The organism is Enterococcus avium ATCC 14025 (assembly GCF_000406965.1).
GTDB lineage: Bacteria > Bacillota > Bacilli > Lactobacillales > Enterococcaceae > Enterococcus_A > Enterococcus_A avium.
Map to the genome: position 1 here is coordinate 49,745 of NZ_KE136369.1, position 57,671 is coordinate 107,415.

The following is a 57,671-nucleotide window of genomic DNA, read 5'->3' on the forward strand; positions in this document are numbered from 1 at the left end:
ATGAATATTTAGGATTTGTTTGATGGTTTTGTCTAGGCAATTATCTTTATATTTGATATTCTTAATACTGGACATTTGGTTCGCCTCCTATGATTGGGTTCAGCGATTTAATTATAGGACAACCAAATGTCTTTTTGTATAAAAAAATACTTGGTGTTCTCACTCAGAAAGAGTAACAACACCAAATATTATAGAACCAACTTTACTGAGTGAAGGTTTTTTTAGGCTGTAATCATTCGATATTTGTCAATAAGATAAAAGAACAGCCATGGAATGAAGCCGATAATACAAGTTGCTGCCAGCCAAGCAATATTTAGAAATCCAGTGAAATCAAGATTCAAATTCAAAATAGTATTAATGAAAAGCAGCATCAGGATAAACGCTGTTGAAAAGATGGAGGAAACGAAGAAGAATGTTTTTCCTCTTTTCACTCTCATAGCGGGAAATTCTTTAATAGAAGAAGCTGCAGCTGTATCCCATTGACTAGATTTACTTTCTTCGTGATCATTTTTCAGCATAATTTCCTCCCAGAAGTTTTCTTTAGTTTAACTAAAAACGATTTCATTGTCGTCCTACTTAAGTATGAGTATTCGATGATTATGACGGTAAAAAAATTCAAAAGAATCATCTAAAGGATACTTAAGAGAATTAATGAATTTTGTCTTGTATCTTTAGAGTAACAAATAAAAGTACAGTCCAAGATCAAACGTCTGTGGACTGTACTTTTTTACTCGAAAATAAACAATTCTGTGACTGGGGTATCAACAACCTTCGCAATGTCTAAAGCAAGTTTTAGTGAAGGGTTGTATTGCGCTTTTTCTAACCGCATAATGGTTTCACGTCGTACGCCAACTAGTTCGGCCAGCTGTTCCTGAGTTAAGCCCTTCAAGGTTCGATACTTTTTTAAGTGACATTCAAACTTTATATTCATTTTTTAAGCCTCGGTTTCAAATCGATATAAGAAATACTTGCTGAGAAACAATACAATTCCATAGATCAGTGACATTGAGCTTAACATAAAGATCGCACACCATTCAAGATTCCACGAAAGCATTCCTCTAGCAATTGCCCAAATTGCTAAAAATAGTAGAAGAAAACCAATTTTATAGGCTTTTAATTCAGCCTTTTTCTCATTTTCCTCATAGAGTTCATCCTTTAAAGTATCAGACAACTTGCCCTCAAAAAAGAAACCAAAAAATCCGAAGAAAATAAAAGCGAAAAATGGATAAATGATTCCCCATTCACTATAAGTCCAAAAACCAAAAAAGCCAAAAAAACCAGCAAAGCCAAGTAAACCTAACATTGGATGAATCTTTCGCGTCCATTTCTTTTCCAATGCTTTATTCTGCCAGATTACACTGAAGATCGTGCCTACTAAATGAAGTACATAGGCGATTGTAAGAATCAGTGCAATCCACATAGGCACGTCCTTTATTTGAAAGACATACTCTGAAATGACTGTTGGTTTAATTAAACGGCTGTCATTGTACAGGACAGAGTGAATAGATGCTGCTCCTAATACCAACGCACAAAAAATACCAGCAAAAACTATCTTTCTATTTTTTTCTTTTTTCATTTTATACTCCTTCAATGTGATGAATTTGTCTCTTTATGAGATAAATATATCACATTGAGGATTGAAGTCAATAGAAAAGAGATAAATAAGTCACTTTTTGAGAAGGCCATGCAAAATCCAATATGCGATCTCAAGACAATATGAAAAATTTGCTTTGCGGCAGTTTTTACTAACTTGCTCATGAGTGTTTTCAAGTTGGTTGAAATGCGACAGGCTCTGTGTCAGCGGCTAAGCTGGTGAAAAAAAGAATGATTTTAAAATTTTAATCTTAGGTTAATACTACGTGTACATTCAAGAAAGGTTGCCTTGCTATAGTTATTTCAGAACATAAGGGTTGGGAGCGAGTATTATGTATTCTGTATTTAAATTAGTTAAGCAGTTGGAAGGATTTATTGCCTATTGAGAAAGGAAAGGTTTATGGAAATTGAAATCTTAAAGCCAATAGATTTGAAGTCATACAAAGAGCTGATTGATGAGTGTTTTGGTACAAGCAATGATTTAGAAAAATATCAGAAGTATAATGAAAATCAAGCTTACAAAATTTTTGTTGTCAAAGAAGGGACTACAATTATTGGCAGTGCTACTCAATATGCGCTTGATTTATTCACCTTTGATTTCCAACCCTGTCTGATGCTATTTAACGTCGCTGTAAGAATGGATTATCGCGAAAAGCAGATTGCGAAATACCTTTTATCACATATTATTGAAAATGCCAGAAATGAAGGTTACCATTCAATTTCATTAACCTGTTTAGATACCGCTTATCCTGCACATAAGCTCTATGAAAGTGTCGGATTTACGAAGGAAAACAGTCTTAAATATGCAATGGTTTTATAGACCTTTTATTATCTAATATTGAAGTGTGCTTTTTCTGAGAACGGATTTAAAAAATATTATAGATGTTCAAATGTTACTTAATGCTATACTTAAGTGAATAAGCTAGGGGAGGGGTTTGATGGTTGAGTACGTGAATGTTACAACGGAAAATCTGGCAAATGAACATTTGTGCTGTGCGATTTCCGGTAAGAAGCATCAAAAAGGTGTAGACACTAAACGAGCTTGGATCGGTGAACGTTTGTCCGAGGGGCATGTCTTCCGCAAGCTGGATGCGAATGGAAAAGTTTTTATCGAATATGCGCCGCTAGAAACAGCATGGGTGCCGGTAATCGGCGAGAATTATTTGTATATTTATTGTCTATGGGTTTCGGGCAGCTACAAGGGACAAGGTCATGGGAAAAATTTATTGAACTATTGTATCGAGGATGCGAGACGTCAAAATAAATCTGGCATTTGTGTTATCAGTTCTAAAAAGAAGTCGCCATTTTTATCGGATAAGAAGTTTATGGAAAAAAATGGCTTCAAGGCTGTTGATGAAATCGAAGGTGGTTATCAATTATTAGCGTTATCCTTTGATGGAACTGCGCCGGCTTTTTCTGATACCGCAAGAAAGCAAACGATTGATAATCAAGAGTTGACGATTTATTTTGGACGCCAATGTCCCTTTATTCCCCATGGTTTAAAGGAAGTCGAGGCCTATTGTGAAGAGGAAAATCTGCCTTTGACCCTGATCCCAGTGGACAGCGTAGAAAAGGCTAAAAAGCTTCCTGGTATTTTTAACAATTGGGCGGTCTATTATCAAGGAAAGTTTTTGACAGTACACATGCTGAACAAAAATGTTCTTAAAAAAATATTAGCGAGTCAGTGAGGGAATGATTTGGTAAAATATATTGCTTTGCTACGGGGAATCAATGTGAGTGGTAGGAACAAAATCGCGATGCCGCAATTACGAGCCGCTTTTGAACAAAAAGGCTTCACTAAGGTTATGACGTATATCAATAGCGGCAATGTCCTTTTTTCTAGTGATATTCAAGAGAAAAAAAGATTAATCGACATTTGCGAAGCATTGATACTAGAGCACTTTGATTTAAACATTTCGGTGGCTATTGTTGCAGTTGATGAGTTGGCTGAAATCTTAATACATGCACCTGAATGGTGGGATCAAACAGAAGAAACGGTCCATTATGCCATTTTTATGATCCCTCCGATGACGATAACAGAGGTCTTAGAAATAGTCGGGGAAGTAAAACCCGAATACGAAAAAATCGCTCATCATGGTGAAGTGATTTTTTGGTCAGCACCGCGCAAGACCTTTAATAAAGCTCGCTGGTCAAAGATTGCCAGCACGGCTGTTAATCATCATGTGACCATCCGAAACGCCAATACAGTCAAAAAGCTTTTAGCTATGAGCAAATAAAAAATCAAGCAGTTTAGACGCTGCTTGATTTTTTTGACATGTATAGAAAGTGTAAAATTTTCACATGAATTAATTGCTTTACAACGGGAATATCCATGTCCGGCTTCACAAACTAGCTTTATCGGCAATAAGCAAAAGCTGAGCGAGTTCGTGAAGCCTTTCCTATTTTATACCAAAGGTAAAATATCCTGCTGAATAAACGCAATGCGGTCATAGACATTCTCTTTGAAAAGAGCGGTGATCGCAATAACCAGTTGCTGCTCATGGTCAATATAGATGACATTACCACCATCCCCCATAGCTGCAATGATGGGCTTAGCAGGATCAATGATCCACCACAGATATCCGTAATCTAGCTGTTCTTGTTCCCAGTGACTGTGCTTTTGCTGCATCTTCTCTAACCAATCTTTAGGAACCAGCTGTTGATTTCCCCAGTTGCCTTGATTTAAGATCAGTTGACCAATTTTACTCATGTCACGAGTCGAAAGCGTTAGACCCCATCCGCCAGAATTCAGACCGGTTGTATCTTCTACCCAGCCATTTTCGGTAGTGGATTGATTGAATTTGGTTTGCTCCTTCGCACTTTTTAAGCGAATTGCTTTTTCAACATTGATTCCTAGCGGTTTGAATAGTTCTTTACGTGCAAATTCTAAGACACTCTGATTCGTTGAACGAGCTAGAATCGCTGATAATAGATCAGGACCAATCAAAGGAGTATAGTTGAATTGCCCGATCGGCTGTTTTCCGCCGAGCTGCTTTAAAGTAAATTTAGTCCAATCTTTACTAGTGAAATACTTGATATAAGCTAGTGGTCCATTCTTGTATTTATAGGGTGTAGTCATCGTCAGTAAGTTTTCCAAGGTAATCTCCCTGACGGTTGAATCCTTCGGTTGAAACTCTGGAAAGTAGTCTAAAATTGGGCGATCCATTTCACTGATAGAACCTTGTCCTTGAGCGATTCCCAATAATAGGGAAAGAATACTTTTGGAGATGGAATAGACATGGATCTTGCTTGAAACATCACAGTCATTAAAATAGTGTTCATACAGTAGTTGGTTATTTTTTTGCACAATGATCCCTGTGATATTTTCATAATCCTTTTCGATCTTTTGTTGAATTGTCTTGAATTTTTCTTCGTTCATTGTTTTCCTCCATTTCCGAAGGCGCCTTCTATAGTTAGAGTAATATCATTAAAAATCATAATCAAGTGTTATTTTAAAATTTCTTCAAATAGTTGATTATTGTGATAAATAGCGAGTATGTCTTTCTCTTTTTTTGCTTCAAAAAGGATAAAAGGAAATCAAGAAGGGTTTGCTATAGTGGTGAAAAGAAAGAGAGGGATTAGTTATGGACTATCGAATCGTAGAATTAGACAATTTTAAGTTAGCAGGATTTAAAAAAGCCTCCACCAATGAAAAACAGCAGGGTATGAAGGATTGTCCAGCTCTTTGGAATGAAGTTATGTCTTCTGGAAAGCATGAGCTACTGTTGCCGTTGATCAACCATGAACCCTATGGTTTGATTGGTGCAAGTTTTTATAACGTGGATACTACGGATGCTAAAAAGTTCGACTATTATATTGCAGTCGCAACCACCAGTGAGATACCTGAAGAATTAACAGAAGTAGAAGTACCGGCAAATAGTTGGGCCGTTTTTCCATGTACCAGAAAAACTTCTGGAAAGACACAGTTTGCGATTGTAACCCAATGGGCAGCACAGACAAATGACTATGAATTGTTAAATACAGGCTATGCAACAGGTGAGATGGTTTCTGCTGGACCGGATTTGGAAGTTTACGGTCAAGGCGATGAGGTTGAAATTTGGGTGCCTGTACGAAAAAAATAGGTGAAATAAACAAGTAGAGGTTCGTAACTTTTCCTTGATATGCTATTCTGATTAAAGAGAATTACAGGAGGAGTTTCATGTCAAAAGACCTTGAACGTTTTTCGGCTACTTTAGCGTATATTGAAAATCATTTATTTGAAGATATCATCCTTAAGGACTTAGCGAAAAAAGCATTACTATCAGAATATACTTTCCATCGCTTTTTTACTTATTTAACGGGTTTTTCTTTTTCAACTTATTTGCGTAATCGTCGTCTTTCTGAAGCTGTGGATTTATTACGTCAGGAAATTCCAATTGATGAAGTGTCTGACTTATGCGGTTATGCCAATCGTTCTGCTTTTAATCGTGCCTTTTCTAAATTTCATGGTCTCACACCAAGCCAGACAAAATCGATTCATGCAGCGATTAATTTCTTTCCGCCGATTCGTTTGGATATCCAGGTTAACGGTGGTAAAACACTAAATTATCATATTGAGCATTTGTCGAGTTTTACGGTGGTTGGGAAAATGAAGGAGCTTCTTTTAGAAGATGAGCTGTTCAAAAATACTGGAAAGCAGTGGGAACAGTTTTTCAGAGATCAAGCATTACGAACGTTTGCTGAAAGTGATGCGATCCGTAAGAATTTTTTTGGGTTAAAGCGAGAACCTTATTTTGCCATTGCTAATCCCGCCCCAGCAAAGTCGGGATACTTAAATTATTTTACCGGCTTTGTTTTAAATCAGGATATTTCAACTGAATATGTAACGTTGGAAATTCCTGATCAGACGTATGCTGTTTTTGTAAGTGATCCCTATGATTATCACAAGACAGAAAATGTCTCAAATGCCTATTATCAGTTACAGCAGCAAATCTTCAATACATGGTTGCCGCAAACAAACTATCAAAAATGCGATGGACCGGAATTAGAGACCTATGTGTCTTTAGAGGGTCAAGCTTGTTTAGAAATCTGGTTGCCAATCAAAAAATAAATAGATACGTGAGCAAGGATATGTATAAGATATCCTTGTTTTTTTGCAGTTGTTAGTCATTTTAAAACCCTGTATCAATAAGCAAAAAAAAACAAAGCTTACAGTCATACACCACCTCGTAGTGGCATGCTAATCTTTTATCAAAGTATTGGAGGTGGCTTAGTGAATATATTTATGAATAAAGTAATCGGCTTATTTTTAGCGAGTCAAAATATTTCTCTCTTTGGCTCGCAGCTAGTTAGTTACGCCATCATTTGGTATATAACTTTAGAGACTTCATCGGGGGGATGGCTGACAATGATTACCGTGTGCTCGATGATGCCTCAGGCTTTGATTTCTTTATGGGGCGGTGTTTTAGCAGATCGATATAACAAGAAAACGCTGATCATACTTTCTGACACATTCATTGCTATAGCAACATTGATTTTAGTCGTTGCTTTTATTTCAGCGTTTAAAAACCTTTATTTGATTTTAATTGTTTCGATGCTGCGCTCGATTGGCGCTGGTGTTCAGACTCCTGCGGTGACCTCATTTTTTCCTGAATTAGTACCTGAGAATCAATTAGCTCGAGTACAAGGGATTAATCAAGCGTTAGGTTCCGCGATGATGTTGTTGGCTCCTGCACTAGGCGGACTAGTGTTAAATCAGTTTGGTCTTGTTTGGACATTTATTATTGATATTTTATCGGCTGCAGCAGCTGTTCTGATTATGTTTCGATTAAAAATAGAGAAAAAGATCTCTAAAGATCAGCGATCAGATATTTTAACAGATTTAAAGAAGGGACTAACCTATACCTTTCATCATCGTCAATTGAGACAAATCATGTTGGCTTATGCACTTTCATTTGTGCTGTTTACACCTGCTGCTACGCTAGCTCCATTGCTAATTGAACGCAGTTTTGGAAATGAGCTTTGGCGTTTAAGTTTCAACCAAATCATTTGGGGACTTGGTTCAATCATTGGCGGTCTATCTCTCTCGTTTTTTGGAGATGTCAAACAAAAAGCAAGAGTAATTTCCTACCTGCTGATAACCTTTGGTCTATTGTTGATTTTAGAAGGTGCAGTCTCCAACTTTTGGCTGTATCAAATTTTAGTAGGACTCACAGGAATTCTGCTACCAATTATCGTGACCTTGCAAACTGTTAGAATTCAACAAACCGCAAATCCAAAGCTTTTGGGCAGGGTTTTCTCAATAGTTCAAGTAATTACAGCCAGTGCAATGCCGATCGCTATTCTTTTCTTTGGTCCTTTGGCAGATATTGTGCGTGTTCAACAGATATTACTCATTACAGGAGCTGTTTTGGTTATAATGGGGATAAGCTATTTAAAAAAGATCATTACTATGCAAAGATAAACGACTAACGGGAGGGGTAAAATGACTAAAGGAAACATTTATAGAGTAATCGATTTAGCAAGAATGTTTGCTGTTCATCCTAATACCATCCGTTTATATGAAAAATTGTCGTATATCAGCAAAGCCCAGCGAAGTAAAAATGGTTATCGAGAATTTACTGAGCTTCACGTACTGCAGTTGCAAATATGCCGAAAAATCTTTGGCTATCCATTTACAAAAAGAGCTATTAGAAAAACAGGTGATGCTCTATTGCATGCGATCGCTAAACAAGACTGGCAAATGAGTCAAAGACGTTATGAAGACTATATTGCCGCTATCAGAAATGAAATCCAGCTTGCTGAGCAGGCAGGTAAAATACTATTGGATTGGAGCAATACATCAAACACGCAAGACGACAACACAGAAGAGAAAAGATATAACAGAAAAGAAGTTGCTGAAATTTTTGGGGTGACTGTTGAAGCGGTGAGGAATTGGGAAAGAAACGGGCTCGTCCATGCAAATCATTGCGAATCAGCGAAGACTACTTACTATTCGGAGAAAATGCTAGTTAGGTTTCATGTTATCTACATGCTGCGTCAAGCAGGCTATAGTATCTCAGCCATTCATCGAAGTATGAGTGATTTCGATCATAGCAAAGAAACAAATGTAGTGGTTTCTTTGCATCAACCTGAACAAGACGAGTTATTCTCAGTCGGAGATCGATGGCTCTATGAGTTGAGAAAACTAGAAAATGAAGGAATACAAATTCCTAATATTATTAATCAGCTTATTACTTGGTCAAAAGAAAATTCGCAAACTTCAACAAAAAAATGACAAATGAGATCAAGTTTGCAAACGATATTTTTATTACAATGGAAGAAAAAGGAGGAAAGAGAATGAAAACAGCAACTTGTTTATGTGGGAAAGTATCGATTGAAGTAATAGATGTACATTCAGAAGTAGGTGCTTGTCACTGCTTGATGTGCCGGAAATGGGGATCAGGTCCGCTTTTGACGGTTGAAGCAGGAACGGCAAAGGATATTCGCATTCATTCTGAAGACTTGGTCAGCAGATATAAATCGTCAGAATGGGCTGAAAGAGGATTTTGTTCAAACTGCGGCTCAAATCTTTTTTACCATTTGCTGCCAACGGATGCATACAGTATTCCCATTGATTTGTTCGATGATTTGCCAGATGCTACTTTAACGACAGAAGTGTATTACGATCAAAAGCCAGAATATTATGATTTTGCTAATGAAACGAAGAAGCTGACTGAAGCCGAAATCATGCAAATGGTTCAGGAAAAATATTTCCACGAAACAAATGAATAAAAACTTGTTTGACCTATCCTTAGCTTCTATGGAGGAGAGGTTTTCATTCGATACTCAATAGGTAAACAACCACCGTAATCAAAAAGCAATTTAAATTAGACAAGCTCCTTTAGTAATATTTCACTAGAAAATCTTAAGAAATTTTGACGATAGAACGTTTTCATGCTATCGTAAAATTACAAAAAGGAAAGTGAGGGATCACGCATGATTGATTCATCAGTGAAGTAGAGAAGCTGCATTAAGACTGTACCTCTGGAGACTAAGGGAGCAGTGTGCAGATTTTCGAAAAATTGGTGGATAATCAGCGAGATTCCTTTTTGTGCATAAAGGGCTTATTTTCTGAAGGCCCGAATGTCTAAAAATAGCTCGTCGACCCAGTTTTTCGGAAATAACTGGGTCTTTTTTGGCTTCATTTGAAGTCATTGCGAGGTGTTTATAATGACAAACATAAAAATCGAACGTTTAACATTTGGATATGATCAATTAGGAACGCTGCTGTTCAACGATGCAAAATTAACTATTTCAGCTGATTGGAAATTGGGTCTTGTTGGTCGGAATGGGCGAGGGAAAACCACATTGCTAAATTTGTTAAGTGGAAAAATTCCCTATCAAGGGCAGATTATTCATCAGTTGGAAATGAATTATTTCCCTAAACAAATAAACGATCCCAATCAATTAACTTATTATGCACTATCAGAAAATGAAGAGTTAGAGATTTGGAAAATTGAGCGGGAACTCACGTTGCTACAATGCGACTTAAATGTGCTTTGGCGACCGTACTCAACATTGTCAGGCGGGGAGCAGACCAAAGTTCTTTTGGCACTGTTATTTCTAGATGATTATTCCTTTCCATTAATCGATGAACCAACGAATCATTTGGATATGAAGGGCCGCCAACAAGTTGCAGCTTACCTTCAAAAGAAAAAGCAAGGATATATTTTGGTCAGCCATGATCGAACCTTTTTAAATCAAACCGTGGACCATATTCTAGCGATTGAGAAGAGTCAATTAATTCTTTATCAAGGAAACTTTACAACCTATGAAGAGCAAAAGGCTCAACGTGATGCCTATGAACAGGCGCAAAATAGTAAATTGAAGAAGGAAATCATCAGATTGCAAAAAACAGCGAAGGAAAAAGCAGAATGGTCCTTTTCTAGGGAGAAAGATAAAACCAATAAACCAAAGGGCTTTATCGATACCGAATATCGTCGCGTCAGTCCCGGAGCAATTGGAGCGGATGCTGCCCGAATGATGAAACGCTCAAAAGCAATCGTTCAACGGGTAGAGGGACAGATTACTGAAAAGGAAAAGCTGTTAAAAAATATCGAAACGGTGGATGCATTAAAAATGTCCTATGAACCAAATTATCATCGTCGAATTTTGCAGGTAGAGGAGCTATCGTTAAGTTATTCTGGAAAAAGCTTATTCAATGGAAAGAGTTTTGAGTTATTACTTAATGAATGTTTAGCAATTACGGGAAAAAACGGCAGTGGAAAGACATCATTGATCGACGCGTTGTTAGGAGAATTTAGTGGAGAGATTAAAGGAACGATTCATCGAGCAAATGGATTGAAAATCAGTCGTGTTCGACAGAATTACGAAAGCAATCAAGGAACGCTGGAGGATTTTGCAGAAAAAGAGGGGTTGAATTATTCACAGTTCTTAAACAACCTGAGGAAACTAGGGATGGAACGGCACGTTTTTGCTAATTGTATTCAAAACATGAGCATGGGGCAGCGGAAGAAGGTGGAACTGGCAAAATCTTTGTCGCAATCGGCACATTTATATATTTGGGATGAACCGTTGAACTATCTCGATGTTTTCAATCAAAAGCAAATTTTGGAGCTATTACAACGAGTTAAACCAACAATGATCCTGATCGAGCATGATGCGTATTTCGTCAAAGAGGTTAGCAATAAGATAATCAGTCTATAAGGAAACAACCAGCTGAAGTTTTTTTCAGCTGGTTATTTTTATAAAGATTTACTCAAACGTCGATAAGCAACAATCCCAAAGACATATTGAATAATCAAGAGAATGCTCAAGCCGATACAGGCATATTTAGAGAAAGGATAAAAATACTCAAGGATGCTCAAAATGGAAAAAACGAAGGTTAATACCAACTGTAAAAGCATCATAGCAATATAGGCAAGTCGACCACTTTTATCTCGAAGCATAATTTTTCGCTCGTCATTTAATTGAATCGCTTCGTTTTTTAACCGTGCTTCATAGTCAGCTCTGCGTGCGGGGTTCGTCCAGTAAAAGTATTTTGCGATCAAAAGAACACCAGGCGCGATTCCGGCTCCTGTGATTCCCCACAGTAAAGGCTCGAGTGGATATGCGGTCGTTAAGGCAATAACCAAGCTCATAATACCGACAAAGAAGTAAACAAATCCGGTATAAAGCATTGACTTTTTCATTTTTCCTCCTCCTCATATATGAAAATATCTTCTATACTGACATTAAAATAGCGAGCAATCTTAAATGCTAAAAGGATCGAGGGATTGTACCTGCCATTTTCCAATGATCCGATTGTTTGTCTAGAAACTTCCAGTGAAATAGCGAGTTCCTCTTGCTTGATTCCGCGTTCTTTGCGCATTTCTTCTAAGCGGTTCTTCATTTCTTCACCTCATTTAGGGAAAGCTTCCTTTCCATACTATAAGTATAAACCCTTTTCGTTTTTATGTAAAGCTTCCTTTCCATTCGTTTTGTGAAAAGAAAAAACCGACTGAACTATTTCCTCAGTCGGTTTAACGTTTAATAAAATCGTGAGAGATACAGAGCTTTTCGTGCTTGTTATGATAAAACGCTTCGAAGGCCTTCTTACCGCATTCCGCCAAATGATGATCAAGAGTAGAAAAGCCCATTACTTCACTAATCAGCAGATTTTCTCGTCCAATAATGAAAGGCCGATCTGTTTTATACTGCTGTAAAATGGTTGCGGCAATTTCATCACCAAATGTGAGAATACCATCAACTTTTCGAGCTTTAAAAAATTCAGCAGCTTGAATGCCGTCTTCTGAAACGATGCAATCCCAAAAAATATTTGCTTCATCAAAATCCGAATAGATTTCTTTTGCGCTGCGAATAGAAAACTCTGAGTTGTGACTAATATTTTTGCTTCTTCCCAAAGTCATTCCAGGACGTTTGATACCTTTTTCCTTCATATAAGAAAAAGCTTCTTTGGTGGATTGCTTCAGATTGATGTAAACACAGCTGGCATCAGCATTCGGAATTTCTTCGCAAAAAATAATAGGTCCGTATTTAAAATAGTCAAAAAACTCTTTAATTGAGTTCGCCTTAGTTGTGACAATTAATCCATCAAAGGCTCGTTTCGCAAATTCCGCTAAATAGCGTTTCTCTAATTCCTGATCGTAGTTGGTCGGTAGCAAACTGATTTGATAACCATGGTCAAAAGCCGCTTGCATGATACCGCTGAGCATCTGATCGTAATATTCATGGTTCACAAAAGGTAGGATCACACCGATATTTTTGGTTTTACCAAAGCTCAGATTTTGAGCGGAACGATTTGGCACGTAATTCAGCTCCGCCATTACCTTCAGTACTTTTTCTCGTTTTTTATCGTCAACGTAAGGATGATTGTTGATGACACGAGAAATTGTGGAGACAGAGTAGCCAGTAATTTTTGCGATATCGCGGATATTTGCCATAGAAACACCTCTTTAGTTTAAGCAGCTAAATTTTCCTTTAAATATTCGATGACAGCAGGACCGAATTGATAGAATGTATAGCGACGATCCTGATAAAAGAAACTAACGATTGGACAACCTAACATTTCGTTGATAAGTAAATGTTTGATTTTACTTTTTTGAAGATTCTCAATGATTGGACGTTTGAAACCACGATTTCGTACAAGTCTCAATTGGTCTTCGGAAAAATGCAGGGAAACGATAAAATGTTCTTGTGTTTCAGCTTGTTGGACCTTCACATACGTATTCATAAAAATTCCTCCTTATTTTCTTTACAAAGGAAGTATAATTTATGAAACGAGTTTCATAGCAAGCGTTTTAGCTTATTTTTCTAAAATAGTGAAAGCTGTTCACGTTTATCTTCAAATTCATGTAAATATCCGAAAACTTCCTCTGTTCGCCAAAGGATATTGTGTTTTTGACAGGTTTCGATGAAAATGCTCATTAACCGATCATTATTAGGACTGTTACATACGTAATTATCACCAAAAGCAAATTGATACTTTTTCTTCATTCCTGGAAAGTGCTTATCTAGTTGATCGTAGAAATATTCACGATTTCCTGAACGCATGGTTACCCCAAAACCAAAACAAAGAATCCCCTTGACTCCGGCTTGAACACAATAATCTAAAATACCGCGAATATTTTCTTCGCTGTCGTTAATAAAAGGCAAAATAGGGGAGAGCCAAACAAGAGTTGGTACGCCGACCTCTTTAAACCTCAGCAAAGTTTCATATCGCTCTTTAGTAGTAGAAACATAAGGCTCTAAGATTTTGCATATCTCTTCATCATAAGTTGTCAGAGTCATTTCAACAACGGCTTTGGTTTTTTGATTAATTGATGTTAATAATTCGAGATCCCGTAAAATTCGTGCAGATTTCGTTTGGATTGCTACACCAAATTCATACTTGTCGATCAATTCCAAAGCTCCACGTGTCATTTTTAATCGAGGCTCTAATTGAATGTAAGGATCGGTCATTGCTCCGGTACCAATCATACAGGGTTTTCGCCGTCTTTGCAGCTCATGTTCGAAAATCTCTAATGCATTCGCTTTTACTTCAATGTCCTCGAAGGGATGATTGATTTGGTAGCAGTCACTGCGGCTATCGCAATAAATGCAGCCATGTGTACAGCCGCGAAAGAGATTCAAGCCGTTTTTTGCTGATAAAATCGTTTTATATTCCTTATAATGCATTGTACACCATCCATTCTAATTTGCTTTTGCCTGAGCATTTTTTCCTGAATTTACAAGAACAAAAGAAGAACAAGAGTTCGTATCTATTATCCCATAAATTTTTGCTGATAACAATCTTAAGTATCGGTATAATGAGCAATGGAGGTGTTTTTATTGCTGAAAATTGGTGAGTTTTCCCAGCTTGGTCAGGTGTCGATTCGAACCTTGCGTCATTATGATGAGATCGATCTGCTTCATCCGCAAGTAGTTGATGAAGAATCAGGTTATCGTTATTACTCAGTAAAACAATTAGAAGTTTTAGCCCAGATTGTGTTACTGAGGGAGCTAAAGTTTTCTTTGAAAGAAATCAAAAGCTTGATTCAACAAGATCCGAAGATTTTTACCGCAGCTTTATTAAAAAAAGATCGTGAAATTGAAAAAGAAATCCAACGTGATCAATTTCGTCAGCAGCAAATCCATCAAATGATTCAACGGATGCAGCATAAAGGAAAATACCAAGTGTCGATCAAGAAAATTCCAGCTTTCTCCATCGTCAGTTTGAGAAAGAGAATTAAGAGCTTTTATCATGAAGGATTACTTTGGAAAGAGTTTATGTCTCTGTTAAAAAAACAAGGAATTGCTTTTCCGACTAGCCCTGATGAGAATTTAACAATTTTTCATGATAAGGAATATCTGGAGGAAGGCGTAGATGTTGAGGTAGCGATTATTTCAGATATCGTAGCAGAGGCACCACTGAAAATGCGAGAGCTTCCTGCACTGGAGCATGCGGCAATCATGTATGTCGAAGGAAATTACCATCAGCTTCCAGAAGCTTATCAAGCATTTGCTAAGTGGCTGGAGGAACATCCTGAATTCAGCATGGTAAAAGCCACGCGACAAATTTGTCATGTGGGTCCAGAACATACAGAAAATCCTGAGGAATACCTGACTGAGTTACAAATTCCATTAATTTCCTTGACTCTCACGCAACGTGAGGATTTATCTTCTAATTAGAGGTCGCGACTCAAAAAATAATTGGGGGAATCAACATGGAAATTAAAGAAATCGGCAAAGTGAAACAAACGGATGCAGGTGTTTATTTAGAGTTATTGCCAGAGTATCAAGACGGATTAATCGGTTTGGATGATTTTAGTCATTTGTATGTTTTGTATTGGTTCCATCATTTAGATATACCTGAACTTAGAGGAACAACGGTCAGCAAGCCCTATACAAACGGACCAGAAGAACTGGGAACCTTTGCTACAAGAGGTCCGGTTAGACCAAATCCAATCGCGCTGTCGGCAGCAAAAATTACCAGTATCCAAGGTAACAAAGTGTATCTTGAATATCTGGATGCAGAGGATAACAGTCCAATTTTAGATATCAAGCCTTATACAGCAAGCTTTGACGTATTAGAAACCTTTCAAGGGCCTGAGTGGTGCGCACATTGGCCGCAATCCTTTGAACGCTCGGGAAATTTTGACTGGGGAGCAGAATTCAATTTTTCTGAATAGGGTAGAAGCTTTTTTAAAAAATATTTTCACTTTAACAAACGAACGATGATGCTTGTCTTTTTGAATGAGCATGATCGTTCATTTTTCGTTTTCAAACAAAAAAATCAAGAATAATGAAAATTTCAGTGCTTTTCTGATAAAACAACTTCTGTTGATGTTTCATTGTTGATAAATAAATGAAATGGTGCTATATTATCAAATATAATTGATACAGATTTTAAGGAGATGTAATACAGTGAGTAAGAAGGGTTCAGAAATCATTGTAAGTAGTTTAGAAAATCATAATGTTCCATTTATTTTTGGGATTCCTGGTGCCAAGATTGATGGCGTCTTTGATACATTAGAGGATCACGGACCACAACTAATTTTAGCTCGTCATGAACAAAACGCAGCGTTTATGGCTCAAGCAATTGGTCGTTTGACTGGAGAACCGGGGGTTGTGATCGCCACCAGCGGCCCTGGAGCAAGTAATTTAGCAACAGGTTTAGTTACCGCAACAGCTGAAGGAGATCCAGTTTTAGCTTTAGCCGGACAGGTAAAACGTTCTGACCTTTCAAAGTTGACTCATCAAAGTATGGATAATGCAGCACTGTTTGCACCTATCACAAAATATAGTTCTGAGATTCAAGATCCAGAAACCTTATCAGAAAATATTGCGAATGCGTTTCGAATTGCAAAAACAGCTAAAAAGGGTGCTAGTTTTCTCTCTATTCCTCAAGATGTAACGGATGGGGAAGTGCAAGGAGAAGCGATTAAGCCACTATCTGCTCCGATTTTAGGTGCGGCCTCAGAGGAAGATATTGCGGACTTAACTAAACGAATTCGTGATGCAAAATTACCAACATTATTAGTCGGTATGCGAGCATCCGGAAAAAAAGAAACAGCTGCGATTCGGAAGTTGGTTGAAAAAACTGGTTTACCAGTCGTTGAAACCTTCCAAGGGGCGGGAATTATTTCACGAGAGTTAGAGAATCATTTCTTTGGCCGCGTTGGACTATTTCGCAATCAACCAGGAGATATGCTGCTGAAGCGTAGTGATTTAGTCCTAGCAATTGGCTATGACCCAATCGAGTATGAAGCAAGAAACTGGAATGCAGAGAAAGATGCACGTATTGTAGTAATTGATGAAGTCCCTATGGAAATCGATCAATACATGCAGCCAGAAGCTGAGTTAATTGGCAGCATCGCCAAAACGATTGAAAAATTGAGTGATTCGATTGATAGTTACCAATTATCAACGGATGCTGATCATTATTTATCGACATTGCAAGATAAACTAACAAACGGCAGACATAAAAGTGAAACGGCAGAAGGTCGCGTCCATCCCTTAGAAGTCATTGATACACTGCAACAAAATGTAACAGATGAAATGACTGTAACCGTGGATGTCGGTAGTCACTATATTTGGATGGCTCGTCACTTTCGTAGCTATGAACCACGTCATCTGCTATTCAGTAACGGGATGCAAACATTAGGGGTAGCTTTGCCATGGGCAATTTCTTCTGCACTAGTACGTCCAAATACTCAAATATTCTCAGTTTCCGGAGATGGCGGCTTCTTATTCTCAGCGCAAGAATTAGAAACAGCTGTTCGCTTGAAGCAAAAAATTATCCACTTAATTTGGAATGATGGTAGCTACAACATGGTTGAATTTCAGGAAGAAATGAAATACGATCGTTCTTCAGGTGTACATTTTGGGCCTGTGGATTTTGTGAAATATGCAGAGGCTTTTGGAGCAAAAGGATTACGTGCAACATCAAAAGCAGAATTAGAAACAGCCATTCAAGAGGGGCTAGCCACAGAAGGGCCGGTAATCATCGATATTCCGATTGATTATTCAGATAATAAGGAATTAGGTAAAACAATTTTACCTGATCAATTCTATTAGACCTTCTTAGTGAATATCTGTGAAATAAAACAAAAGAAGGGGATTACTCATGACAGTGAAAACAAAAAGCTATATCTATCAGCATGGAACACTGGGTGGTTTGATGCAAGATTTAATGGATGGAACCGAAAAAATCGGTACTTTATCAAATTACGGTGATTTTGGTTTGGGAACATTAGAAGGCTCCAACGGTGAAGTCATTTTCCTAGATGGTGTCATTTACCACGCTGATGAAACAGGAAAAATCAATCAATTAGTTGGTGATGAGTTAACACCTTATGCAGCAGTCACTAATTTTGAATCAGATGAACGATTTACTTTAATGAACGTTTCTGATGATGTTGTAAAAGAGGACATTTTAGAAAAAATCAGCCACAATTTATTTGCGGCTGTCAAAATAAATGGCAAGTTTAAACATATGCATGTGCGGGTCGCGCCAAAACAAGAAAAACCATATCCGCGTTTCGTTGAAATTGCGCGCAATCAACCAGAATTTGAGGCCGATAATATTTCTGGAACGATTGTCGGTTTCTTTACACCAAGATTATTTCACGGTGCCGCTGCTGCTGGATTCCATTTACATTTCATTAGCGATGATCGGAAATTTGGCGGTCACGTATTGGACTTTAAGTTGTCAGATGGAACGGTTGATCTTATGGAATTAGCCGAATTCCGACAACATTTTCCAACCGAGAATGCAGATTATCTCTCAAATGAGATCAAATTGGACGAAATCTCAAAAGATATTGAAGAAGCAGAATAGTAAAAAGTCAGAAGCAAAAAAATGATATGCTACCCTTGTTTAGGGAGAGCATATCATTTTGCTTCTGTCTTTTTTACGCATTCTTTCCCATTTTCGATTTTGCTGAGATCAGGCGAGAGCGACCAGGGGCTTGAACTAAAACGGTCAATTCTTTCAGGGCATCCTTAGCGATCCACTGCTGTGGTTTAGATGTTTGTCTTTGCATTGTCTCGGCAGTATTAATCGCTAACTCTTTGGCTTCTAAATTGGTTTTGCCAAGTTCTCTCAAAGCCCAAGAGGCGGCCTTTTTCACTAACAAACGTTCATCATCTGAATAGCTCTCAATCAACTCTAAATAGTTTTTTATTTCAGCGATTGTAAGGGAGGCATGTGTTGAGGTGCTTGCAATCAATGTAAAAGCCGCTCGTTTGAAATACAATTTGTCAGAATTTATCCAACTTTGAATGAAATGATCGAAGTCTTTTTGTTTAATCAGAATATTTTTACACAACAAATCACAGAGATCCCAAGAAATGATGCCATCCATTAAATAGTTGATGTCTTGATCATTACAGTCTTTAGGCTTTAGTGCTAACACGGTAAGTATTCTACATTCATGGTAATTGGTTTGCCATAGCTGCATTAAGAAATCTTTTTCTTTTGGAATTTTTCGAGCGAACTTACGTAATTCAGCAGTTGAAACCCCAAGTGTTTGTTCAGCCGGAATTCCGAGTTTGATGATATTCTTCCTAAATTTCTCTGATGCCGCTTCTTTTAAATAAATCAGAATCTCATCAATCGTCATATTCATCACCTTTTTCCATAAAATAAAAAATGCAGAACAATGATCAGAGATATTCTGATTGTTGTTCTGCATTTTTTGAATCGTTTATTAAATTCCTAATAGTGAGGCAGGGTTTACAAAGCCTGACCATAACGCTGTTGAAACCCCAAAGTGTAAATGAACGCCTGTTGAATTACCCGTTGTTCCCATACCGCCTAATACTTGACCAGCACTGACTGATGAACCAACACCAACACTTGGTGCAGAAACCATGTGCATGTAGTAAGAGTAGTAGCCATCTGGATGCTGAATCACTACATGATTCCCAGCTGACCAATGGAAACCAGCTTCAACGACTGTTCCACCTTTAGAAGCCATGATTGGAGTGCCGGCAGAACCAGCAAAATCAATGCCGTCGTGTTGTGTACCAGATGCGCCTGTTGGATCTTGGCGTGGACCAAATGGACTTGTAACGACTAACCCAATTGATAATGGAGAGGCCCAACCACTGCTAGTAGCCGCAGGCTTAGAGGTATTCGATGTTGAGGTCGTCGGATTGGTTGTCACCTGACTAGCACCTGCATCGGTAACTGTTTGAGCCTGTTCCTGTTGCTGTTTCGCTTCTTGTTCTTGTTTTTGAGCTTCTAACTGAGCAATTTCCGCTTCTTGTTTTTGCTTGGCTGTTTCAGCCTCAGCAGCCTGTTTCTCCGCTTCTTCTGCTGCTTCTTGAGCTTCTTCTGCCGCTTTCTTCGCTTGTTTTTCTGCTTCAGCTTGTGCTTTTTCACGAGCTTCTTCTTCTTTTTTGCGTTGTTCCTCTAAAGCTTTCAAAGCCGCTTGACGTTTCTTTTCGGCATCTTCTTTTTGTTTTTCAAATTTATCTTTTTGATCTTTTTCAGTCGCGATACTTGCTTGGATTTCATTAATTTTCACTTGCTGATCCAATTTTGTTTGAACTAATTGCTCTTGTTTGGCTTTTAGTTCCGTTGTTTTCTTGTTGATCACTTGAAGACGTTGTTCGGCTTCTTTTTCAAGCTTTTCAAGCTCAGCTTTATCTTTGGTTTGTTGTTCCATAATGTTTTTGCTTGCTGTTAAGATAGTAGAGACAGCCATTGTCTTTTTAACCGCTTCACCAAGTGATTTAGAATTGATCACTGCATCAACGATTGAACCAGAATCCTGTTTCGTTTGAACATCGCGAGCTTGATTTCTGATTTGTTCTTCCCGTTTTTGAATTTTTTCTTGAAGGGTAGCAATCTTTGCTGTTAAATCGCTTAATTTCTTTTCCTCATTTGTCTTTTCTTTTAAAACAGCATTCACTTCTTGTTCCACGGCAGCAACTTGCTGCTCTAATGCTGCTTTTTGATCCTCAGCAGATTGCTCAGTTTGTTGTAAATCAGAGATTTTTTTATCTTGATCAGCAATTTTTTGATCGTACTCATCTGCTAATGCGCTTAATGGGGTAGTGGTTAGTGTTAAGGCACATAAAGTTAGTGCCGTATATTTTTTCAACTTAATCAATGGATTCCCTCACTTTTTTCAGCTTTCGGGTTCAATTATATAAGAAACTATGAAGAAAAAGTTTAAAGTATTTGAATTTTTATGTAACCGTATAGATTGTAACGATAATGAAATATTTCAACGAGGAATTAATCGTGAAAACGCTTGACAAGCCGCTCTTTTAATGATTTGAATACTATTTTTGTCTGTGATCACTTATATTTTAATCAATGGAGAATTTCAAAGAGTTACGGTAGAATAAACCGAAAGTTATTAATACTCTATATACTCAATCTGGAGAAATTGATACACTTATTACGTATTTAAATTGGGAGGAATCCGCATGGGTTGGAAAAATCAAGAAGCAAAAGAAGAGGCTTATAAATTAATGTTGATGCAACAAAAAGCATTATTAGAAGGTGAAACGGATTTGATAGCTAATTTGGCTAATTCATCTGCCTTATTAAATCAGACATTACAAGAGACAGTTTTTGCAGGGTATTACCTTTTTAGAAACGATGAATTAATCTTGGGCCCATTTCAAGGAAATGTTTCGTGTGTTCATATCGCAATGGGGAAAGGTGTATGTGGGGAAGCGGCTGAGAAAAACCAAACATTAATTGTCGAAAATGTACTGGAGCACAAAAATTATATTGCTTGTGATTCAGCCGCACGATCAGAAATTGTTGTTCCAATGAAGAAGGGGGAACAATTGATAGGCGTATTGGATTTAGATAGTTCCGAGATAGCTATGTACGATCAAATTGATCAATTTTACTTGGAACAATACGTCTCATTATTACTGGAAAATTTGAACTAAAATTTTTAATTTTTATCTAAAAAGATGGTTATTTGATAAATAACACCCTTAATGTGGTATTTTACTTCGCTTAATGCTACTATATAAGTGTAGTATAAAACATTAATGAGGTGGTTGAATGAATAAAGAAGCGATTATTGTTGGAGAAAGCTATGAATGCCGTAAAACTGATTTTGCTCGGCCGATCATCGGAGAAGTAATTCGTAAAGAAAATAATGGATGCATTGTGAACGTTGAACGTTTTTACGGATTGGATGCAGATAAGATTGACCAAGTAAATGGGCAAGTATTAATTAAATACAGTGAAGTAGCAGGAATTGTTTCCAAAGAATGTTTCTTTAGTTAACGGACCGTCCTGTTTAAAAAATCACTCCGAGAATATCTCTGAGTGATTTTTTGTGTCAATTTTTTAGGTAAATAAGATTTACAATTATTGAATAACATAGCCATATTTTTTAGTTTTTTTCAAAAAAATAGTTTTTGCTTATTAATTAAGAACTTAATGATTGGAATACGCACTTAAAATCCCATGGAAGGCTATTCCATGGGATTTACTAGTTAATTAGTTTTTTCAATTGTTTTGATTAGATACTCAGCAAACTCTGAAGTAGATAACTCTTCGATATCAATCATCTGTGCAAAATCGTGTGTCATCTGATTGTTCTGCAACGCTTTTTCAATGGCAGCCATAATTTTTTCGCTGGCCTCAAACCAGCCAAGATGATCCAACATCATTGATGCGGAGAGTAGTAATGAACAAGGATTAGCCCAGCCTTTACCAGCAATATCAGGTGCGGTTCCATGGGTAGCCTCAAAAATCGCATGTCCTGTTTTGTAATTGATATTTGCGCCTGGAGAAATGCCGATCCCGCCAACTTGTGCAGCTAAAGCATCAGAAATATAATCACCATTCAAGTTAGTTGTTGCGACTACTTGGTATTTTTCTGGATAAAGCAGAATTTGTTGCAGGAAGTTATCAGCAATTACGTCATCCACAATAATTTTCCCTGCATTTTTCGCTTTTTCTAATGCTTCATTCGCTTTTTCAGTACCGGATTCAGCAGTGATTTCTTTGTACTGATTCATCGTAAAAGCCTGAGGATAGTTCTTTTCAATTAAATCATAACCCCAATTTTTAAAGCCGCCTTCAGTAAATTTCATAATATTTCCCTTATGAACAAGGGTGACCCGTTTTTTTCCTTGCTGGATGGCGTAATCTAGAGCAGCCGCAATTAAACGCTCACTGCCTTCTTGAGAGATAGGTTTAATCCCTAACGAACTGGTGTCTGGAAAACGAACTTTAGTAACGGCTAATTGTTCTGCTAAAAAGTCTAAAAGCTGTTTGACCTCGGCAGAATTATTAGCAAACTCAATTCCAGCATAAACGTCCTCCGTATTTTCTCGAAAGATCGTCATATCCGTTTTTTCAGGTTCCTTTAAAGGTGAAGGAACCCCACTAAAATAGCGGACAGGTCTTACACAGGCGTATAGATCTAATTCTTGACGCAAGGTTACATTTAGAGAACGGAACCCTTCCCCGATTGGTGTTGTCAACGGTCCTTTAATAGCAATTTTATGTTGTTTGATTGCCTCTAATGTTTCATCGGGAAGCCAGGTACCTGTTTGGTTAAACGCTTTTTCACCCGCAAGAATCTCAAGCCATTCAATTTTTCGATCATTTGAGTAAGCAGAAGAAACGGCCGCATCAACAACCTTTTTTGTCGCCTGCCAAATTTCTGGTCCGATACCATCGCCCTCTATATATGGAATAATTGGAGTCAAAGTGTTCGTCATTATGCCTGCTCCTTTTGCATTTTTTTGTTTATCACTAGCGGTAAAATTCCCTGATTCTTCCAATAAGCAATATCAGCTTCGGAATCAAAGCGCAATTTTGCCTGGAAGTGGATATCCTTTTCACCACTGGCAGTCACATCAATGATTTGATTGATTGCCGGTTCCGTTGGAAATTCGAAGCTGTAGCTTTCCAAGCCAGTCAAACCAAGTGATTCAGCGGTTTCTCCAGGAAGGTATTCAAACGGAATCACGCCCATCATCACTAGGTTACTGCGATGGATTCGTTCGTAGCTTTCTGCTAAAACTGCTTTGACACCTAAAAGATTCGTTCCTTTAGCTGCCCAGTCTCGAGAAGAACCCATCCCGTAGTCTTTTCCTGTAAGAATCAATGTACCAATCTGTTCTTTTTGGTATTGCATTGCTGCATCGTAAATGGATAGCTCTTCACCAGTTGTCGCCAGTTTTGTGTACCCACCAGTTGTTTCCGGAGTTAATTGGTTTTGAATTCGAATATTTCCAAAAGTTCCCCGCATCATTACTTCGTGGTTGCCTCGTCTAGAACCAAAGGAATTGAAATCTTTATACGATAAACCGCGATCTTTCAAGTATTTACCAGCAGGAGATTGAAGGCCGATATTTCCGGCTGGAGAAATATGGTCAGTTGTTACAGAGTCACCAAATTTGGCTAAGACACGTAAATTGTTTAATGGATTTGTCTCGTCTGCTTCTTGTCCAAGATTTGTGAAGAACGGTGGATTGGCAATGTATGTTGATGCATCGTCCCACTCGTAACAATCACCCTCTGAGGTTTCGATCTGATTCCAGCGTTCATTGGATTGATAGACGTTCTTGTACGCCTTACGGAAATCATCTGGATTTAAGAAATCATTGATATAGTCATTCACTTCTTCTTGTGTAGGCCATAAATCTTTTAAATAAATGTCTTTACCAGCGACTGTAGCCAATGCTTCTTTTGTTAAATCCTTTTTAATCGTACCGGCTAGAGCGTAGGCGATCACTAAAGGAGGAGAGGCTAAGTAATTTGCCTTAATTAATGGATGAATCCGGCCTTCAAAATTTCTGTTCCCTGATAGAACTGCTGAAACTACCAGTTCACTATCTTTTAAGGTCGTTTCAATCTCCTCTGCTAAAGGACCAGAATTGCCGATACAAGTCGTACATCCATAACCAACGATATCAAATCCTAATTCAGCTAACGGCTCTAACAAGTTGCCTTTTTCTAAATATTGGGTCACAATTTTTGAGCCAGGCGCTAACGAAGTTTTAATTGTTTCTGGAACCTTCAATCCAAGGGATACAGCCTTTTTAGCCAGTAGGCCAGCAGCTACCATGACAGAAGGATTGCTCGTGTTGGTACAACTAGTGATTGCAGCCAAGGTTAAATCACCAGTTTCAATTGTATTGTTTGTTCCTTGGATAGTTACTCTGCGATCTATTTCATCAGAATCCAAACCAAATCCTTTAGGCCCACTTGGATTAGTTAAAGAAGTTTGGAAATTTTCTGCCACTTCTGCTAATTGAATCCGATCCTGTGGTCGTTTTGGACCTGCAACAGAAGATTGAACAATTGATAGATCTAATTGAATCACACGTGTATAGATAGGTGTTTCAGATCCATCGTAAAAGAGTTTATTTTGTTTCGCGTAGGCTTCAACTAACGCGATCTGTTCTTCTGAACGACCAGTTAAACGTAGATAGTTCAGTGTTTCTTCGTCGATTGGGCAGAAGCCGCAGGTTGCACCGTATTCAGGCGCCATATTAGCAATTGTTGCACGGTCAGAAAGACTTAAAGTTTTGTAACCAGTTCCGAAATACTCAACAAATTTACCAACAACTTTTTCATTACGTAAAAGTTCAGTTAGGTAAAGAGCTAAATCTGTTGCTGTTGCTCCTGGATTCAATGTGCCAGTCAGCTCTACCCCGATTACTTCAGGCGTTGGAAAATAGGAGGCTTCTCCTAAGATTGCAGCTTCAGCTTCAATACCGCCGACACCCCAACCAAGTACGCCTAGACCGTTGATCATCGTTGTATGAGAATCTGTCCCTTCTAATGAGTCAGGAAACAGCAGATTTTCATCATTCTTCAAAATGACATCAGATAAATATTCCAAATTGACTTGATGAATGATTCCTGTTTCTGGAGGAACAACTTCGAAATTGTCAAACGCTTGCTGCGCCCATTTTAGAAATTGATAACGTTCGTGATTTCGTTCAAATTCTTTCTCCGTGTTGTAAGCCAAGCTTTCTGAGGTGCCGGCACAATCGACTTGAACAGAATGATCTACAACTAAAGTTACCGGAATTTCCGGGTTAATGAGCTTTGGATCACCGCCAAGCTTTACGACAGCATCACGCATCGCAGCGAGATCAACCACTGCGGGGACACCTGTAAAGTCTTGTAGAACGACTCTTGATGGTCGAAAAGGTACCACTCCTGATGGTTGTTTCGCGTCAAAGGTGATCAAATTCTCTAAATCAGCGAGCTCCTGATGTCGTGCTAAGCTTTCTAAAAGTACTCGAATGCTGAATGGATAATCAGCGATATTTTTTTGATACGTATTGACAATAGCCGAAAGATCAAAGTATGTATAATGTTCGTTTTTGATAAAAAGTTCTTTTTTCCAATTCAATCCCAAATCCCTCCTAAGTACGTTATCGTTTAAAATCAGTTGGGTTTATTATACGAATAAAGAAAAAGAAAGTAAATGAAATTATTAAAAGTATTTCATTTTACGCCAATGGTGTTATAATGTTTCTTAACCCGATTGTTAAATTAAATAAGGTTAGGAGGACATAATGATGTTAGATTTGAACCAAATGGCCGAGGTATGCCGAAAAGAGGACTATTTAGATGCTTCTTTATATAAGAAACATAATGTAAAAAGAGGATTACGCGATCTAGACGGTAAGGGAGTTTTGGCTGGTTTGACCAATATCTCCACGATTCATCCGCAAATCATGTCCGGTGATAAGGTTATTTCCAAATATGGTGAATTGCGTTATCGCGGAATTGATATTAATGAATTGGTTAATGGCTTTGTTTCAGAAGAGCGTCTGGGCTTTGAAGAAGTGAGTTATCTGTTATTATTTGGTACTTTACCAACCGAAGTTGAACTAGCTGAATTTAAAGCTTTAATTGGCAAAAGACGAACACTTCCCACCAACTTTGTACGTGATGTTATTATGAAGGCGCCGTCACATAATATCATGAATATGATTTCTCGGAGTGTCCTAACATTGGGATGTTACGATGATAAAACGGATGATATCAGTATTGAGAATGTTTTAGATCAAAGTTTATCGTTGATCGCAACGTTTCCAATGATTGCTGTCTATTCTTACCATGCTTACAATCACTACAGTAAGGGCGATAGCATGTACATCCATCGTCCGGATGAAAACTTGAGTACTGCAGAGGCTATTTTGACAATGCTGCGTCCAGATAAAAAATATACCAGCCAAGAAGCCCAAACATTAGATATGGCATTGGTGTTACATATGGAACACGGCGGAGGGAACAACTCGACTTTCACAACTCGAGTCGTTACTTCTAGCGGCACAGATACTTATTCAACAATCGCAGCGGCCTTAGGCTCATTAAAGGGACCTAAGCATGGTGGGGCCAACATTAAGGTGACCCAAATGATGGAGGACTTAAAAGAGAACGTAAATGATTGTGAAGATGAGAACGAAATTCGAGATTATTTAGAAAAGATTTTAAATAAGGAAGCCTTTGATAAACAAGGACTAATCTACGGTATGGGTCATGCGATTTATGCTGAGTCTGATCCGCGGGCTGAAATTTTTAAAAGATATGTGGAAAAATTAGCGGCAGAAAAGGGATCTGAAGCCTCTGCTGAATTTAACTTATATCGTAAAGTGGAGCGTTTGGCCCCTGAAATCATTTCTGAAAGACGTAAAGTTTACAAGGGAGTCAGTGCCAATATTGATTTCTTTAGTGGTTTTGTTTATCACATGTTGGATTTACCCCAAGAATTGTATACACCGATGTTTGCGATCGCGCGAATCGTTGGTTGGTCAGCACACCGTATCGAAGAGCTGATTAATGTTCAAAAAATCATTCGGCCTGCTTATATGGAAGTTTCCGAAGACCGTGAATATCAAAATATTACTGAGCGCTAAAAACATCCGTCAGAATCTTCTTCTGGCGGATGTTTTCTATTCTGTAATCAATCCTAAGTCAACACAAGCTTTCCAAATACCATCGTCATTTACAGCAGTTGTCACATAAGCGGCTTTTTCTTTTAGAGCTGGCGCAGCATTTCCCATGGCAACAGGAAACCCTACAGCATCAAACATGGTAAAGTCATTTTCTTCATCACCGAAGGCTAGTGCTTGTTTGGCCGTGATCTTCATTGAGTCACAGATTTTATGAATTCCTTCTGCCTTTGTCCCAGTTTTCAAATGGATATTAGCCGCAACTGGAGCGACCTTTTCTGCGATAAGCGGGGAATCTATCCCTAATTTGAACTCTGTTTTCTCACTCCAAGGAACGATCAATTGGATGACATTTTTCGGGAGCGGATCTGTTTTTTTCAGCAAGGTCTTTTTAGAGGAAGGGTCTCCTATATATTGATTTGTCTCGAAGCAATACAATTCATGAGGAGTTTCGATTAAACATTCTATATTCAGCTTTTCTAAATGATCTAAGAGCTCTGCTAATAGCGGTTGAGGGATTACATTTTGATGAATCATTGTTCCTTGATAATGTACACAATTTCCATTGGATGAAATAATGCTGTCCACGCCTAATTTATCGGCCATTTCAGCTAAAGTACCATAATGCCGACCGGAAGCAATCACGGGTTCGATCTGGTTTTCTTTTAATCTGCGTAAAGCCAGCTTTGCAGAATCGGGAATTCGTTTTTCAAAGGACAAACCATGAGGTAAGTTGTTATCGGCCAGGGTACCATCAATATCAAAAAAAGCTACTCGATAATTTTTCATGCGAACACTCCTCGTAATATATTTCAGAGCTAGTAATTACTCTGTAAAAAATCGAAACTAAAACTTTAAATATTTTCTTTTACAATTAGTATAAAAGAAAGTTAAAGAAACATCAGCTCAAATTTTTAATCAGCAATGATTTAATGAAAGGAATGTGGAAAATGATTGTAATCATCACGGGAGCGACTCATACGGGTAAGACAGTTTTAGCACAAAGATTATTGGAGACCTATCATTATCCTTATTTGTCAATTGATCATCTGAAGATGGGCTTGATCCGAAGTGGCGAAATAGATTTAACTCCAGCGGATGATGAAGAACTTACATTTTATCTGTGGAATATTTTAAAAGAAATCATTAAAACAGCGATTGAAAACGAACAAAATTTAATCACTGAAGGCATATATGTTCCCTTTAATTGGAAACAGTCTTTTTCTGAAGAATATTTGGATCAGATTAGTTATTACTGTTTGATTATGACGAAAAACTATATTGAGACTCACTTTTCTGATATTAAAAAGTATGCAAATACCATTGAAAAAAGGCTGGATGATTCGGATTTGACGATGGAAGATTTGATTAAAACCAACAGTGAAAATCTAGCGATGTGTAAAAAATATGCCTGTAATTATTTATTGATTGATGAAACCTATAATTTTGAGGAGGACTTACATGAGAGTAGAATCAAATAAGCGTGAAGATTACTTACAGGATTTACCAGAGATATGTTTGTCTCACCCTTTACTGAAAAGATTAAGTCAGAAGCTCTTTAACAATACTAAAAATGAAATAGAAATCATTCAAAGAGCCTTTCTATATGTCAGAGATCAGATCGATCATTCTTGGGATATCCAAGCAGATGAGGTAACCAAAACTTCTGTCGAGGTACTGAGGAGTGGACACGGAATTTGTTATGCCAAGGCAAATCTGCTAACAGGATTATTGCGAAACGTGGGTATTCCTACAGGTTATTGCTATCAAAAGTTGCGGCTCTTTGATGATGAAGAAAAGCGCTATTGTATTCATGCGTTAAATGCTGTTTATTTCGAGATATTGGAAAAGTGGGTCAGGATTGATGCGCGGGGAAATAAACCGGGAATCAATGCTCAATTTTTTTTGGATAGAGAACAATTAGCCTTCGAACCCAATACCAATCTAGGTGAGCAAGATTACAATGTGATCTTTACAAGACCAAATAGAGAAACTATGCTTGTTTTGGATAAAAGCAAAGATGCATTGAGAATGTAAGGAAATGAACCGCCGGATTCGCTTTAGGAGAGAAGCTAAGTTGTTGTCTTTCCAATCGCTTGGAAATTCGCTACAATGATAAAAAAGATAGTTGGAGAAGACAAGATGAAGAAGATTACAATTAAAGAAGTTGCTGAAGAAGCGGGTGTTTCGAAAACAACGATCTCGCGCTTTTTAAATAAAAATTACGGTAATATGTCGAAGGAGACAAAAGAAAGAATCGCAGAGGTGATTGAACGCTTAAACTATCGGCCTAGCAAACAGGCCCAAGCGTTGAAATCAAAACATAGCTATTTGATTGGAGTCGTAGTAGCGGATATTTCTAATATGTTTTCTTCATTACTTTTGAAGGGAATCGGAGAGGTTTTAGAAAAAAGCGGGTATCAAATGATTATCATGGATGCGGCAAACTCAATCACTCAGGAAAAAGAACTATTGGAAAAGCTGTTAGATCAAAGTGTTGAAGGAATTATTTTACAGCCTTCTTCAAGACAATCGGCAAATTATACATTTATTTCAGAGCGTAACATTCCACTGCTATTGGTGGATAGGCAAACGGATCCAGTGCAATGGACCTCTGTGTTGACCAATAATCGTGCTGCGACAAGAGAGGTATTGGTAAAAGCGTTGGCAAAGGGCTATGAACAGGTAGTTGTCATCAGTGAACCGATTAAAGACGTCAGCACTCGACAATTACGCTACGAAACAGTCGATCAAGTGGTAAAGGAAGCAGGAAAGCAATGCCAACTGATCGAAATTAGTCAGGAAGAGCAAATCAGTGATAGTTTATCAACTATTCTTGAAGAGGATTTACAGACTTTGCTGTTTGCTTCCAACGGTCGAATGCTGATGGATGTCTTGACGTGGTTGATTCACCAAGAAATCGCCATTCCAGAAAAAGTAGGCGTGACTGGATTCGATGATTGGAATTTAACAGAACTTGTCGGTCCTGGAATCACCAGTGTGGAACAGCCTTCAAAAAAGATTGGTGAAGTTGTAGCCGAGCAATTATTGCAAAAAATGACGACGAAATCAGAAGAGGTTCAAGAAATAATCGTACCTTCAACTGTTCGTTGGCGGAAGTCAGTATAATCGAAGTTATTTTATAAAATAAATCTTAACAGATAAGCCTTGTTTGGAAACCGGTTACTAAACAAGGCTTATTTATTTTGCTGTAAGGCAGATGTTTTTTAATTTTGAAATCGTTGACATTTTTTGGAAACCGGTTTACTATACAAATATAGAAACCGGTTAACTAACTGAAAGGACGCGATTTTATGAGAGATAAAAAGCTTGTGCTTAATTTTTTAGTTTATGCAGATAGAGTAGCTAATGGTGCTTTACAAAGCGATTTATTACAGGAAATATCTGATTTAGGTTTTACCCAAGTTGAGATTCGGAGAGAGTACTTTAAAGATATTAAAAAAGAGATTCCTGTTATCCAATCAGAGGCAGAACGATTGGATTTGAAGTTATTTTACAGTGTTCCTGATGAGGTCTATGTGAATGGAGAACTCAATCCTAAGTTGCAACAATATTTGATTGAAGCTAAACAAATGAATGTTCAGCATATCAAATGGAATATTGGCGATTTTAATGGAGAACTTCATGAAAAAGAATTGAAAACGCTTGTTGATTCTGGAGTTGCTATCTCAATTGAAAATGATCAAACTCAAACTTCGGGAACGATTAGTGCTATCAATACTTTTATGAATGCTATTAAAAATACTGATTTATCAATTGGTTACGTTTATGACCTTGGTAACTGGCGGTTTGTTGGTGAGGATGAAATAAAAGCTGCAGAATTATTAAAAGACTATGTTCGCTATATTCATGTAAAGGATGTAGAAGTTGAAAAGGGACAGCCACAAGCAATAGGACTTGATCATGGTGATATTGATTGGCGTAAAGTTTTACAAATACTACCTCAGGATGTACCGGTTGCAATCGAGTATCCTACAACCGCAAATGACGAAATTTTAGAAGCCAAAGAATTATTGGAGAGTGAATTCTAATGACTGAACAACAAACAAAAATCGATCCAGAAACATTTGCTTATCATTTTATGGAAACGATTCATCGACCTGAAATAGATAAGGAAGATATGGAGGTAGCGGCAAAAGAAGCTTTAGCTGCTTATCTGACTGGTTATTATTTGATCCAAAAATTCAATCATTTGGAAAATGATTTCTTTGTTGAAGATCATGCAAAACCAATTTCAAAATACCAGCGCATCTTAAGTGAGCTAAACAAATATTAGGAGGTGAAGGAACATGGGTAGCGCGATAACAGGAATATTATTAGCCGTAACTTTCATTATTTTTGTACTCTATGCGATGAAGGGCGGTAACTTGACTGTTGGGTTCTTCGTAATGGCAATCTTATGGACGATCATCGGAATGGTGCCGTTTAACATAGCTGTAAAAGAAATCTTTACCGAGCCTGTTTTAAATTATGGAAAAACGGCTGCGTATATTATCTTTGGTTCCTGGTTTGGACGAGTGTTAGTTGATACTGGAATCGCAGGAAGTATTAGTCGTCGCACTGAAAAAGTCGGAAAGAAAAGTCCTGTCTTAGCCACTGTTTTGATCACTCTTGTAATCGCTTTAATCTTTACAAGCTCTTATGGAGTTGGATCGGCTATTGCGGTTGGAGTCATTCTGTTTCCAATTATGTTTTCGATTGGGGTACCAAAAAATATTGCTGTTTCCGTTTTTACGATTGCTATTGGTGCCGCAATGTATGTCAATAATGTGCTGTTTGTACAATTTCAAGTGTTCTTTCCGAAAGTAGCATGGGGCCCTCATTACCAACGCTTCGGTTTTGTGGCGATGGGTGTGCAAATGGTGATTCTGATACTGTTCATTTTGTTTAACGCGAAGAAAATTCGAAACGGCAAACCTGAAATTGTCGAAAGCGATTTGAAAGAAGAGGTAGTGGAAGTTCCGATTTGGACGTATGTATTGCCAGTTATGCCTGTAGCCTTAAGTATTTTTGCTAAATGGGACGCTGTACCAGCCCTTTTGCTTTCGACCATCATTGCTTTTGCTGCGACAGGTAATATGAAACGCTACAGCAAATTTGTGACGATGATGAATGAGACGGCTAAACATGCGATTAGCGATATTGCTGGTTTATTGATTATGTTGTTTGTCTTAACTATGTTTCAATCGGCAGCAGTGCATGCAATGTCAGGTTTTACGAGTGTCTTTCAAGAAGTCATACCAAGCAGCAAGCTTGTCTTAATTATTATCGTAGCGATTATCGCACCGCTTTCTTATTTCCGTGGCCCACTAATGCTCTATGGTGCTGGTGCTGCAACTGCAGCAATTTTAGTTGGAACGGGAATGTTTGACCAATATTTCTTATACGGTCTGTTAGTCGTACCATCTATGATGGGTGTCTCAGCTTGTATTACTCAATCATGGAATTTATGGTCTGTACAATATGCCGGTTTGGATACTAAAACGTTCTTAATGACAGGACTGCCATGGGCGTGGGCAGCAACTGTTTTGAATTTGATTGTTGCCTATATCTTACTTTAAAGGAAATCAATGAATTTTAGTTGCAAATTAGTTTTAATAGTAAGCTGTTAAAAAATAACTAAAAAAGGAGTAATTAACATGAGTGAGTTTTTAACTATTGGTGAGCCAATTGCATTGTTCGGATCTGAGGAAGTCGACAAATCCTTAAAGGATGCTTGTCATTTTCAAAAATTTTTAGCAGGAGCGGAGGTTAATGTCGCTGTCGGCGTTTCTCGTTTAGGTCATAGCAGTGAATACATTACACAAGTCGGGAAAGATCCCTTTGGCGAGTTTATTATTGATCGCCTGCATGAAAATAAAATTGGGACAGATTATATTTCTGAAACGGCTGACTTTTGGACAGCTTTTCAATTAAAGGATCGCGTTAGTCAAGGAGACCCAAGTATTTTTTACTTCCGCAAGGGTTCGGCTGCCGCCCATTTTGATCAAGAAATACTAGATAAAATTGACTTTTCAGAGGTGAAAATGGCCCACTTATCCGGAATTTTTCCAGCTATTTCAGCTGAGGCCCAAGAAGCCTTCCGCTATTTGATTCATTTATTAGAAAAGAACAATATCCGTACAACCTTTGATCCTAATCTTCGTCCGCAGCTTTGGGCGAGTCAGGAAGAGATGGTGGAAACGATCAATGATTTAGCATCACATGCTGAAATTGTCCTTCCAGGAATCAATGAGGGTGAAATTTTGATGGGCAGTCGTGATCCGGAAGCAATTGCTGACTTCTATTTGAACAATGGAGAAGTAACGAAAACAGTGATCGTCAAGTTAGGAACTGAAGGGGCTTATGTAAAACAAAAGGATGGTACTTCCTTTACTGTACCAGGGTTTAAAGTAGCGGAAGTTGTAGATACCGTCGGTGCTGGCGATGGCTTTGCAGTTGGGTTGATCACTGGCTTGATCGAAGGGAAATCTTTAAAACAAGCGGTTATTCGTGCTAATGCCATTGGGGCGATGGCAGTTCAATCCCCTGGAGATAACGATGGATATCCAACTCCGCAAGAATTAGAAGAATTTTTACAACAACAGGAAGTGGAAGCATGAGATTACAAGCAGCAATTGACCGTGTATCATTGGAAGAGGCGGTTGCGTTAGCCGAACAACTAGATGGTAAAACAGACATTTTAGAAATGGGAACCTCCTTAGTTAAGGATTATGGCAATCTAGCTATCGAGAAATTAAGAACAGTTTTGACCAAGACCGATTTACTTGTAGACAGTAAGACCATCGATGAAGGCGCGTATGAATTTAATCAAGCTTTTCGTCACGGTGGAGACATTGTAACTGTGATGGGCGCAGCCTCAATTGATACTTTGAATGTTTGCTATGAAGTCGCCGAAAAACAGAATAAAACAATGATGATCGATTTACTTGAAGTAACGGATGAAAAAATTAAAAAAATCCAGATATTTCCTAATGCTATCTATGCCTTGCATCACTCAGTTGATCGGAAAGATTCGTTTGATGCGACTGCAAGTGTCGAAGCTTTTCACCAAAAATTCCCCGAAATCAAACGCTTGGCGATCGCAGGCGGAATCGATTTGACACAGGCGGGGTTGTTAGCAGATCAAGGATTAATTGAAGTTGTCATTGTCGGATCAAAAATCACTAAAGCGGAAAACCCGCTGAAAGCAGTAAATGAATTCATGGGAGCTGTTCACAAATGAAAACAATCGAAACAATCATACAAGAAATCAATCAAGTAATGGAGCTAGTTGATGAAACGGAACTGGAACAGGCCTTGCCACTGTTTCAAAAAAATAAGCGAATCTTTGTAATTGGAGCGGGTCGCAGTGGATTTCAAGCGAAGGGCTTTGCGATGCGTTTGATGCATATCGGTTACACCGATTATGTAATGGGTGAAACGATCACTCCTTCGATTCAAAAAGGAGATACTTGGGTGGCTATTTCCGGATCAGGTACCACTAAAGGAATTGTTTCAGATACCGAAACAGCAAAAAAAATGGGACTTGATATTGTTGTGTTAACGAGTGCCAAAGAGTCTCCATTAGCCAAGCTTGCTGACAAAGTTATTGTGGTACCTGGCGCAACAAAGACTGGTGCTGGAGTAAAATCTGTTCAGTTATTATCAAGTTTATTTGACCAGACAGTGCACATCACCTTGGATGCCTTAACCTTGAAGCTTGCTCAGCGTGATCAAACTTCCAATGAAGATGCTCTTCATGAGCATGTCAATGTAGAGTAGGTGAGCAAGATGAAAAAAATGGAACGATTAACACGAATTGAACATGCTGGTGTAGTGGCAGTTGTCAGGGAAGATTCTCAAAAACGTGCCATTGAGGCAGCACGCGCCGTCATAAAAGGCGGGATTAAGGGGATTGAAGTTACTTTTTCTGTACCGCAAGCAGATCAAGTAATTGCTCAATTGAAAGAAGAATATCAAAATGATTCCAGCGTAGTGATTGGTGCAGGAACAGTTTTGGATGCCGTTACTGCTCGTTTAGCGATCCTAGCAGGTGCAGAGTTTATTGTTAGCCCTTGTTTTGATCAGGCTACGGCAGAAATGTGTAATTTTTATCAAGTTCCTTATATGCCAGGTTGTATGACAATTACTGAGATGCAGCAGGCAATGAAAAGCGGCGCAGATATTGTAAAACTTTTTCCTGCGAATAATTTTACTCCCCAAATGATTAAAGCAGCAAAGGCCCCACTTCCACATGTGAACATTATGCCGACTGGCGGAGTGAATTTAGAAAATATAGCAGCCTGGAAGCAAGCGGGAGCAATTGTTGTTGGTGTTGGCGGCAACCTATTTAAGGGTGTCAAAGATGAAAATTACGAATTAGTTTCTCAAACCGCTAAACAATATATTGAGGTGTGGCGAGAAAACTAATTGCTTAACATTCTTCTATCGTTTTTTTAGATAAATCGTGAAATAAATAGGTAAGAATCACTTTGCAGATATTTTTTCTCCATTGACAAGCTGAAATATCTCTGATATTTTATTAGCAATTGATGAAACGCGTTGATAAAGAAAGTAAAGTAATCATCTTTGTTAAAGAGAGTTCCTGTTTGGTGAGAGGGGATGCAGAGCAATTACTTGAAAATGGCTTTTGAGCGGATTTCCCGAAAATTTAAGGAAATACGGATGCCCCCGTTAACCAGGCACAGTCTCCAAGAAAAATTTTGGGTACTGATCGAGGTGGAATCTGTGAGGATTTTACGATTAAAGGTGGTAACGCATAGTCTATGCCCTTAGCAATTATATTTGCTGAGGGCTTTTTTGTGTTTCTTCCTTAACTGGGATGACGATCTTGGTAGGAAATTGAATCACTGATAACTTCAACAATAAGTGTAAAATTGGAAGGTGGAAGAATAATGGCAGGATTTTTAGTAGTTCAAACGGATTTTGGTTTGCAGGATGGCGCAGTCAACGCGATGTATGGAGTAGCTTATCAAGTTGAACCGACTCTAAACATCAATAATTTAACACATGAGATTGAACCTTATAACATTCATGATGCAAGCTATCGTTTATTACAGGCGGTCACTTATTGGCCAGCAGGAACTGTTTTTGTATCTGTGGTTGACCCCGGCGTTGGCTCAACCCGTCGCAGTGTCGTCGCAGAGTTGAAGGATGGGCAATATGTAATTACGCCAGATAACGGAACATTGACGTATTTAGCTCAATATGTCGGAATTAAGGAAGTTCGACAAATTGATGAGGAGAGTCAACGTCTGCCCGGCTCATCTGAAAGTCACACATTCCATGGTCGAGATGTCTATGTCTATAACGGTGCCCGATTAGCTAGCGGTAAAGTAGGTTTTGCTGAATTAGGAACGATTATTCCAAGCAGCGAATTAGTGACGTTCCCCTTGATCGCTCCAGAACAAACACAAGATAAAATTACGGGAACGATTGATATCACCGATATTCGATTTGGCTCGTTGTGGACGAACATTCCTGTGGATTATTTCAAAAACTGGCAAGTTGAATATGGACAAAGCCTGCTAGTAAAAATATACTATCAAGGTGTGGTCCGTTATCAAGATGAAGTTGTTTTCGGGCGTTCCTTCGCTCAAGTGGCACCGAATGAAGCAGTTCTTTATATTAATTCATTATTAAATGTTGGATTAGGGATTAATTTGGATTCATTCTCCGCAGTTTATAAAATTGGTACTGGCAACGATTGGACGATTGAATTGACTAAAAATTTAGGGTATTAAGCATTTATCAAATAAAAAAGGGGTATAAAGTATGAATAAGAGATTTACGGTAAAACACATTGTAGCAATTGGGATCGGTGCGGCGGTTTTCTTCATTTTAAAACGATTCGTGACGATTCCTACAGGCATTCCTAATACGGATATTGCAACGGCATATCCTTTCTTAGCATTATTAGGTGTCGTTTATGGGCCAATTGTTGCTGGATTGGCAGGGTTTATCGGTCATGCATTAGGTGATTTAACAACGTATGGAGCATGGTGGTCTTGGATCGTTGCTTCAGGAATTTTAGGTGTATTTTTCGGTTTGTTAGCAAAGCGAATTCCAATTGAACAAGGCATTTTCGGCAAGAAAGAAATCGGAACCTTTTTAGTTGGTGAAACGATTGCTAATTTAGTCACTTGGGTGGTTATCGCACCGATTGGGGATATCTTGATCTACGCGGAAGCACCAAGTAAAGTCTTTACTCAAGGTGTCGTTGCCGGAATCACGAATTCAATCGTAACAGGAATTATTGGCTTTATTTTATTAAAAGCGTACGCACAAACGAAGACGAAAAAGGGCAGTTTGAACAAAGAAGCTTAGAACGTGAGGATATAAAATGATCGAGTTTCGTGATTTTACATTTCAATATGACAGCCAAGCTGAACCGACATTGAAAAAGATCAATTTGACGATCAATCAGGGAGAAAAAATTTTGATCATGGGGCCCAGCGGCTCAGGAAAATCGACTTTGGGAAAATGCTTGAATGGGATCATTCCGCAAAATGAAAAGGGCACTTTTACCGGCAGTTTGATGATCAATGGGAAGACTTTTAGCGAATCATCAATTTATGATCTTTCTCTTGATGTCGGTACGGTATTGCAAGATACAGATAGTCAGTTTGTCGGCTTGACCGTTGCAGAAGATATCGCCTTTTCTCTGGAAAATGAAATGATTCAACAAGCAGAAATGCGAGAAGCAGTCAATCATTGGGCGGAAAAAACTAATTTATTAACGCAGTTAGAAAAACGGCCGCAGGATCTTTCTGGTGGTCAAAAGCAGCGGGTGACAATGGCGGGGGTGCTCATCGATGAAACACCGATCCTACTATTTGATGAGCCGCTAGCCAATCTTGATCCTCAGACCGGCTATGAAGCAATCCAAATGATTGATCAGTTATATCAATCGCAAAAATTTACAACGATCATTATTGAGCACCGTTTGGAAGAGGTTTTAGCGGCACCCATCGATCGTGTTGTTTTGATGAACGAAGGGGAAATTGTTGCGGATATGACACCGACTGAATTACTTAAAAGTGATTTATTAGCCAGTTACGGGATTCGTGAGCCGCTTTATATCACCGCGTTGAAGCGTGCAGGAATTTCTTTGAAGGATTTTTCTGATCTAACGCAAGTCGATCAATTGGTTTCACCAGAAATTTCTGCTGCTTTGGCAAAGTCGCAAGGTGAATTTAAACCTATCCCAATAAAAGAGGTTCCATTATTAGCATTGAAGAAAATTTCCTTTGGTTTTGGCAAAGAACTAGTGATTAAGGAGATTGATTTGACGCTTTATCAAGGTGAAATGGTCAGTTTAGTCGGACATAACGGTGCTGGCAAATCAACTTTATCCAACCTGATTACTGGTTTCTACCCATTGCAAACAGGGGAGTTATTATGGAAAAATCAATCAATTGCCTATGAAAGCATCAAAGAACGTGCGGACAAAATTGGTTACGTGCTGCAAAATAGTAATCAAATGCTGTCGAAGAATATGATCTTTGAAGAAGTTGCCTTAGGATTAGAAAATCGAGGAATTGAAGCGGACAAGATCAAAGAGCGAGTATTCGATACGCTAAAGGTTTGTGGTCTTTATGAGTTTCGTAACTGGCCGATTTCTGCGTTGAGTCATGGACAAAAGCGTCGTGTAGCGATTGCTGCCATTTTAGTGTTGGAGCCGGAGCTATTAATTTTAGACGAACCAACTGCGGGACAAGATTATTATCATTATAATGAGATGATGAACTTCTTGCGCAAATTGAATCAGCGGGGAATTACGATTTTAATGATTACCCACGACATGCATTTAATGCTTGAACATACGCAACGAACATTGGTCTTAAAAGAGGGAGAAATCATCGCTGATGAAACACCCGCCAAAGTGTTATCTTCAGCAGAGCTTGTCAATTCAGCGAGCTTGCGTCAAACAAGTCTCTATCATTTAGCAAAAAATAATGATTTAACAGATGCGACTGGTTTTGTATCAGCCTTTATCCGGTACGACAAGGGAGGAGCCTATGGAGGGAAGTAATTTAATCGGCTATTTGCCGAAGAAAACTGTGATCCATCAACTCAGCGGTTTCACTAAACTTTTATGCTTTTTGCTGATCTCTGTGGTTGGGATGATTTCTTATGATACACGCTTTCTATTAGGGCTGGCGATTTTTTCAATAATTTTATTTCGCACAGCGCGAATTAGTTACCGCGAAATTTCGTTTGTGGTGAAATTTATCGCCTTTTTCTCACTTCTAAATCTGTTGACGGTTTATTTATTTGCACCAGAATATGGAGTAACGATTTATGGCACGCGTCATGTCATTTTTGAAGGGATTGGACGCTACACCGTGACGCAAGAGCAGCTTTTTTATGAATTTAACTTATTGATCAAGTATTTTGTGACCATTCCGCCAGGTTTAATCTTCATTCTGACTACGAATCCTAGCGAGCTTGCCTCAAGTATTCATCGGGTTGGCGGGTCTTATAAGATCGCTTATGCGTTTTCTCTAGCATTGCGTTACATTCCAGATATCCAAGAAGATTTTCGAACGATTTCTAAAGCGCAGCAGGCCCGAGGAAACGAGCTTTCTAAAAAGGCTTCACTAATGAAGCGGGTACGGGGAAATTTAACGATCGCGATGCCATTGATCTTTTCAAGTTTAGAGCGAATCGAAACCATTTCATCCGCTATGGAGCTGCGTCGATTTGGGAAGAAAAAGGGGCGAACGTGGCTGTTGGCTAAGCCGCTAAAACGTAATGATTATTTAGCGTTACTATTAGTTGTTATTTTGTGTTCGGTTGGAATCGTCTTATTAGTTGTCAATGGCGGCCGCTTTTATAATCCATTTCGCTAAAAAAACAGAACTTTCTGCACAAACGCAGAAAGCTCTGTTTTTTTATATTATAAATTGTACGATCTTATCAGATCATAATTTACTGATTTTATTCAGCACGATTCGCAATTCCAGGTATAAATTTCAAACAGTAAAGAGCGCATAGTCCAACAATGATATAGATGATTTTTGCGAGAATCGCTGTGCTTCCACCAGATATCGCTGCAACTAAATCATATTCAAAAAGACCTACTAATAACCAGTTGATTCCACCAACGATCAACAAAATAAGCGCGATAATATCTAGATATTTCATCTGTAAAACCCTCCCTTCTGATTTGTTTAACAGTACCATAGTTGGATGTCCTACCATATTTATCTGCTCAAAAATTGTTTTTTCTTATTTTATGTAATGGGAAAATACTTTAAACAAATGAGAGCTTTTGTTTTCCTAGTTGAAAATTGTTTTTTTATCTTATAGATAAGAGGTAGGAACTCCATTTAATGATGCATCCAACAGACAAATTCTTTTTAGATATTGTGCATTTTAAACGAGGTGTTTTTTTCGCGAAACGCTTTCTCTTATAGATGTAAAAGTTTGCTCGAAATCAATAAAGCGAAGAAGGAAAAGTTGAAAAATGGGAGTAACATAGTCAAAATTGCATCAATTGTTCCAAGAGAAAGTCTATAAAACTGGATTATCCGAAGAACACACAGACATCGTCAGTGATATATTGACTTTTACCGATATTCTTATGGAACAAATTGTTCAGAGAGAAGTGTCGAGGGAGGAATAATGTTAAAAGAAATGGTTGTCTTATCAATTTGTCAATCAGGCCGATGGCAGTACCTTTTTGGAGAAATCAAATCCATTTAGTTTAAAAACTGAACTTTTTTAAATTATGGGAACTATCTTGCGATTGTGCGCGTATAATGTAAGTAAGAGAGTCTGTAGGCAGAAAGGAAGCGAGCTAAATGTTGAATCCGTTTATCAATACAGGACTAGAAGTTGCTTTAAAAGACCTTTTTCGGGATAAATACACTACTGGCCAAGTTTACCCTGCTACTGCTACCGATGTGTGTAAAGAGCGTTTGATTGTTTATGTCTATCCTAATAGCTTGAAATTTGTTTTTGTTGATCAGGAGCAAGAAGCCTTAGAGCAGCTGGCTCTAAATGAAGAAGAGCGGTGAAAGAAGAGGTTAAATTAAGAAAGAAGCAGTTTTCGTCTTGAAAGGGCATTTTATTTAAGGTCATATTTTAATACAGTGTTGGTATTATAACAAATTTTTAAGGGAAGTTGTTATACTTCCCTTAATCGTACTTTTTAGGAAATTTGCAAACTATTTTATATAAGGTATATATTCATTTTATTCAATAGGCAAGTTGTGCTGTTTTAAGAAAGATAGCTTATCCCAGTAGCCTCTTTGAAATAAAATTTTATTATTTACTATTTGAAAAAAACCGCAACCTCTCAAACCTAATGGGTCACGCCACTCTAAAATTGCCCATTGGCCATCTTCGAAAATGTTTTCAACGATACAAACCATTTTTGCGTTAGAAAAATCTTGTTCAAACATTTTCTTTATAGCTTCTTTCCCAATAACTGGCTCATTGGCAACCTGATGGTTTGTTGCATTATCATCATATAATTCTGAAATGATTTCTACATCTGCATTATTAAACGCATCGACCCATTGGCAAAGTATTTCTTTTGGTGTCACATAATTTACCTCCTTGGTATGTAATAATTTCTATTTGCAATATAAAACGAGTGTCTAATTGTATTAATATATTCTACTTTTGCACTTAATTTCAAGACAATCTATATATTAAACATATACAGGTTCACGGTCTTTGAAATCTATAGTTTATCGATTTGAACATTTAGTTAAAAAGGTGAGGTACTCATAATCGAGTCTCACCTTTTTTATTATTGAATTTTGTCTAAGATTAATTGGGCACAATCAATTTGGTTGGGAATAGTGCCTGCTTCATCCTTCACACGCCAGATATCGGGAGTGATCTCATCGACGACGTACATTTTTCCTTCATCGTCGTAACCAATTTCAATTTTGAAATCAATCAAAGTCAAGTTCATTTCCGCCAATGCCTCTTTAAGAACAGAACCGACTCTAGTTAAGATATCCAGCCCTTCATCGTACTGATCGGGCTTCAAAATACCCTTCATTTGACATAAGCGATCTGTAATTAGCGGATCACCTTGTTCGTCATCTTTTAAGGTAACTTCTAAATAGGGTGGATCGAAGGGTAATCCTTCTGGCAGGGTAAAACGACGACACATACTGCCAGCAGTGAAATAGCGTAATACAAATTCTAAATTAGGAACGGTTAACTGCCGAACCTTCATTATTCCTTTGTCGATGTCTGCGTCAAGATAATGGGTCGGAATACCATTTTTTTCCATCAATTCAAAAAAATATTTGGAAATAATTAAGCCAATTTTCCCCTTTCCTTCAACACTTCCGCCAACAGTGTTTGAGCCTGGGTCAAAGACGCCATCTTCACCAGTTGCGCTATCTTTAAATAGTAAATAGACTTCCTTGTTTTCCTCATCTAGTAATACTGTTTTTGTTTTCCCATCGTACAATTCTTTCATTTTTTACCGCCTTCTCTGAAATATCCAGTGTTTTAAAAAATGATAACATTGGATATTTTTAGTGTCGATGATTTTTCGGATTTTATTTTAAAAAACACGTCTAATGTTCGGATTTCTTTGAGGAAAGGGTGTAAAATGCATTTGAATTTAAATATAAAGTGCTTTTTTCAGAATTTAACACTACTGTCTGCATTCATAAAACTACTGTTTCTTAATCGGAGTACAAAAAGTTTCGCATTTTTATCTATAGTAAAAAGCCAAAGTGCTGTTAAATCAACACTTTGGCTTTTCTATGAAGATAATAGTATGGAGACGGCGGGAGTCGAACCCGCGTCCAAACATATCGACACTTAAAAATCTACGCTCATAGTCATACTATTTAAGCTTCGCTTTGTCCTCTGCCGCATGACAGGCCGCGGACATTGCTAGTCTGATAGGCTCTTTTACAACTTGCAGACGGAAAGTTGTAACGTATCCCACTTAGAATAGGACCCTTACTCGAGTACATGGGCGATACCGAGAGGATCTACGCTAACTGTTTTTAGGCAGCTAAAGCGTAAGAGTTATTGTTGTTTTTAGCAGTTATATTTAACTGTAACGTTTTTACGTAGACGTAACCTACGAAGCGCAATTCAAGCTCAAACTATGCCTGTCGAATCCGTAACGTCCCCCTAATGAATATTTTTGTTGCAAGAAAAAGTATAACATCTCGTTATAAAAAAAGCAAAGAAGTAAGTGAGAAATGAAGAATTTGTTGCGCTAGAATTCAAAAAATTGAAGAAAAAACAAATAGTTAGTGAAGATACGGGTAAGGTAATGGTTGAAAAAAATGAAATAGAGTATACTTAGAATGAGAATCAGATGATACCAGGGGGTTAAAGTATGAATATTTTAATGATTGAAGACAATGAATCCGTTTCGGAAATGATGCAAATGTTTTTCTTGAATGAGGGCTGGGAAGCCGAATTTAAATACGATGGAAAAGAAGGTTTGGACGCCTTTAAGGCGGAACCCGAGAAGTGGGACATGATTACACTTGACCTTAATTTGCCTAGCATGGACGGAATGGAAGTTGGGCGCGAAATCCGAAAAATCTCTAAAACAGTTCCGATTATTATGCTGACAGCTAGAGATTCTGAAAGCGACCAAGTAATTGGGTTAGAAATGGGTGCGGATGATTATGTGACGAAACCTTTTTCACCATTAACCTTGATTGCCCGAATTAAGGCGCTGCATCGCCGCAGTGAACTGACTTCTGAACCACAAAGAGAAGCCGCTGTAACGAATGATAGTTTTGATATTCAAACGGAGCATTTTAAAATGAATTTGAAAACTCGTGAGGCTTATCTAGATGGAAAGCCAATTGATGGATTGACACCCAAAGAGTTCGATCTATTATATACAATGGCGAAAAAGCCGCGCCAAGTATTTACTCGTGAACAGTTATTAGAATTAGTATGGGACTATCAATATTTCGGAGATGAACGAACTGTTGATGCCCATATTAAAAAATTACGTCAAAAAATTGAAAAGGTCGGTGCACAGGTTATTCAAACCGTTTGGGGCGTTGGCTACAAATTTGATGACACTGAGGTTGGTCGATGAAATACCTGTATCAACAATTACTGGCTTTTGGCGGCTTGATTCTGTTGATTCTACTAACTTTAGGGATATCCTTTACACAATTCACCCGTAAAACATTGGAAGATAACAACTATAAAGAGTTATTGGGTTATGCTCAATCAATGGAAAAAAATAATTTGTCCTTAAGTCGAGACATTCGTTTTGAAGGCATGTCAAGTAATGAGATTTTTCAATTTGCCATTGGTGTGACTGAATCGAGTTTGAATCAGCAAGACGTATCTTTTGTTTTTATTGATAAGGATCGAGAGGTACAATACCCTGATAAATCAGGAAAAGTGAATCCGCACTTAGTCAGCGACGAGCAGTGGAAGGCGCTGAAGGCCGGACAGCAGCAAAAGGAAACAAGCTCTAAAAATGTGATGGGGCAAAGTCAAACGACTTCTTATGCAATGGTTCCTTTTTTTACTGAGGGTGTATTTTTTGGCGTCTTACTGGTCAGCCAACCAGCGATGAACGTTGAGACAAGTGTTAATTCCATTGTAGCCGATTTATTCAAAGCCTTTATCATCGCTTCTATTATTGCGATTATTGTCAGCTATTTCTTTGCGACACAGCAGGTGAAGCGTATCAATCGAATGCGTTCAGCAACGAAAGAGGTTGCGGCGGGAAACTTTGATGTAGTGGTGCCGAATCGTAATCGCGACGAATTTGATGATTTGGCGGATGATTTTAATCGGATGACAGTTTCCTTAAAGGAATCGCAGGATGAAATCGAACGGCAAGAAGAACGGCGAAAGCAGTTCATGGCGGATGCTTCACATGAGATGCGGACACCGTTAACAACAATCAACGGTTTATTAGAAGGGATGCAATACAACGCAATCCCTGAAAATCAAAGAGAGAAGGCCATCAAGCTAATGCAAAATGAGACCTCTCGTTTGATTCGTTTAGTTAATGAAAATTTGGATTACGAAAAGATTCGAACCAATCAAATTAGTATCTTGTTGCAGGAGTTTAACGCAACGGAGGCAGTAGCAACATTATTGACTCAATTATCAGCGAAAGCGGAAGCTTCAGGGGATCAATTAATTCTCCAAACAGAGGAACCGATCATGGTCTATGCTGATTACGATCGTTTTGTTCAAGTAATGGTGAATTTAATCCAAAATGCGATCCAGTTTACTAATGATGGAACGATCGCTGTTGCTATCACAAAATTGGAGAAAGCAACGGAGATTAAGATTTCCGATACTGGCATCGGAATGTCTGAGGATCAGGTGAAAAATATCTGGGATCGTTACTATAAGGCTGATCCATCGCGTAAAAATACAAAATATGGTGAATCTGGTCTAGGGTTATCGATCGTACAGGAGCTGGTTCGTTTACACAATGGAACGATTGAGGTTTCCAGTGAACTAGACAAGGGAACTACATTTACAGTCGTCTTTCCAGATAAACCTGAAGCAGTAGAAGCCACTGAAGAACAAAAAGAAGCGTAAAACCAAATCGGTTTTACGCTTCTTTATTTGCTTTTAAAGAATGGCTAAAATAATAAAATTCAAAATGAATAAAAGATCTACGACCCAAAGAATCGGAGAGACTTCATTGGATTTACCTTTGATTACTTTCGCGATCGTGTAGAAAATGAAACCAGCAGCAATTCCGTAAGAGATGCTATAGCATAGTCCCATAAAGACACTAGCAAAGAAGGCCGGAACGGCTTCTTCTAAATCTAGCCAATTGATGTCTGCGAATGAGGCTAACATCATGACACCAACTAAAATCAATGCAGGTGCTGTTGCTTGAGCTGGGACGATAGCAATTAATGGAGAGAACAAGCTGCTTAGTGCAAATAGAATAGCCACGACAACGGAAGTTAGACCTGTTCGTCCGCCAGCACCGATACCCGCTGCGGATTCAACATATGTCGTTGTGTTTGATGTACCGAAGATCGCACCGATTGAAGTCGCGATTGCATCTGCGAATAACGCCTTATCCATTTTTGTTTTAAAGCCTTTTGAATCATTATCAAGCGCATTTTCATCTTCTTTTGAGAAAATACCAGTACGACGTCCTGTACCAATAAAGGTTCCGATCGTATCGAAAGTATCAGATAAACTAAAAGCTAAAATCGTCATTAAAACTTGTGGTAATTTAGAAGAGTCAGAGAAAAGCGAACCCATACCGGCTGAACCAAAAGCCGCTCCAAAAGTTGTGCCTAATTCTTGGATCGAACTGCTTAATGAATTAGCATGCCAATCAATTGCTCCTAATTGAACAACACCCATAGGGATTCCTAATAATGTTGTAACAACGATTCCGATTAGGATTGCTCCGCGAACATTTCTAACAACTAGGATGGTTGTTAGAACTAAACCAAAAACTGCTAATAAAATCGGCGCATTATTGAAGTTTGCTAAAGCAGGAACAATTCCGCTATTGATTGTAACGTTAGTCGCTTTGCCGCCTTCAACGACACTGCTGGTAATCGCAGATGAGTCTGCACTAAACGAAAGGAGTCCAGCATTTTTGATTCCGACATAAGCAACGAAGATTCCGATCCCGCCACCGATCGCGTGCTGCATGCTTTCGGGGATTGCGTGAATAATTAATTTACGAATTTTGGTTACAGTAATTAAAATGTTAATGATCCCGCAAATGAATACCATTGCTAAGGCTTGTTGCCAAGAATAGCCTAGTCCGAAAACGACTGTATAAGTGAAAAATGCATTCAATCCCATACCAGGTGCTTGCGCGTAAGGGACATTAGCGAATAATCCCATTACTAAAGTTCCGATCACAGAGGCGATGATCGTAGCTAGGAACACTGCCTGAAAGGGCATTCCAGAAGCTGATAAAATACTTGGATTTACGAATAAAATATAACTCATGGCGAAGAATGTTGTGATCCCTGCCATCACTTCAGTAGAAATGTTGGTACCTTGTTCTTTTAATTTAAAGAATTTCTCCATTATAATTAAACGCTCCTTAAGAATAAGTTCATTATATCGGTAAAAACCGAATACTTTTAAAGTATAATGAAGAAACAATCGACTTTCAATAATAAGTTCATTAAGCGAACAAATAAAAAGAAGAATGTTCGTGTTTAGCGAACATTCTTCTTCCTTGTGGTGGTACTAATCAAACGGAAGGAGATGATTAGTACACATAAATATAAGAAAAGGGAGAAAACAGCTTTGGCAAGGGCGCAGAAAAATAGATCTAGCAAAGTCGTTGAGGATAGCTCAAATGATAAGGAAGAACGAATAGAGTAGGCAATTCCACTTGTACCATTACTCAAGACAAAATTTGGCAACTCCTTTATTTGATTCAAACCTTGATGATAAATAGCCTGCAAAATGGATTCGTAAACAGGTTCGAAAATGGTAAAAAATACAATTAAACAAGTAGCTGCGATCAGCAAACCGATAATAAATTCTAGTCCAGTTGAATAGATCAGCTGTTTGATTGAAGCTGTCGAATTTTTTTGGCGATGTATCCTAATAGCGAAAAATACTAGTAATATGGCAAATAGGGTAATCGCGCTGACAAGCAGTCGGAAAGAAAAATAGTGTTGCAACTGCTCAATTTCTTTTCTGGTAAATAATTGGATTTGATGGGAAGAATCTAACTGATTCAAAACGAGTCTCAACATCCCTAAACTGGTTAGGATAAAGAGAGCGACTAAATAGATCACCCAAGATATTGAAAATTGAATTCGATGTCTTTTGATAGTTGAAAGCGTCGTTGAAAAAAGTTCCATAGATTCCCACCTCTTACTAATAAGTATAAAATCCTAATTTGAAAGAAATATGAATTCTATCGGAAGAAATAAGTGCAAACAAACAAAGACCTTTCACAGTTTTTGTGAAAGGTCTTTGTTGGAGATTATTGTTGATTTTGTTCTTGATATTGCTTATACGTTTCAGTCTTGTAAAGTTCTTGGGTGGATTTTTTTCCTTTTTGATCGAACAGACTGGTTGATTTATCTCCTAGTTTATTCTCGGTTTTTTCCATCTTTTTAAGACCGTCTTTATAATCAAATTGTGAAGCGTCAATCGGTTTCAACCCGCTGGCTGAGTAGAAGCGAAGCAGATCGCCGTTGTTGATGTTATCTGAGGTGCTCAACTGAGTAGAAACAGCTTCTTTCCATGCTTCAGATTGTTTTTGCAAGGCTTCGTCTGGTTCAGTGATTGCCATACCATCTTTATTGCTGTATAAGCTTCCACTGTAGTAGGTATACTCTGGTGTCACATAATCGCCATCACGGAAAGCGACGATTTGATCATGATCTTTTGATAGCAGATCTTGACCTAATTGAATATACTTGCTCGTATCCACTCCTAAAAGATGTAACAAAGTAGGTAAAGCATCAACCTCACCGCCATATGTGTGGTTAATTCCGCCTTTATCTTGACCAGGAACATGGACCATGTAAGGAACACGCTGCATTTGTGCGTTATCAAAGTTTGACCAAGTTTCCTTTGACTTGCCAAGCAGTGGTGCCAAGTCAGAGTTTCTTGAATTTGAAATACCATAATGGTCACCATACATAACGATGATCGAATTATCATACAAGCCAGAAGCTTTCAGATAATTGAAAAATTCTTCAACTGCTTTGTCTAAATAATTGGCTGTCGCAAAGTAGCCGTTGATGGTTTCATCATTGGTGTTAGCCATTGGGAAACCAGCTTCGTCATTTTTGAATTCACTGTAAGGATAGTGGTTCGAAACGGCGATAAACTTCGTATAGAATGGCTGCTGCAGACGTTCCAAATACTTCACAGATTGCTGGAAGAAAGGTTTATCGTGTAAGCCATATTGGAATGAGTTTTCATCGTTTACATCGTAATACGAAGAGTCGAAGAAATAATCATAGCCAAGATTTTTATAAGTTTCAGAACGGTTCCAGAAACTTCCAGAGTTTCCGTGGAAGGCAGCACTTGTGTAGCCTTCAGTTTGTTTCAAAATGTTTGGAGCTGCTTGGAAAGTGTTCTTTCCGCCTAATTGCGAGAATAAGGACCCTTGGTTCAAACCAAATAAAGAATTTTCCATCAATGTTTCTGCATCTGAGGTTTTTCCAGCTTTTACTTGGTGGAAGAAATTATCAAATGAGAAGGTGCTGTTACTATGGAAGATACTGTTCAAGAACGGTGTTACTTCATGCTCTTGACCATTTTCATCCTTTAGCTTGTAGTCAATCACGAATTGCTGAAGACTTTCCAAATGGATCGTAATAACGTTGCGTCCCTTAGCGATACCGTAATAGTCGCTATTTGGAGCTGCATAGTGATCTTTTACATAAGATTCGACTTCTTTTAAATCATTGGGACTAGCCTCGGCGCGAACTTGGTTGGTCTTATAGGTTTGGATACCATCGTATACAGTGAAGGCATTTACTCCCAGATATTTGATCAAATAGTCGCGAGAAAAGGTACGAGTCAATAGTTCAGGACGATCCGCTTCAGCTAGGAAAAGATTTCCTGAGAAAATCATGATCGAAAGAGCAGTCATAGCGATAGCCATCCGAGCACGTACAGGTCGTTCTTCTCTTTTAATGCCTTTCCGCCATAAAAGAATTGGTAAAATCACAATATCAATCAAGTATAGTACGTCGTAAGGGCGGAATAGTCGGACTGCACTTTCACCCAAACCACTGGCAACTTTACCAGCACCTAGGAAAGTGTTTACGGTAATAAAGTCGGTAAATTCACGATAATAAACGACATTGGCAAAAAGCAGGAAACTCGCCAGTGCGTAGATGACCATCATCGTGGCATAAGAGGCTTTGGACCGTCGCACATATAAAGCAATCGACAGTAAGAACATCGTCGATGCGATTGGATTGATAAATAGGATGAAGTATTGTGTCAGACTCTCGATCCCTAAATTAAATTCAAATAAGTATGCAAAAACACTTTTCGCCCATAATAAGAATGTCAGTAACGCATAAAAGCCGAGACGTTTATTCAAAAAAGTAGGAGCTTTTAGTTTTTTCAATAGTAACTTCCTTTCTGTCGCAGAAAAAATGCGAATGTTCACTTGTTACTTAGTTTACTCGGTTCCATCAAGTCAGTCAATTCTTATTAAATTTTGAGCAATCAGGCTTAAAGAAAACTTTATAAGCGAAATATACGCTTTTTTTTTGCTATACTATAGAAGAAAGCGGGGATGAGAGTGGAAATAGAATTAAATAATTACGGTATTAAACGTATTCGTCAGGGAAACCCATTAATTCAGCAAGACGACCTGAAGCAAGATATAAAAAAAATTCCTCTAGAATGGGTAAAGTTTGTCGATAATAAACATAAATATATTGCAACTGGTTATTTAGGGAAACAAAACAAAGGCTTTGGTTGGGTGTTAGATCAAACACAACGCCCAATCAACAAAGCTTTTCTAATGGAAAAATTCCAGCAGGCAATTAATCAACGCCAGGCATTCTTTGCTGATCAGGGGACGAACACTTTTCGTTTGTTTAACGGTGAGGGCGATGGCATCGGAGGCGTGACTATTGATTACTACGCGGACTATTTAGTGATATCTTGGTACAACGAAACAATTTACCATTTTCAAAAGCTGATTGTAGATAGTTTGCTGGCAGTTTTTCCAAGTGCTAAGGGAATCGTTGAGAAAATTCGTTTTAAGAGCGAAGGGAAGGAAAGTCGCTGGTTAGCAGGAGAAAAACCACAGGAGCCTTTAATAGTATTAGAGAATGGTGTTTCTTATGCCGTGTACTTAGATGAAGGCTATATGACGGGGATCTTTTTAGATCAAAAGGAAGTCAGAGGTCGCTTGACAGAGGGCTTGGCTGCAGGAAAAAAAGTTTTGAATATGTTCAGTTATACAGGAGCCTTTTCTGTGGCAGCTGCATATGGCGGAGCGTTAGAAACGACAAGTGTTGATCTGGCACAGCGAAGCCTGCCTAAAACACAAGAACAATTCGAAGTGAACGATTTGCCTTTAGAAAAACAAAAAATAATTGTTATGGATACATTTGACTATTTTCGCTATGCATTAAGGAAGGGTTTAAGTTATAATTTGATTGTCTTGGATCCACCTAGTTTTGCCCGTAATAAGAAAAAAACATTTTCTGTGGCAAAAGATTATGGACGTTTGATCGAAGACAGTGTGGAAATACTTACTAACGATGGAATGATCATTGCGTCAACTAATGCAGCGAATCTTCCAATCAAAAAATTCAAGCAAGCGATCGAGACAGCCTTTCAAAATAAAAACGTAACGTATCAATTGACTGAAAGCTATCGATTGCCTGCGGATTTTCCAGCCAGTAATTTTGAAGAAAGCAATTATTTGAAAGTATTGTTTTATAGGATAAAAAAATAGAAGAAAATGGGATGGGATGCATATGATGGATATTCAAGTAAGAGAGGTACGATTTGATGCGGGAAAACCTAAAATCTGCGTGCCGATTGTTGGAAAAACTTTCGAGGAGATCATTGAGCAAGCAAATGAAGCCAAGAAGGTTGCCGAAGTGATCGAATGGCGAGCGGATTATTATGAAGATGTCTTAGATGATGATAAGTTGAATTCGACTTTGCTAGCATTAAGGGATGAGATCAGGAATATTCCATTGATTTTTAATTTACGGACGACAGAAGCTGGTGGACTGCTTGATATATCTCTAAACCAATACCGTCATATTAACGAATTTGCTGTTTCTTCACGTGCGATTGATCTGGCTGATGTGGAGGTTTCTATCATCGATCAATTATCGACCACGTTTATCAAATGGATGCAGGCCCTAGATGTGCGGGTGATTTTGAGTTATTACAACTTTAAGGAAACGCCAGAGGATGCAGTGATTCTGTTTCGCTTAAATTTAATGGAGCATTGGGGAGCAGATATCGCGAAAATCGTCCTTGAACCACAGAACGAGGCTGATGTCTTGCGCCAAATGGGTATTGTAATGAAGGCTCAGACTTTTGTTACGCTGCCAGTCGTGTCCGTTTCTCTAGGCAGATTCGGGAAATTTTCACAAATCAGCGGTTCATTGGATGGCTCCTGCATGACCTATGGTTGTTTAGAAGGGCAGGTTTGTTCTGATGCCCAGATTGAAGCGGATAAGTTGACTCTGATGATTAATGAGTTAAGATAGAACTTAAAAATGATAGCTAGAAAGCCGAATGATCTTGTCTTATCAATTTGATAATACAAGATCATTCGGCTTTTCCTTTTGTACTTTTTTTAAAATACGATCTAATCCATAACATCAAGATCAAAGACTTCGATATTATCTAAACCACCGTAGATTTCGTACCAAGGTTTTGCGTATTTGTTTAAAATCTCATTTAATTCTTCGATATTTTCACGACCCTGCGTATCCAGCCAATCAATCAGGGCGGCCCTGCCGCCATCGGCATAAACTTGGACACCGTTGCGCCAAGTAGCTCGACCGCCAAGAATTCCGCAGTAGTTGGCACCATGTTGACCAGCAAATTCTAATTCTTCCCGAAAAACATCAGCAGGCACACCAGCGCTTAGATAAATAAACGGGCGAGTGGCTGCTTCACCGGCTTCTTTGAAATAAGCGGCAGCCTCTTCTTGCGTATAGACGACTGGGTCTGCCCCTTGATTGAAGCCTTCGACATATTTAAACAACACAGGAACTTCGACTTTCAAGACATCAATATGATATTTATCTTTGGTAAATTCTTTGATCGTGTCGATTACCTTTTGCGGTTTGATTTCAGCAAACTCCGGGGAGTGATCATCAGTGATTTTCTTGTCATAAACGATCGGTTCCACAAAAATAGGAATATCCGCCGCTAACGCTTCTGTTCCTAATCGCTCAAGAAATGCATGTTTGACATCCAAGATTTCTTGCGGTTCATCTGGGTCATAGTAAACCAAGACTTTAGCAGCGTCTGCGCCTTTTTCTAATAGGCGTTCTAAAGATTCATCAGGTAATAATTCAGGTAAACGTCCAGGAGTATTGGCATCATAGCCTGTTTTTTCGTAAGACATAATCAGGCCGCAACTTGGATCTTTGGCCTGGATACCTTTGAAGCCATATTGTTCATCCAGTAAGATCGCACTGACACGTTTGGTCAACTCTTGGGAAACAAGTTCTTTGAATTCGTACACTTGATCCATTGAAAAATTCTCTTCTCCTACAGCGGCTTGCATCATCTTTTTCATAGAGCCCCGTTGGTCGATTGCTAAGGCCGCAATGACGCCTTGATCATTGGACAATTGTTGCATCTTTTCAAACTTTCCTCTTGAAATTCTTTTCATACTGAAAACATCCTTTCCTTTACAAATCCAGTGTAGGATGATTCAGAAAAAAAGCCAAATAAAACGACCAATTTGTCTCGGAATGACTTTTTTGCTAGACTTTAGAAAATAAATAAAGTGAGGGATTGACTTGGCTAAGAAGAAAATTCAAAAGACCAATGCGATTCGTTTAGTCGAACAAAAGAAGATCGCTTATAAAGAGCATGAATATGCTTGGAGCGAGGACGATTTAGGCGCGGGCCACGTTTCTGAACAGGTTGAAATTGAACCTGCGAGAATTTTTAAAACCCTCGTTGCAGTTGGAAACAAAACGGGTCCAGTCGTAGCAGTGATTCCTAGTGATCATGAATTGGATCTGAAGAAGATAGCGAAGGTCAGCAGCAACAAAAAAGTTGAAATGCTGCATTTGCGAGATTTAGAGGCTACGACAGGCTACATACGCGGCGGCTGTTCGCCAATAGGAATGAAAAAGCTTTTTCCAACCTTCGTCGATGCTTCGGCTGAAAATTTTGAACAAATCGCAATTTCGGCTGGTAGAAGAGGTCTGCAAATGGAAATTGCCCCCGCGGCCATCTTAGAACTGACGCGAGGACAATTTGCGGAGCTGACGCATTAAGCAAAGGCGTTATAAGCGGCATGTGTTCCGGCAACATACCCTGTACAAAAAGCGGTGGTGATATTGTAACCACCTGTATAGCCATTTACATCTAGAACCTCCCCGGCAAAATACAAGCCGGGGATTTTTTTGCTGGCTAATTCTTTGGGGTTGATTTCCTTAAGCTCAACGCCACCACCAGTGACGAAGGATTTTTCTAAACCAAATGTTTTGTTTGCAGTCATTGACCAGTCTTTACAATAGGAAACAAAGCGGTTCAATTGTTCTTTTGATGTTTGGTTGTAAGACAATTCGCTAATACCGATTTTTTCTAAAAGAAAGAGCAACAGACGCTCAGGTAAGAAACCGGCTAAGGCGTTTTTCAATTGTTTGGTGGAAGCTGCCGAACGCTCGCTGATTTCTTCAAGTAGTTCACTGTTTGATTTTCCAGGAAAACAATCAAGTGTCAGGGTCACTGTTTGTTGGGTTCGCAACAATTGATTAACAAAGCTTGAGCAACGCAATGCGGCAGGTCCTGAAATCCCAAAATGGGTAAAGAGCAAGTCCATCTCATGGCTCGCAATTGATTTACTTTTCTCGTCAACAACAGATAATTTTACGTCCTGCAGAGACAAGCCCTGCAATGTTTTAGCTGAAACAAAATCATCAGTTAAAAAAATCGGTGATTCTGTTGGATAGAGGGGTGTCACATGATGACCAACGCTTTTGGCAAAACGGTAGCCATCGCCCTGCGATCCAGTGGAGGGATAGGTGATTCCGCCAGTCGTAACGATGATACTTTTTGCAGAATAATCCCCCTCCGAGGTGCGAACGCCTTGAATGGTTGAGCCGTTAGTAATTATTTGTTCAACCGATTCTTTAAAATGCAGCTCAACGTTTAAATTTTCTAGCTCCTCCTTTAAAGTATTGACGATCGTAGCCGATTTATCTGAGACTGGAAAAATTCTTCCGTGATCCTCTTCTTTTAACGCAACTCCGCGTTCGTTAAAGAAGGTCATGACGTCTTGGTTATCAAATTGCGAAAACGTACTATATAAAAAACGGCCGTTTCCGGGAATATGAGTGATCAAATCCTCTACTGGACGATTATTCGTCACGTTGCAGCGACCGCCGCCAGTCATAAGCAATTTCTTGCCAAGTCGTTTATTTTTCTCAAATAGGGCGACTTTAGCGCCATTCATCGCAGCTGTAATTGCTGCCATCATCCCAGCGGGACCGCCACCAATTACGATTACATCAAATTTTTCACTCATTTTAATTAATTCCTATCTTTAATTGATTTGTTGTTTTTGCTTGTATAATCATACTTTAAATACGAACAATTTTCAGTCAATTTGCCGCGTATCATGAATTTTTTTTCACTTCCATTAGAAAATGATGTAAACTATGAGTATTAAATGTGAGGAGGAATTTGATGGAAGTAAGAGAATATGTTGAACAGATTCAAAAGAACTTAGAGGCAAAAGATCCGAATCAAGAAGAATTTTTACAGGCGGTGGAAGAATTTTTACCTACCGTGATTCCTTTTCTAGAAGAGCATCCAGAGTATGTTGAAAAAAACATTCTAGGCATGATCATTGAACCAGAGCGAATGGTTCAATTCCGAGTGCCTTGGCAAGATGATAAGGGCAATTGGCAAGTGAATCGCGGTTACCGTGTTCAGTTCAACTCGGCGATTGGCCCATATAAAGGTGGTCTGCGTTTCCATCCAAGTGTGAACTTAAGTATCTTGAAGTTTTTAGGATTCGAGCAAATCTTTAAAAATAGCTTGACCGGTCTTCCAATTGGCGGCGGCAAAGGTGGATCAGATTTTGATCCGAAGGGCAAATCTGATTCTGAAGTAATGCGTTATTGCCAAAGCTTCATGACAGAATTATCAAAACATATTGGTCCAAACTTAGACGTGCCAGCAGGCGATATCGGTGTCGGCGGTCGCGAGATCGGATACCTATTCGGACAATATAAACGTCTGCGTGAATATGATATGGGTGTACTGACGGGTAAACCTTTAGGCTTTAACGGTAGTCTTGGTCGAACGGAAGCGACTGGCTATGGTGCAGTTTACTTCGTGAAACATTTATTAGAAGATCGTAAGGATTCCTTCGATGGAAAAAAAGTGATTGTCTCAGGTAGCGGAAATGTAGCTATCTATGCGATTGAAAAGGCGCAAGAATTAGGGGCAACAGCACTTACTTGTTCGGATTCAAATGGCTATATTTATGATAAAAACGGAATTGATGTCGAACTATTGAAGGAAATTAAAGAGGTTCGTCGCGCCCGCTTAACAGAATATGCCAAAGAATCTTCAACCGCTGAGTATTTCGAAGGTTCTGTTTGGGAGCTTGAGACAGAAGCAGACATTGCTTTGCCTTGTGCAACACAAAATGAGATTGACGATAAAAAAGCGGAGCTCTTAGTTAAAAACGGAGTAAAAGTGGTAGCAGAAGGTGCAAATATGCCGAGCACAAATGGCGCGGTTAAACTGTATCATGAAAATGGCGTACTTTATGGACCAGGAAAAGCAGCAAATGCTGGCGGTGTAGCTGTATCTGCATTAGAAATGAGTCAAAACTCTCAACGTTTGTCTTGGACCAAAGAGGAAGTCGATAGCAAACTCGATGACATCATGAAAAATATCTATGAAACTTGTCGTGATACGGCTGCGAAGTATGCGGATAAAGATAATTTCGCGGCAGGTGCGAACATTGCTGGGTTTGAGAAAGTTGCTGCTGCGATGATGGCACAAGGAACTGTTTAAATTTTAATGGTTTACGCTTGAAAAATCGGTAAAAGAAACGTAAAGTATAGATTGTTATGAAGTGATTTTCAAGGAGGAAAAACAATGGCACACATTCATTTCGATTATTCGAAAGTAGCACCATTCGTGAGCGAACATGAAATGGAGTACATCAAATCTGAAGTAGCTCTAGCTCACAAAGAATTACGCGAAGGTACTGGCGCAGGAAATGACTTCCTAGGCTGGATAGATCTTCCAGTAAACTATGACAAAGATGAATTTGCGCGCATCAAAAAAGCAGCTGAAAAAATCAAATCTGATTCTGATGTATTAGTAGTTATCGGAATCGGCGGTTCATACCTTGGAGCACGTGCAGCAATTGAATTCTTGCACCAAAGCTTTTTCAATGTATTGGATAAGGAAGATCGTAAAGCGCCGCAAGTATTTTTTGCGGGAAATTCAATCAGCTCAACGTACATCGCTGACTTGATCGAAGTGATCGGTGATCGTGATTTTTCTGTTAACGTAATTTCTAAATCAGGAACAACAACAGAGCCAGCAATCGCATTCCG

At 38.5% G+C, this 57,671-nt stretch carries 60 protein-coding genes, 1 other RNA gene and 1 other annotated feature (1 of these 62 cut by a window edge); of the genes, 38 read left to right on the top strand and 23 right to left on the bottom strand.

What is annotated here, in order from left to right; all coding sequences use genetic code 11:
• Positions 1–221: 221 nt before the first annotated feature.
• The 3 genes from OMU_RS22245 to OMU_RS22255 all read right to left on the bottom strand — a co-directional run bounded on the left by OMU_RS22245 (position 222) and on the right by OMU_RS22255 (position 1,576).
• A complete protein-coding gene (locus OMU_RS22245) occupies positions 222–518 on the bottom strand; it encodes a hypothetical protein (RefSeq protein WP_016182093.1) in 297 nt (98 codons plus the stop codon).
• Between the two features lie 209 nt (positions 519–727).
• Positions 728–931 (bottom strand): helix-turn-helix transcriptional regulator, encoded by a 204-nt coding sequence (locus OMU_RS22250; protein ID WP_016182094.1) that lies wholly within the window; start codon positions 929–931, stop codon positions 728–730.
• A gap of 3 nt (positions 932–934) precedes the next feature.
• Complete coding sequence (locus tag OMU_RS22255; protein ID WP_016182095.1) at positions 935–1,576, bottom strand: DUF2178 domain-containing protein; 642 nt, start codon at positions 1,574–1,576, stop codon at positions 935–937.
• 417 nt (positions 1,577–1,993) lie between these two features.
• Here OMU_RS22255 and OMU_RS22260 point away from each other — a divergent pair, with 417 nt between their 5' ends.
• The 3 genes from OMU_RS22260 (at position 1,994) to OMU_RS22270 (ending at position 3,830) form a co-directional block, all read left to right on the top strand.
• Positions 1,994–2,413, top strand: coding sequence for a GNAT family N-acetyltransferase (locus tag OMU_RS22260; protein ID WP_016182096.1), 420 nt, complete (start codon positions 1,994–1,996; stop codon positions 2,411–2,413).
• A gap of 118 nt (positions 2,414–2,531) precedes the next feature.
• Complete coding sequence (locus tag OMU_RS22265) at positions 2,532–3,281, top strand: GNAT family N-acetyltransferase (protein WP_016182097.1); 750 nt, start codon at positions 2,532–2,534, stop codon at positions 3,279–3,281.
• Between the two features lie 9 nt (positions 3,282–3,290).
• Positions 3,291–3,830, top strand: a complete 540-nt coding sequence (locus OMU_RS22270; RefSeq protein ID WP_016182098.1) for a DUF1697 domain-containing protein — start codon at positions 3,291–3,293, stop codon at positions 3,828–3,830.
• 167 nt (positions 3,831–3,997) lie between these two features.
• Here the strand turns inward: OMU_RS22270 and OMU_RS22275 are convergent, their stop codons facing one another.
• The gene (locus tag OMU_RS22275) at positions 3,998–4,972 is read right to left on the bottom strand and encodes a serine hydrolase domain-containing protein (RefSeq protein ID WP_016182099.1); all 975 of its coding nucleotides are present in this window, start codon (positions 4,970–4,972) and stop codon (positions 3,998–4,000) included.
• Positions 4,973–5,177: 205 nt separating this feature from the next.
• Between OMU_RS22275 and OMU_RS22280 the strand changes: the two genes are divergently transcribed.
• The 6 genes from OMU_RS22280 (at position 5,178) to abc-f (ending at position 11,241) form a co-directional block, all read left to right on the top strand.
• Positions 5,178–5,675 carry a GyrI-like domain-containing protein gene (locus OMU_RS22280; RefSeq protein WP_016182100.1) on the top strand — a complete coding sequence of 166 codons (498 nt, stop codon included), beginning with the start codon at positions 5,178–5,180 and terminating at the stop codon, positions 5,673–5,675.
• A gap of 77 nt (positions 5,676–5,752) precedes the next feature.
• Positions 5,753–6,643 carry an AraC family transcriptional regulator gene (locus tag OMU_RS22285; RefSeq protein WP_016182101.1) on the top strand — a complete coding sequence of 297 codons (891 nt, stop codon included), beginning with the start codon at positions 5,753–5,755 and terminating at the stop codon, positions 6,641–6,643.
• Positions 6,644–6,805: 162 nt separating this feature from the next.
• Positions 6,806–7,996, top strand: coding sequence for an MFS transporter (locus OMU_RS22290; protein ID WP_016182102.1), 1,191 nt, complete (start codon positions 6,806–6,808; stop codon positions 7,994–7,996).
• 21 nt (positions 7,997–8,017) lie between these two features.
• Positions 8,018–8,809, top strand: coding sequence for a MerR family transcriptional regulator (locus tag OMU_RS22295; protein WP_016182103.1), 792 nt, complete (start codon positions 8,018–8,020; stop codon positions 8,807–8,809).
• Positions 8,810–8,871: 62 nt separating this feature from the next.
• The gene (locus OMU_RS22300; RefSeq protein ID WP_034876332.1) at positions 8,872–9,306 is read left to right on the top strand and encodes a GFA family protein; all 435 of its coding nucleotides are present in this window, start codon (positions 8,872–8,874) and stop codon (positions 9,304–9,306) included.
• Positions 9,307–9,744: 438 nt separating this feature from the next.
• The gene (gene abc-f / locus OMU_RS22305; RefSeq protein ID WP_016182105.1) at positions 9,745–11,241 is read left to right on the top strand and encodes a ribosomal protection-like ABC-F family protein; all 1,497 of its coding nucleotides are present in this window, start codon (positions 9,745–9,747) and stop codon (positions 11,239–11,241) included.
• Positions 11,242–11,279: 38 nt separating this feature from the next.
• Here the strand turns inward: abc-f and OMU_RS22310 are convergent, their stop codons facing one another.
• The 5 genes from OMU_RS22310 to OMU_RS22330 all read right to left on the bottom strand — a co-directional run bounded on the left by OMU_RS22310 (position 11,280) and on the right by OMU_RS22330 (position 14,211).
• Positions 11,280–11,726 (bottom strand): hypothetical protein, encoded by a 447-nt coding sequence (locus OMU_RS22310; RefSeq protein ID WP_016182106.1) that lies wholly within the window; start codon positions 11,724–11,726, stop codon positions 11,280–11,282.
• Entirely contained in the window at positions 11,723–11,926 is a 204-nt protein-coding gene (locus tag OMU_RS22315; RefSeq protein ID WP_016182107.1) for a helix-turn-helix transcriptional regulator, read from the bottom strand. The genes OMU_RS22310 and OMU_RS22315 overlap by 4 nt, the downstream gene beginning before the upstream one ends.
• A 130-nt stretch (positions 11,927–12,056) precedes the next feature.
• Positions 12,057–12,977 (bottom strand): LacI family DNA-binding transcriptional regulator, encoded by a 921-nt coding sequence (locus OMU_RS22320; RefSeq protein WP_016182108.1) that lies wholly within the window; start codon positions 12,975–12,977, stop codon positions 12,057–12,059.
• A 17-nt stretch (positions 12,978–12,994) separates the two neighbouring features.
• Positions 12,995–13,267 carry a hypothetical protein gene (locus tag OMU_RS22325; RefSeq protein WP_016182109.1) on the bottom strand — a complete coding sequence of 91 codons (273 nt, stop codon included), beginning with the start codon at positions 13,265–13,267 and terminating at the stop codon, positions 12,995–12,997.
• An 80-nt stretch (positions 13,268–13,347) separates the two neighbouring features.
• On the bottom strand, positions 13,348–14,211 hold the full coding sequence (locus OMU_RS22330; RefSeq protein ID WP_016182110.1) for an SPL family radical SAM protein: 864 nt from the start codon (positions 14,209–14,211) through the stop codon (positions 13,348–13,350).
• 144 nt (positions 14,212–14,355) lie between these two features.
• Between OMU_RS22330 and OMU_RS22335 the strand changes: the two genes are divergently transcribed.
• The 4 genes from OMU_RS22335 to budA all read left to right on the top strand — a co-directional run bounded on the left by OMU_RS22335 (position 14,356) and on the right by budA (position 18,355).
• Complete coding sequence (locus OMU_RS22335; RefSeq protein ID WP_225844257.1) at positions 14,356–15,204, top strand: MerR family transcriptional regulator; 849 nt, start codon at positions 14,356–14,358, stop codon at positions 15,202–15,204.
• Positions 15,205–15,239: 35 nt separating this feature from the next.
• Positions 15,240–15,704, top strand: a complete 465-nt coding sequence (gene tsaA, locus OMU_RS22340) for a tRNA (N6-threonylcarbamoyladenosine(37)-N6)-methyltransferase TrmO (RefSeq protein ID WP_016182112.1) — start codon at positions 15,240–15,242, stop codon at positions 15,702–15,704.
• Positions 15,705–15,939: 235 nt separating this feature from the next.
• Positions 15,940–17,592: an acetolactate synthase AlsS gene (alsS, locus tag OMU_RS22345; RefSeq protein ID WP_016182113.1), complete on the top strand. Its 1,653-nt coding sequence runs from the start codon at positions 15,940–15,942 to the stop codon at positions 17,590–17,592.
• Between the two features lie 49 nt (positions 17,593–17,641).
• A complete protein-coding gene (budA, locus tag OMU_RS22350) occupies positions 17,642–18,355 on the top strand; it encodes an acetolactate decarboxylase (protein ID WP_016182114.1) in 714 nt (237 codons plus the stop codon).
• A 73-nt stretch (positions 18,356–18,428) separates the two neighbouring features.
• On the opposite strand, the gene OMU_RS22355 is transcribed toward budA, so the two are convergent.
• The gene (locus tag OMU_RS22355) at positions 18,429–19,145 is read right to left on the bottom strand and encodes a DNA alkylation repair protein (protein WP_225844258.1); all 717 of its coding nucleotides are present in this window, start codon (positions 19,143–19,145) and stop codon (positions 18,429–18,431) included.
• Between the two features lie 81 nt (positions 19,146–19,226).
• Positions 19,227–20,636, bottom strand: a complete 1,410-nt coding sequence (locus OMU_RS22360; RefSeq protein ID WP_016182116.1) for a peptidoglycan DD-metalloendopeptidase family protein — start codon at positions 20,634–20,636, stop codon at positions 19,227–19,229.
• 322 nt (positions 20,637–20,958) lie between these two features.
• Here OMU_RS22360 and OMU_RS22365 point away from each other — a divergent pair, with 322 nt between their 5' ends.
• Entirely contained in the window at positions 20,959–21,435 is a 477-nt protein-coding gene (locus OMU_RS22365) for a GAF domain-containing protein (protein WP_016182117.1), read from the top strand.
• 118 nt (positions 21,436–21,553) lie between these two features.
• Complete coding sequence (locus OMU_RS22370) at positions 21,554–21,781, top strand: hypothetical protein (protein ID WP_016182118.1); 228 nt, start codon at positions 21,554–21,556, stop codon at positions 21,779–21,781.
• 212 nt (positions 21,782–21,993) lie between these two features.
• On the opposite strand, the gene icd is transcribed toward OMU_RS22370, so the two are convergent.
• Both icd and acnA read right to left on the bottom strand, forming a co-directional pair.
• The gene (gene icd, locus OMU_RS22375; protein WP_016182119.1) at positions 21,994–23,229 is read right to left on the bottom strand and encodes an NADP-dependent isocitrate dehydrogenase; all 1,236 of its coding nucleotides are present in this window, start codon (positions 23,227–23,229) and stop codon (positions 21,994–21,996) included.
• Positions 23,229–25,880, bottom strand: a complete 2,652-nt coding sequence (gene acnA / locus OMU_RS22380; RefSeq protein ID WP_016182120.1) for an aconitate hydratase AcnA — start codon at positions 25,878–25,880, stop codon at positions 23,229–23,231. The genes icd and acnA overlap by 1 nt, the downstream gene beginning before the upstream one ends.
• A 187-nt stretch (positions 25,881–26,067) precedes the next feature.
• On the opposite strand from acnA, the gene OMU_RS22385 reads away from it, so the two are divergent.
• Positions 26,068–27,393 carry a citrate/2-methylcitrate synthase gene (locus OMU_RS22385; protein ID WP_369905946.1) on the top strand — a complete coding sequence of 442 codons (1,326 nt, stop codon included), beginning with the start codon at positions 26,068–26,070 and terminating at the stop codon, positions 27,391–27,393.
• A 36-nt stretch (positions 27,394–27,429) separates the two neighbouring features.
• On the opposite strand, the gene OMU_RS22390 is transcribed toward OMU_RS22385, so the two are convergent.
• Positions 27,430–28,218 (bottom strand): Cof-type HAD-IIB family hydrolase, encoded by a 789-nt coding sequence (locus OMU_RS22390; protein ID WP_016182122.1) that lies wholly within the window; start codon positions 28,216–28,218, stop codon positions 27,430–27,432.
• A gap of 161 nt (positions 28,219–28,379) precedes the next feature.
• Here OMU_RS22390 and OMU_RS22395 point away from each other — a divergent pair, with 161 nt between their 5' ends.
• The 14 genes from OMU_RS22395 (at position 28,380) to OMU_RS22460 (ending at position 40,307) form a co-directional block, all read left to right on the top strand.
• Positions 28,380–28,910 carry a P-loop nucleotide/nucleoside kinase family protein gene (locus OMU_RS22395; RefSeq protein ID WP_016182123.1) on the top strand — a complete coding sequence of 177 codons (531 nt, stop codon included), beginning with the start codon at positions 28,380–28,382 and terminating at the stop codon, positions 28,908–28,910.
• Positions 28,891–29,466: a transglutaminase-like domain-containing protein gene (locus OMU_RS22400; RefSeq protein ID WP_016182124.1), complete on the top strand. Its 576-nt coding sequence runs from the start codon at positions 28,891–28,893 to the stop codon at positions 29,464–29,466. Before OMU_RS22395 ends, OMU_RS22400 begins: the two co-directional genes overlap by 20 nt.
• Positions 29,467–29,571: 105 nt before the next feature.
• A complete protein-coding gene (locus OMU_RS22405) occupies positions 29,572–30,558 on the top strand; it encodes a LacI family DNA-binding transcriptional regulator (protein ID WP_016182125.1) in 987 nt (328 codons plus the stop codon).
• Positions 30,559–30,743: 185 nt separating this feature from the next.
• Complete coding sequence (locus OMU_RS22410; protein ID WP_016182126.1) at positions 30,744–31,481, top strand: sugar phosphate isomerase/epimerase family protein; 738 nt, start codon at positions 30,744–30,746, stop codon at positions 31,479–31,481.
• Complete coding sequence (locus OMU_RS22415; RefSeq protein ID WP_016182127.1) at positions 31,481–31,726, top strand: hypothetical protein; 246 nt, start codon at positions 31,481–31,483, stop codon at positions 31,724–31,726. Before OMU_RS22410 ends, OMU_RS22415 begins: the two co-directional genes overlap by 1 nt.
• 13 nt (positions 31,727–31,739) lie before the next feature.
• Complete coding sequence (locus OMU_RS22420) at positions 31,740–33,011, top strand: hypothetical protein (RefSeq protein ID WP_016182128.1); 1,272 nt, start codon at positions 31,740–31,742, stop codon at positions 33,009–33,011.
• 78 nt (positions 33,012–33,089) lie between these two features.
• Positions 33,090–34,052: a sugar kinase gene (locus OMU_RS22425; protein WP_016182129.1), complete on the top strand. Its 963-nt coding sequence runs from the start codon at positions 33,090–33,092 to the stop codon at positions 34,050–34,052.
• Entirely contained in the window at positions 34,049–34,675 is a 627-nt protein-coding gene (locus OMU_RS22430) for an orotidine 5'-phosphate decarboxylase / HUMPS family protein (protein ID WP_016182130.1), read from the top strand. Before OMU_RS22425 ends, OMU_RS22430 begins: the two co-directional genes overlap by 4 nt.
• Positions 34,672–35,214 (top strand): 6-phospho-3-hexuloisomerase, encoded by a 543-nt coding sequence (gene hxlB, locus OMU_RS22435; protein WP_016182131.1) that lies wholly within the window; start codon positions 34,672–34,674, stop codon positions 35,212–35,214. Before OMU_RS22430 ends, hxlB begins: the two co-directional genes overlap by 4 nt.
• Before the next feature lie 9 nt (positions 35,215–35,223).
• On the top strand, positions 35,224–35,862 hold the full coding sequence (locus OMU_RS22440) for a bifunctional 4-hydroxy-2-oxoglutarate aldolase/2-dehydro-3-deoxy-phosphogluconate aldolase (RefSeq protein WP_016182132.1): 639 nt from the start codon (positions 35,224–35,226) through the stop codon (positions 35,860–35,862).
• A 123-nt stretch (positions 35,863–35,985) separates the two neighbouring features.
• Positions 35,986–36,229 (top strand) — a binding site (T-box leader).
• A 118-nt stretch (positions 36,230–36,347) separates the two neighbouring features.
• The gene (locus OMU_RS22445; RefSeq protein WP_016182133.1) at positions 36,348–37,196 is read left to right on the top strand and encodes an SAM hydrolase/SAM-dependent halogenase family protein; all 849 of its coding nucleotides are present in this window, start codon (positions 36,348–36,350) and stop codon (positions 37,194–37,196) included.
• 31 nt (positions 37,197–37,227) lie between these two features.
• The gene (locus tag OMU_RS22450; RefSeq protein WP_016182134.1) at positions 37,228–37,779 is read left to right on the top strand and encodes an ECF-type riboflavin transporter substrate-binding protein; all 552 of its coding nucleotides are present in this window, start codon (positions 37,228–37,230) and stop codon (positions 37,777–37,779) included.
• A 16-nt stretch (positions 37,780–37,795) separates the two neighbouring features.
• Positions 37,796–39,487, top strand: a complete 1,692-nt coding sequence (locus OMU_RS22455) for an ABC transporter ATP-binding protein (protein WP_016182135.1) — start codon at positions 37,796–37,798, stop codon at positions 39,485–39,487.
• Positions 39,474–40,307: an energy-coupling factor transporter transmembrane component T family protein gene (locus tag OMU_RS22460; protein WP_016182136.1), complete on the top strand. Its 834-nt coding sequence runs from the start codon at positions 39,474–39,476 to the stop codon at positions 40,305–40,307. Before OMU_RS22455 ends, OMU_RS22460 begins: the two co-directional genes overlap by 14 nt.
• An 88-nt stretch (positions 40,308–40,395) precedes the next feature.
• On the opposite strand, the gene OMU_RS22465 is transcribed toward OMU_RS22460, so the two are convergent.
• Complete coding sequence (locus OMU_RS22465) at positions 40,396–40,602, bottom strand: DUF378 domain-containing protein (protein WP_016182137.1); 207 nt, start codon at positions 40,600–40,602, stop codon at positions 40,396–40,398.
• A 659-nt stretch (positions 40,603–41,261) separates the two neighbouring features.
• Between OMU_RS22465 and OMU_RS22470 the strand changes: the two genes are divergently transcribed.
• Entirely contained in the window at positions 41,262–41,477 is a 216-nt protein-coding gene (locus tag OMU_RS22470) for a hypothetical protein (RefSeq protein WP_016182138.1), read from the top strand.
• Between the two features lie 177 nt (positions 41,478–41,654).
• On the opposite strand, the gene OMU_RS22475 is transcribed toward OMU_RS22470, so the two are convergent.
• The 3 genes from OMU_RS22475 to ssrA all read right to left on the bottom strand — a co-directional run bounded on the left by OMU_RS22475 (position 41,655) and on the right by ssrA (position 43,575).
• Positions 41,655–42,008, bottom strand: a complete 354-nt coding sequence (locus OMU_RS22475) for a nuclear transport factor 2 family protein (RefSeq protein WP_016182139.1) — start codon at positions 42,006–42,008, stop codon at positions 41,655–41,657.
• A gap of 209 nt (positions 42,009–42,217) precedes the next feature.
• Positions 42,218–42,904 (bottom strand): phosphoribosylaminoimidazolesuccinocarboxamide synthase, encoded by a 687-nt coding sequence (locus tag OMU_RS22480; protein WP_016182140.1) that lies wholly within the window; start codon positions 42,902–42,904, stop codon positions 42,218–42,220.
• A 304-nt stretch (positions 42,905–43,208) separates the two neighbouring features.
• Positions 43,209–43,575: a transfer-messenger RNA gene (gene ssrA / locus OMU_RS23090) on the bottom strand.
• A 211-nt stretch (positions 43,576–43,786) separates the two neighbouring features.
• Here ssrA and OMU_RS22490 point away from each other — a divergent pair.
• Both OMU_RS22490 and OMU_RS22495 read left to right on the top strand, forming a co-directional pair.
• Positions 43,787–44,509: a response regulator transcription factor gene (locus tag OMU_RS22490; protein ID WP_016182141.1), complete on the top strand. Its 723-nt coding sequence runs from the start codon at positions 43,787–43,789 to the stop codon at positions 44,507–44,509.
• The gene (locus OMU_RS22495) at positions 44,506–45,987 is read left to right on the top strand and encodes a sensor histidine kinase (protein ID WP_016182142.1); all 1,482 of its coding nucleotides are present in this window, start codon (positions 44,506–44,508) and stop codon (positions 45,985–45,987) included. The genes OMU_RS22490 and OMU_RS22495 overlap by 4 nt, the downstream gene beginning before the upstream one ends.
• Before the next feature lie 33 nt (positions 45,988–46,020).
• On the opposite strand, the gene OMU_RS22500 is transcribed toward OMU_RS22495, so the two are convergent.
• The 3 genes from OMU_RS22500 to OMU_RS22510 all read right to left on the bottom strand — a co-directional run bounded on the left by OMU_RS22500 (position 46,021) and on the right by OMU_RS22510 (position 50,488).
• On the bottom strand, positions 46,021–47,460 hold the full coding sequence (locus tag OMU_RS22500; protein WP_016182143.1) for an NCS2 family permease: 1,440 nt from the start codon (positions 47,458–47,460) through the stop codon (positions 46,021–46,023).
• 134 nt (positions 47,461–47,594) lie between these two features.
• Entirely contained in the window at positions 47,595–48,251 is a 657-nt protein-coding gene (locus OMU_RS22505; RefSeq protein WP_016182144.1) for a hypothetical protein, read from the bottom strand.
• Positions 48,252–48,376: 125 nt separating this feature from the next.
• Entirely contained in the window at positions 48,377–50,488 is a 2,112-nt protein-coding gene (locus OMU_RS22510; RefSeq protein WP_016182145.1) for an LTA synthase family protein, read from the bottom strand.
• A gap of 177 nt (positions 50,489–50,665) precedes the next feature.
• On the opposite strand from OMU_RS22510, the gene OMU_RS22515 reads away from it, so the two are divergent.
• Both OMU_RS22515 and aroD read left to right on the top strand, forming a co-directional pair.
• Positions 50,666–51,835, top strand: a complete 1,170-nt coding sequence (locus OMU_RS22515) for a class I SAM-dependent rRNA methyltransferase (protein ID WP_048721999.1) — start codon at positions 50,666–50,668, stop codon at positions 51,833–51,835.
• A gap of 22 nt (positions 51,836–51,857) precedes the next feature.
• Positions 51,858–52,607, top strand: coding sequence for a type I 3-dehydroquinate dehydratase (gene aroD, locus OMU_RS22520; protein WP_016182147.1), 750 nt, complete (start codon positions 51,858–51,860; stop codon positions 52,605–52,607).
• A gap of 101 nt (positions 52,608–52,708) precedes the next feature.
• Here aroD and OMU_RS22525 read toward each other — a convergent pair whose 3' ends face one another.
• Entirely contained in the window at positions 52,709–53,746 is a 1,038-nt protein-coding gene (locus OMU_RS22525; RefSeq protein WP_016182148.1) for a tagatose 1,6-diphosphate aldolase, read from the bottom strand.
• Positions 53,747–53,876: 130 nt separating this feature from the next.
• On the opposite strand from OMU_RS22525, the gene ybaK reads away from it, so the two are divergent.
• Entirely contained in the window at positions 53,877–54,362 is a 486-nt protein-coding gene (ybaK, locus tag OMU_RS22530) for a Cys-tRNA(Pro) deacylase (protein WP_016182149.1), read from the top strand.
• Here the strand turns inward: ybaK and OMU_RS22535 are convergent.
• On the bottom strand, positions 54,359–55,615 hold the full coding sequence (locus OMU_RS22535) for a BaiN/RdsA family NAD(P)/FAD-dependent oxidoreductase (protein WP_016182150.1): 1,257 nt from the start codon (positions 55,613–55,615) through the stop codon (positions 54,359–54,361). The genes ybaK and OMU_RS22535 overlap by 4 nt on opposite strands.
• Positions 55,616–55,776: 161 nt before the next feature.
• Here OMU_RS22535 and gdhA point away from each other — a divergent pair, with 161 nt between their 5' ends.
• A complete protein-coding gene (gene gdhA / locus OMU_RS22540) occupies positions 55,777–57,120 on the top strand; it encodes an NADP-specific glutamate dehydrogenase (RefSeq protein ID WP_016182151.1) in 1,344 nt (447 codons plus the stop codon).
• A gap of 84 nt (positions 57,121–57,204) precedes the next feature.
• Positions 57,205–57,671: the start of a glucose-6-phosphate isomerase gene (locus OMU_RS22545; protein WP_016182152.1), read on the top strand. Its footprint extends 880 nt past the window's final position; 467 of the gene's 1,347 nt are visible here — the first part of the coding sequence; the start codon lies at positions 57,205–57,207; its stop codon lies beyond the right edge, outside the window.

Coding starts and splice junctions, on each gene's coding strand:
- OMU_RS22245 (WP_016182093.1), bottom strand. CDS start 518: ATGCTGAAAAATGATCACGAAGAAAGTAAATCTAGTCAATGGGATACA.
- OMU_RS22250 (WP_016182094.1), bottom strand. CDS start 931: ATGAATATAAAGTTTGAATGTCACTTAAAAAAGTATCGAACCTTGAAG.
- OMU_RS22255 (WP_016182095.1), bottom strand. CDS start 1,576: ATGAAAAAAGAAAAAAATAGAAAGATAGTTTTTGCTGGTATTTTTTGT.
- OMU_RS22260 (WP_016182096.1), top strand. CDS start 1,994: ATGGAAATTGAAATCTTAAAGCCAATAGATTTGAAGTCATACAAAGAG.
- OMU_RS22265 (WP_016182097.1), top strand. CDS start 2,532: ATGGTTGAGTACGTGAATGTTACAACGGAAAATCTGGCAAATGAACAT.
- OMU_RS22275 (WP_016182099.1), bottom strand. CDS start 4,972: ATGAACGAAGAAAAATTCAAGACAATTCAACAAAAGATCGAAAAGGAT.
- OMU_RS22280 (WP_016182100.1), top strand. CDS start 5,178: ATGGACTATCGAATCGTAGAATTAGACAATTTTAAGTTAGCAGGATTT.
- OMU_RS22285 (WP_016182101.1), top strand. CDS start 5,753: ATGTCAAAAGACCTTGAACGTTTTTCGGCTACTTTAGCGTATATTGAA.
- OMU_RS22295 (WP_016182103.1), top strand. CDS start 8,018: ATGACTAAAGGAAACATTTATAGAGTAATCGATTTAGCAAGAATGTTT.
- OMU_RS22300 (WP_034876332.1), top strand. CDS start 8,872: ATGAAAACAGCAACTTGTTTATGTGGGAAAGTATCGATTGAAGTAATA.
- abc-f (WP_016182105.1), top strand. CDS start 9,745: ATGACAAACATAAAAATCGAACGTTTAACATTTGGATATGATCAATTA.
- OMU_RS22310 (WP_016182106.1), bottom strand. CDS start 11,726: ATGAAAAAGTCAATGCTTTATACCGGATTTGTTTACTTCTTTGTCGGT.
- OMU_RS22315 (WP_016182107.1), bottom strand. CDS start 11,926: ATGAAGAACCGCTTAGAAGAAATGCGCAAAGAACGCGGAATCAAGCAA.
- OMU_RS22320 (WP_016182108.1), bottom strand. CDS start 12,977: ATGGCAAATATCCGCGATATCGCAAAAATTACTGGCTACTCTGTCTCC.
- OMU_RS22325 (WP_016182109.1), bottom strand. CDS start 13,267: ATGAATACGTATGTGAAGGTCCAACAAGCTGAAACACAAGAACATTTT.
- OMU_RS22330 (WP_016182110.1), bottom strand. CDS start 14,211: ATGCATTATAAGGAATATAAAACGATTTTATCAGCAAAAAACGGCTTG.
- tsaA (WP_016182112.1), top strand. CDS start 15,240: ATGGAAATTAAAGAAATCGGCAAAGTGAAACAAACGGATGCAGGTGTT.
- budA (WP_016182114.1), top strand. CDS start 17,642: ATGACAGTGAAAACAAAAAGCTATATCTATCAGCATGGAACACTGGGT.
- OMU_RS22355 (WP_225844258.1), bottom strand. CDS start 19,145: ATGAATATGACGATTGATGAGATTCTGATTTATTTAAAAGAAGCGGCA.
- OMU_RS22365 (WP_016182117.1), top strand. CDS start 20,959: ATGGGTTGGAAAAATCAAGAAGCAAAAGAAGAGGCTTATAAATTAATG.
- OMU_RS22370 (WP_016182118.1), top strand. CDS start 21,554: ATGAATAAAGAAGCGATTATTGTTGGAGAAAGCTATGAATGCCGTAAA.
- icd (WP_016182119.1), bottom strand. CDS start 23,229: ATGACGAACACTTTGACTCCAATTATTCCATATATAGAGGGCGATGGT.
- OMU_RS22385 (WP_369905946.1), top strand. CDS start 26,068: ATGGCCGAGGTATGCCGAAAAGAGGACTATTTAGATGCTTCTTTATAT.
- OMU_RS22390 (WP_016182122.1), bottom strand. CDS start 28,218: ATGAAAAATTATCGAGTAGCTTTTTTTGATATTGATGGTACCCTGGCC.
- OMU_RS22395 (WP_016182123.1), top strand. CDS start 28,380: ATGATTGTAATCATCACGGGAGCGACTCATACGGGTAAGACAGTTTTA.
- OMU_RS22400 (WP_016182124.1), top strand. CDS start 28,891: ATGAGAGTAGAATCAAATAAGCGTGAAGATTACTTACAGGATTTACCA.
- OMU_RS22405 (WP_016182125.1), top strand. CDS start 29,572: ATGAAGAAGATTACAATTAAAGAAGTTGCTGAAGAAGCGGGTGTTTCG.
- OMU_RS22410 (WP_016182126.1), top strand. CDS start 30,744: ATGAGAGATAAAAAGCTTGTGCTTAATTTTTTAGTTTATGCAGATAGA.
- OMU_RS22415 (WP_016182127.1), top strand. CDS start 31,481: ATGACTGAACAACAAACAAAAATCGATCCAGAAACATTTGCTTATCAT.
- OMU_RS22420 (WP_016182128.1), top strand. CDS start 31,740: ATGGGTAGCGCGATAACAGGAATATTATTAGCCGTAACTTTCATTATT.
- OMU_RS22425 (WP_016182129.1), top strand. CDS start 33,090: ATGAGTGAGTTTTTAACTATTGGTGAGCCAATTGCATTGTTCGGATCT.
- OMU_RS22430 (WP_016182130.1), top strand. CDS start 34,049: ATGAGATTACAAGCAGCAATTGACCGTGTATCATTGGAAGAGGCGGTT.
- hxlB (WP_016182131.1), top strand. CDS start 34,672: ATGAAAACAATCGAAACAATCATACAAGAAATCAATCAAGTAATGGAG.
- OMU_RS22440 (WP_016182132.1), top strand. CDS start 35,224: ATGAAAAAAATGGAACGATTAACACGAATTGAACATGCTGGTGTAGTG.
- OMU_RS22445 (WP_016182133.1), top strand. CDS start 36,348: ATGGCAGGATTTTTAGTAGTTCAAACGGATTTTGGTTTGCAGGATGGC.
- OMU_RS22450 (WP_016182134.1), top strand. CDS start 37,228: ATGAATAAGAGATTTACGGTAAAACACATTGTAGCAATTGGGATCGGT.
- OMU_RS22455 (WP_016182135.1), top strand. CDS start 37,796: ATGATCGAGTTTCGTGATTTTACATTTCAATATGACAGCCAAGCTGAA.
- OMU_RS22460 (WP_016182136.1), top strand. CDS start 39,474: ATGGAGGGAAGTAATTTAATCGGCTATTTGCCGAAGAAAACTGTGATC.
- OMU_RS22465 (WP_016182137.1), bottom strand. CDS start 40,602: ATGAAATATCTAGATATTATCGCGCTTATTTTGTTGATCGTTGGTGGA.
- OMU_RS22470 (WP_016182138.1), top strand. CDS start 41,262: ATGTTGAATCCGTTTATCAATACAGGACTAGAAGTTGCTTTAAAAGAC.
- OMU_RS22480 (WP_016182140.1), bottom strand. CDS start 42,904: ATGAAAGAATTGTACGATGGGAAAACAAAAACAGTATTACTAGATGAG.
- OMU_RS22490 (WP_016182141.1), top strand. CDS start 43,787: ATGAATATTTTAATGATTGAAGACAATGAATCCGTTTCGGAAATGATG.
- OMU_RS22495 (WP_016182142.1), top strand. CDS start 44,506: ATGAAATACCTGTATCAACAATTACTGGCTTTTGGCGGCTTGATTCTG.
- OMU_RS22500 (WP_016182143.1), bottom strand. CDS start 47,460: ATGGAGAAATTCTTTAAATTAAAAGAACAAGGTACCAACATTTCTACT.
- OMU_RS22505 (WP_016182144.1), bottom strand. CDS start 48,251: ATGGAACTTTTTTCAACGACGCTTTCAACTATCAAAAGACATCGAATT.
- aroD (WP_016182147.1), top strand. CDS start 51,858: ATGATGGATATTCAAGTAAGAGAGGTACGATTTGATGCGGGAAAACCT.
- OMU_RS22525 (WP_016182148.1), bottom strand. CDS start 53,746: ATGAAAAGAATTTCAAGAGGAAAGTTTGAAAAGATGCAACAATTGTCC.
- OMU_RS22535 (WP_016182150.1), bottom strand. CDS start 55,615: ATGAGTGAAAAATTTGATGTAATCGTAATTGGTGGCGGTCCCGCTGGG.
- gdhA (WP_016182151.1), top strand. CDS start 55,777: ATGGAAGTAAGAGAATATGTTGAACAGATTCAAAAGAACTTAGAGGCA.